The sequence below is a fragment of the Aeromonas jandaei genome, from assembly GCF_037890695.1.
In the GTDB taxonomy this organism is placed as follows: Bacteria; Pseudomonadota; Gammaproteobacteria; order Enterobacterales; family Aeromonadaceae; genus Aeromonas; species Aeromonas jandaei.
The window spans coordinates 4,454,421-4,512,091 of the sequence record NZ_CP149571.1 but is presented as its reverse complement, the minus strand read 5'-3'; the positions used below and the strand labels follow the sequence as shown (position 1 = coordinate 4,512,091).

The following is a 57,671-nucleotide window of genomic DNA, read 5'->3' as shown; positions in this document are numbered from 1 at the left end:
CTGGCGAGTGCTCTGCTGGGGCAACTCTGGCTGGCGCCGCTGCTCTCGGGGGGGGAGGGGATCACCATTCTTGCCTCTCTGCTGGGTGGCGCTGGCGGCTTTTTACTGGTTCGTTACTTTTCCGGCCGGCTCGATGAGGGGCGTTATGGCCCCCGCATGCTCGGCGTTGTGGTTCCCGTCCGTACCCTCTCCTGACCGAACAGGCGCTATTTCACTGGCGTTGGCGACTAAAGAATGGCCGTCAGCCGGGTTATCCAGTAAAATCGCGCCTCCATAACCGACCTTAAACCAATTTTGAGTGACTCTTGCTCGATGAAACACATTCGTAACTTTTCGATTATTGCGCACATCGACCACGGTAAATCGACCCTGTCGGACCGTCTGATCCAGACTTGCGGTGGCTTGTCCGACCGCGAGATGCAGGCTCAGGTGCTTGACTCCATGGATCTGGAGCGCGAGCGCGGCATTACCATCAAGGCGCAGAGTGTGACCCTGAACTACCAGGCACAAGACGGTAACACCTACCAGCTGAACTTTATCGACACCCCGGGCCACGTGGATTTCTCCTACGAGGTCTCCCGCTCTTTGGCGGCCTGTGAAGGGGCGCTGCTGGTGGTAGATGCCGGCCAGGGGGTTGAGGCACAGACTCTGGCCAACTGCTACACCGCCATGGAGATGGATCTGGAAGTGGTGCCGGTACTGAACAAGATTGACCTGCCGGCTGCAGAACCCGAGCGGGTTGCCGAGGAGATCGAAGACATCGTCGGTATCGACGCGGTCGATGCGGTGCGCTGCTCCGCCAAGACCGGCCTCGGTGTTGATCTGGTACTGGAAGAGATCGTGGCCAAGATCCCGGCACCGGAAGGTGATCCGGACGCGCCGCTGCAGGCGCTGATCATCGACTCCTGGTTCGACTCCTATCTGGGCGTCGTCTCTCTGGTGCGGATCAAGAACGGTTCTTTGAAGAAGAACGACAAGATCAAGGTGATGAGCACCGGTCAGGTGTGGGGTGTCGATCGCATCGGTATCTTCACGCCCAAGCAGGTGGACACCGACGGCCTGGGTTGCGGCGAGGTAGGTTGGGTTGTCTGCGGTATCAAGGACATCCACGGCGCGCCGGTGGGCGATACCCTGACTCAGGCCAAGAATGGTGCCGACAAGGCGCTGGCCGGTTTCAAGAAGGTGAAGCCGCAGGTTTATGCGGGTCTGTTCCCCATTTCCAGCGATGACTACGAGTCGTTCCGCGACGCCCTCGACAAGCTCTCCCTGAACGATGCCTCCCTGTTCTTCGAACCGGAGAGCTCCACTGCGCTGGGCTTCGGCTTCCGTTGCGGTTTCCTCGGCATGCTGCACATGGAGATCATTCAGGAGCGTCTGGAGCGTGAATACGATCTGGATCTGATCACCACGGCACCGACCGTAGTGTACGAGATCGAGCTGACCGACGGTTCCACCATCCACATCGACAGCCCGGCCCAGATGCCCGCCATCACCAGCATCAAGGAGATGCGCGAGCCGATCGCCGAGTGTCACATCCTGCTGCCGCAGGAGTACATGGGCAACGTGATCACCCTCTGTATCGAGAAGCGTGGCGTGCAGACCAACATGGTCTACCACGGCAAGCAGGTGGCGCTGACCTATGAAATCCCGATGGCGGAAGTGGTGCTCGACTTCTTCGACCGCCTGAAATCAACCAGCCGTGGCTACGCCTCGCTGGACTACGGCTTCAAGCGTTTCGAAACCTCCGACATGGTGCGTCTGGACATCATGATCAACGGTGAGCGGGTCGACGCGCTGGCCATCATCACCCACAAGGACAACGCCCAGTATCGCGGTCGTCAGGTGGTGGAGAAGATGCGCGAGCTGATCCCGCGCCAGATGTTCGATATCGCCATTCAGGCGGCCATCGGCAACCAGATCATCGCGCGCAGCACCGTCAAGGCACTGCGCAAGGACGTAACTGCCAAGTGCTACGGTGGTGACGTGAGTCGTAAGAAGAAGCTGCTGAACAAGCAGAAAGAAGGTAAGAAGCGGATGAAGTCCCTCGGCCGTGTCGACGTGCCGCAGGAAGCCTTCCTCGCGATTCTCCACGTCGGAAAGGATTAATAGATGGCAAGCACGTTTTCCCTGATCCTGGTGGTGGTCTGCGCGATCACCGGTGTTATCTGGTGTCTGGACAAGATGATCTGGTCCAAACAGCGAGCCGCCAAAATTGCCGTGGCCCGTGCCCATGGCGGCGCTCATCTGGATGACAAAACCCTGGCCAAGGTGGCTCCCGTTCCGGTCTGGATTGAACAGACCGCCGGGGTCTTCCCGGTCATCACCTTTGTGCTGATCCTGCGTTCGTTCATCTTTGAACCGTTCCAGATCCCGTCAGGCTCCATGATGCCCACTCTGCTGGTGGGCGATTTCATCCTGGTGGAGAAGTTTGCCTATGGTCTGAGGGACCCGGTGACCAACACCAAGTTCCTCGAGACCGGTGAGCCCAAGCGCGGCGATGTGGTGGTGTTCAAATACCCGCTCGAACCGCGGGTGGACTACATCAAGCGGGTGGTCGGCATGCCGGGGGATCGGGTCATCTATCGCAACAAGGAGCTGATGATCCGGCCCAAGTGCGAGGAGCAGGAGGGGAAAACGTGCCCGGGCTTCCAGAAGCTCGATGTCAAGTTTGAACAAAGAGGCGAATTTACCCAGATGGGGATCCCCCTTGACCGCTATACCGAGCAGCTGGGCGATGTCTCCCACGAGACCCTGCGCAACCCGCTGATGCCCGATATGGTTGGCCGTTACTATCGCCAGCCCGGCACCTATCCTGATGAGTGGGTAGTACCGGAGGGGCAATATTTCGTGATGGGCGACAACCGTGACAACAGTACCGACAGCCGTTTCTGGGGCTTTGTGCCCGAGCAGAACCTGGTTGGCAAGGCGGTCGCTATCTGGATAAGTTTTGAATTCGAGCGCGAAGAGGGCTCCCTGCTGCCAAGCTGGGTACCGACAGGGGTGCGCTTCAACCGCATTGGCGGAATCAAGTAAATGAATATCAAGATGAACAGACTGCAGTCCCGTCTCGGGCACGTCTTTCAGGATCTGGAACTGCTGACCCGGGCGCTGACTCACCGCAGCGCCGGTTCCCGTCACAACGAGCGACTGGAGTTTTTGGGTGACTCGATTTTGAGTCTGGTGATTGCCGACGATCTCTTCCACCGCTTCCCGCAAGCGGCGGAAGGGGATCTCAGCCGGATGCGCGCCACTCTGGTGCGCGAAAAGACCCTGGCCGAGCTGGGGCGGGAGTTTGACCTCGGGGATCACCTGATCCTGGGGCCGGGCGAGCTGAAAAGCGGTGGTTTTCGCCGTGAATCGATCCTGGCTGATACGGTCGAGGCGGTGATTGGCGCCGTCTATCTGGACAGTGATCTCGAAACAGTACGCACTCTGCTGCTGGGCTGGTACACCAGCCGTCTGGAGGAGATCAAGCCGGGCATCGAGCAGAAGGATCCCAAGACCCGTCTGCAAGAAATTCTGCAGGGAAGCCGCAAATCCCTGCCGACCTATACAGTGACCAACGTCAAGGGCGAAGCCCACAACCAGGAGTTCACCGTCCAGTGTGACGTGGAAGGTCTGGATGGTCCGATCAAAGGGGTCGGCACCAGCCGCCGCAAGGCCGAACAGGCCGCGGCGCAGCAAGCATTGGAAAAACTGTCATGACAGATACAACCTACTGCGGCTTTGTCGCCATCGTGGGCCGCCCCAACGTGGGCAAGTCCACCCTGCTCAACAAGCTGCTTGGCCAGAAGGTCAGCATCACCTCAAAGAAACCCCAGACCACCCGTCACCGGATCCTGGGGATCGACACCGAGGATAACTACCAGACCATCTATGTCGATACCCCGGGTCTGCACATTGAAGAGAAACGGGCCATCAACCGCCTGATGAACCGCGCCGCTACCAGTTCGCTGGGGGACGTGGCCATGGTGGTATTCATGGTGGACGGCACTCACTGGACCAAAGATGACGAGATGGTGCTGGGCAAGTTGCGCAATCTCAAGTGTCCCGTGGTACTGGCGGTCAACAAGATCGACAACGTCAAGGAGAAGGAGGAGCTGCTTCCCCACCTCGAGTGGCTGGGCCAGCAGATGAACTTCGCCCACATCCTGCCCATTAGTGCCCAGAAGGGTACCAACGTGGAGAAGATCCGCGAGTGGGCCAAGCCGTTGCTGCCGGAAAACGTCCACTTCTTCCCGGAAGATTACGTGACCGATCGCTCCTCCCGTTTTATGGCCTCCGAGATCATCCGCGAGAAGCTGATGCGCTTCACCGGCGAGGAGCTGCCCTACTCGGTGACGGTGGAGATCGAGCGCTTCAAGGTGGAAGAGAGCGGTATCTATCACATCCACGGCCTCATTCTGGTCGAGCGCGATGGCCAGAAGAAGATGGTCATCGGCAACAAGGGCGAGAAGATCAAGACCATCGGCACCGAAGCGCGCCTCGACATGGAACGGCTGTTCCAGAACAAGGTGCACCTCGAGCTGTGGGTCAAGGTCAAATCCGGCTGGGCCGATGACGAGCGCGCCCTGCGTAGTCTTGGTTACGGCGATGATTAAGAACCTGTGCACGCGCTTACTGCGAGGCCATGATCAAGGCTCATGCGCTGCTCGGAATCCTCATGTATTCACATACACTCCGGTTCCTGCGCTGCTCTTTACCTTGCTGACGGCCTCTCGTGACAGTGCGTGGACAGGTTTTGAGAGGTAATGGCGGATTGCTGACCCCGGCTTTCGTCATCCATAGCCGGCCCTATCGTGAGACCAGCCAGCTGGTCGAGGTATTCACCCAGGATAGTGGCCGCTTTACCCTGGTGGCTCGCGGTTCTCGCGGGCCACGCTCCCCTCTCAAGGGGCTGCTGCAACCCTTTACCCTGCTCACCATCGCCTGGCGCGGCAAGGGGGATCTCAAGAATCTCACCCAGGTTGAATGTCCCGACCACTCCCTGCGTCTCGGTGGCGATCGCCTCTTCTACGGCCTCTATCTCAACGAGCTGGTCTACTACCTGCTGGAAGCGCACACCCCGTTCCCCGAGGTGTTCGATGCCTATGCCCGTGCCATCATGGCGCTGGCCGACGGCGAGACGCCTGAGCTGCCGCTGCGCCGCTTCGAGTTCCTGCTGCTGCAGGCGCTGGGTTATGCGGTGGATTTCGAGTACACGGCGGACGACGAGTCGCCCATCGAGCCGACCCTGCTCTATGGCTTCGAGCGTGAATTGGGCTTTGTTGCTTGCGAGCGGGCGCCGGATCCCCGTACCCTATTTCTCGGTGCCCACCTGCTGGCCTTTGCCGAGGGACGTTTCGATACCCCTCCCTTGCTGCAGGCGGCCAAACGTTTCAGCCGGCTGGCGCTGCAACCCTATCTGGGCAAGCGCCAGTTAAAGAGCCGGGAGCTGTTTTTAAAACGCAAAGCCAGCATCCAAGGCTGACACAGATTACAGACATACGGATATTGGCGCGGGGTGATTCGCTGACCGCGCAGTCAACAGATGAAGCCTTTCAAGGAGTTCTCAATGAGTGAAATCTATCTGGGTGTGAACATCGACCATATCGCCACCCTGCGCAACGCCCGGGGCACCCAGTATCCGGATCCGGTACAGGCCGCCTTCGTGGCTGAGCAGGCCGGGGCCGATGGCATTACCGTGCATCTGCGAGAAGATCGCCGCCACATCACCGACCGCGATGTGGAGATCCTGCGTCAGACCATTCAGACCAGAATGAATTTGGAGATGGCGGTGACCGAAGAGATGATCGGCATCGCCTGCCGCATCAAGCCTCACTTCGTCTGTCTGGTGCCGGAGAAGCGCACCGAGGTGACCACCGAGGGCGGTCTGGACGTGGCCGGTCAGCTGGCCAAGGTGACTGATGCCGTTGCCCGTCTCTCCGCGGTGGGGGCTCAGGTATCCCTCTTTATCGATGCCGACCCAATCCAGATCGATGCGGCCGCCGAGAGTGGCGCCCCCTTTATCGAGATCCACACTGGCCGTTATGCCGATGCCACCACAGATGCCGAGCGCAATGCCGAGTTCAAGCGCATCGCTGCCGGAGCCTCCTATGCCGCTGGCAAGGGCTTGAAGGTCAATGCCGGCCACGGTCTGCACTACCACAACGTCAAGGCCATCGCCGCCATCCCCGAGCTCTATGAGCTCAACATCGGCCACGCCATCATCGGTCGCGCCGCCTTCGATGGTCTGGCCAAAGCTGTGAGCGATATGCGCCTGCTGATGCAGGAAGCCCGTCAGGGGATTTGATCCGCAGATAGGCTGAGCCTGAGACAGATCGCCAGAAACAACAAGGGACGCCACGGCGTCCTTTGTTGCTTCTGGCTAGTTGGGCTAGGTCAATCAATCACGGTATGGCGGGTCCGTTATCGTGACTACAGCTTGCCGTCGCTCATGCACATACGGATTTTCGCCTCGACGACTTCCTCCATGGCAGCCATGGCGGGAACCAGATACTGGCGCGGGTCGCTGGCATCCGGATGAGAGCCAAGGAAGGCTTTCATCGCATCGGCGAAGGCTATCTTCAGTTCGGTCGCAACGTTGACCTTGCAGATCCCGAGTTCGATGCAGCGGCGCACATCGGCTTCCGGTACGCCGGAGGCGCCGTGCAGCACCAGCGGAATATCCACCTGCTCGCGAATGGCGGCGAGGCGGGCGAAGTCGAGGCGGGGCTCCTCCTTGTAGAGGCCGTGGGCGGTACCGATGGCCACCGCCAGCGAGTCGATACCGGTGCGGCGGACAAACTCGGCCGCCTTGAGCGGGTCGGTAAATTTGGCATGAGCGGCATCGACGATGAGGTCATCCTCCTGACCGCCCAGCTGACCCAGCTCCGCTTCGACGCTGGCCCCCATGCGGTGGCAGAAGGTCACCACGCTGCGCACCTTCTCGATGTTCTCTTCAAACGGAAAGTGCGAGGCATCGATCATGGCGGAGCGAATACCCGCTTCGACCTTGTAGTGGATGTCTTGCTCGTCTTCGTGGTGATCCAGATGCAGCACCAGCGGGATACGGTACTCATGGGCGGCGGCCTGACAGATGGAGACCAGATACTCGACCCCTGCATGGCGATAGGTACCCGGGGTACCAGCCAGGATCACCGGAGAGCGCATGCGAGCGGCGGTGCGAGCCACTACCTGCACGGTTTCCAGGTTGTGGATGTTGAAAGCCGGTACGGCATAGCCGCGGCGCTGGGCATCTTTGAGCATTTCATGGGAAGAGATCAGATACATAGTGACTCCTGAGCGTCCTGATTGACGCGAGATCCTGAGAAAAGGGAGGAGAGCTGGGTCGGGTTTATCTCCCGGCCAGCTACCCAGATGTGTTGTTGATTGAGTTCAGTGGTGAGGGCGAGCAGGTTGGCCTGTTTGCCAACCGCCAGTGAGCCGAGACGATCGGCAATGCCGAGCATCTTTGCTGGTGCCAGCGAGGCCATTGCGATGGCTTCATCGAGCGGCACATCCGCCAGCTGCACCATGTTGCGTACGGCGCCAAGTAGGGTGAGGGTGCTGCCCGCCAGACCGCCGGTTTCGGTGCGTACCACGCCGTTTTTCATCTCGACCCGATAGTTGCCAAGCAGATAGTGACCGTCTGGCATACCGGCGGCGCGCATCGCATCGGTGACCAAGAGCAGGCGCTGGCCGGCGCAGCAGTGACAGAGCTTGAGCACGCTCGGGTGGAGATGATGGCCATCGGCGATCAGCTCCAGCCAGGCTGCGGGATGGACAAGACCCGCACCGACCATGCCGGGTTCGCGGTGGTGCAGGCCGCGCATGCCGTTGAAGCAGTGCACCAGCCCTGAGGCGCCCGCCGCCAGCGCCGCCATGGTGGTGTCGTGATCCGCCGCCGAGTGGCCCAGCATCACCCGTATGCCGTTTGCGGCAAGATGGTGAATGGCCGCGATGGCATTGGGCTTTTCCGGTGCCAGCGCGACCACCTTCAGGCTGCCACGCGCCAGCTGTTGCAGATGGTTCAGTTCGGCAATATCCAGCTCACGAAACAGCGCCTGATCGTGGGCGCCCCTGTTGTCCGGCGTGAAGTAGGGCCCTTCCAGATAGCAGCCGAGCAGCTCGGCGCCCGGCATGCCGCGGGCAACGCCATCGGCAATGCGGGCAAGGGCTTGCTCTATCTCGGGGAGTGGGGCGGTGACCGTAGTGGCAAGAAAAGCGCCGACCCCTTCTGCCGCCTTGGCCATCGACAAGGTAGCCAAGGCATTGCCATCGCTATCCATGACATCGACGCCAGCTCCGCCGTGGACATGACCATCGATCAGCGCGGGTACCAGCAGCTCGACATCCCGTGCCGGATCGCCATCCGTGATGGGAGCGATGGCGGTGATGACGCCCCCTTCATGGGTCAGCTCCTGATGTTCCAGCCAACCCTGTTCGGTCAGCAGGCGACGGGCACGGATCCTTGAGGCCATCAGATGCCCTCCTCGACGAGAGCGGCATCTGCCTGACGCTCTTTACCCATCTCATCTGCCAGCGAGGTGAGCCCCCGGTGGCCGCAATCGAGGGCCTGCCGGCGGAATTCACGGGTGCTGAGGCCATCGCGCTCCAGCGCCATCTCCAGCAGCAGTTGCAGGTTGGTACCGGTAATAACCTCCCGCTCTGGCTGGTGCAGTGAGAGGGTTGAGGCGACCCGAAACGGGGTGCCGCCGAGCAGGTCGGTCAGGAAAACCACGCCATCCCCCTTGTCGACCTCTGCCAGCGCCGCTTCGCACTGTGCCTGCAGCAGGGCGGTGGTGGAGCTCTCGGGAAAGTCGATGGCGATAACCGCTTCCTGTTCGCCGAGGATCTGCCGCATGGCGCGCTCCAGACCGCTGGCGAAACCGCCATGACCACAAATGATGATGCCCAACATAGTCTGTTCCTTTACTGCAAAGGGGGCCGGCTTGCTGCCGGCTCCGGATTAGAGGAAACCGGCGAACTTGCCGACGATACCGAGTACCACCGTGATGACGATGAGGCGCAGCGGGCTCCAGCCTTTGCGGATCAGGGCGTACATCGCCAGGGTGTAGAGCAGCGGCAGGAAGGCGGGCATCAGCTTGTCGAGCACATCCGCCTGCAGTTTGACGACTGCGTCACCGGCAGTGATCTCCAGCGTGGTGCCAAGACGCACATAGGTGGCGACCAGCGCGCCGATCACCGTCATACCGACGATGGAGGCGGCATGGCCCACCTTGCGGGTATTGGCCTTGATGACCGGAATTGCAGCCACCCCCATGCGGTAGGCGTAGTGCGCCAGACCAAAGCGCAGGCCGAAGTGGACCACGTTGAACAGCAGGAAGAAGACCACGGCACCCATGATGGAGCCCTGCAGCGCCAGATCTGCCCCTATGCCACCGCAGATGGGGAGCAGGGTGAGCCAGAACATGGCATCGCCGATCCCGCCGAGCGGTGCACCGACGGCAATCTTGGTGCTCTGGATGCTGTTGACGTTCTGTTTGGAGCGCTCCATCGCCAGCACGATCCCCATCACGAAGGTGACCAGGAAGGGGTGGGTGTTGAAGAAGCCCATGTGCCCTTTCATGGCCCGGGAGAGATCCCGCGGATTGGTGTGGATCTTCTGCAGTGCCGGCAGCAATCCATAGAGCCAGCCGGAGGCCTGCATCCGCTCATAGTTGAAGGAGGCCTGCAACAGTAGGGAGCGCCAGGCAAAGCGGTTGATATCCTGCTTGGTCAGCTCGGCGCCAAGCTGCTGATCTTCATAGGTGTCGTCGGATTGTGGCCGGGTATTGTGCGGTTCGGCGCTGGAGATGATCCGCGCAGCTGTGTTGTTAGATGCCATCTTCGGTTTCCTCCTGAACAGGACGAGCTTGCGGGGTAGTGGTGCGCATGAAGTCGATCAGGGCCATGGCCAGCGCGGCGGCGGCGATGGCCAGCACCGGCAACTGGAGCCAGGCGGCAGCGACGAAACCGAGGATGAAGTAGGGGATATAGACGTTCTTCATCATGATCTTGAGCAGTACGGCAAAACCGATGGCGGGCATGATGCCGCCAGCAACGCCGAGGCCGTCGATGAGGCGTGCGGGCAGCACGTCGATGGCCGCCTTGGCATGTTCGGCCCCGAAGTAGGTGGGCAGGAAGGCACAGAGGAAGTAGAAGGTGCCCAGAGCCAGCAGTGCCAGGTAGTTGACCCGCTCGATACCGCGCACGTCAGCCGCTTCGGCCATTCGATCACAGCGGGACATCACCCCCGACATCACCGAGAAGAGGAAGGTGATCCCCATCTGCACGGCAACGGCGAAGGGAACGGCAACCCCGACCGCCACATCCGGCTTGACCCCGGTGGTGATGGCGAAGGTGGCGCCAACTATGGTGCCGATAATGACGTTGGGCGGTTGCGCCCCCGCCAGCGGGGCCAACCCCATCCAGACCAGCTCCAGGGTGCCGCCCACCAGAATGCCAGTAGGCAGGTCGCCGAGGATGAGGCCAACCAGCGGCCCCAACACCACGGGACGGTGGAAGTGGGTCAGACCGTTGAACAGGTCGAGTCCGGCGAAAAACGCCAGGATGCCAAGCAGCAGACCTTGTAACAAACTGATTTCCATCACAATTGTCCTTAATTAGAGCAAGTTGAAAATGTCCTGTGCCGGTTCGGTCGGCACGCCCTGGACATAGCACTCGACACGGGCGTCCCGCAGGGCGCGAAATGCGGTGATGTCCTGTTCGTCCACGGATACGGTCTTGTGGATTTGACGCTTGCCGTCGGCGTAATGCATGTTGCCGACGTTGATCCGGGAGATGGGGACACCTCCCTGAACCAGGATGTTGAAATCGGTAGGGTTTTTGCAGACCAGCAGGATCTTCTGGCGATCCGCCGCCTTGTGGATGTTGTCGATCACCTTCTGGAGCGGCCAGAACCGCACCGCAATACCTTCGGCCAGTACCATCTCCATCAGGTTCTGCTGGATGGGGTCCTCTGCCACTTCGTCGTTGGCGACCAGCACCAGATTGGCACCGGCAAAGCCGACCCACTGGACACCGACCTGACCGTGGATCAGGCGCTCATCGATCCGGCTCAATACGATATTGGGCATCACAGCACTCCTTCTTGGTGGAACGGATAGATATTGACCCCCTGTACGACCCGGTTGACCTGACCGGTGGGGCAGGGATTGTCCGGACTGATACCCAGTCCCAGCGAGGTATGGAAGGCGTAGTACTGGGCATAGAGCAGGTAGCAGAAGGCGAGCTGGGCATCGTCGCCATGCAGGGTGTGGGGCAGGTAGATGTGCTCCCCCTCCTCGATGGCGGGATGGCGCTGGTCAGCGATGGCAACTACCCGGGCAGCCTTGCCATCGCTTCGCAGCTCGCGCAGCAGATCCAGATCGTATTGCCGGGTGTAAGGGTCGTTGGAGATGAGCAGCACGATGAGCGTCTGCTCGTTGACGACCGATTTCGGACCGTGGCGAAAACCGGTGGGGGAGTCGAACATGGCGACCAGACGGCCGGCGGTCAGCTCCAGCAGCTTGAGTGCCGCCTCCTGCGCCACCCCTTGCAGACTGCCACTGCCAAGATAGATGACCCGCTCGGGCAACGGTTCGTTCCAGGCCGGTACGCGCTGCACAACCTGCTCCAGAATGGCGTCACTGGTGGTGACCAGCTGCTCGCAGCGCTGGCGGTTGAACCGCTCTGGCAGGAAGAGAGCCAGACAGCTCAGCATCATGCTGGTGAGGCTGCTGGTCATGGCGAAGCTGCGATCATTGGTCTGGGGCGGCATCAGCAGGGCCAGAGAGTGGGCATCTTGCTGGCAGCGGCGATAGAGCGCCCCTTCACCGTTGCAGGTCAGCACCAGATGGTGGCAGTGGCTGAGCAGCTGGCTGGCCAGTTCGACCGTCGCCACGCTCTCGGGGCTGTTGCCGGAGCGGGCAAAGGAGATAAGCAGGGTAGGGCAATCTTCGGCCAGATACTCGGCCGGGTCGGTGACGATATCCGTGGTGGCGATTGCCTCGACCCGGGCATGCAGGTGGGCCGAGAGATAGGGGGCGAGCGCCCGACCGGCAAAGGCGGAGGTGCCAGCCCCGGTCAGGATAATGCGCAGCTCTTGCCGGGCGAGCAGGGGGGTCAGAAAACGGGTCAATGCTGGACGGCACTCCTCGACCATGGCGAGGGTCTCGCGCCAGGTGGCGGGTTGCTGGCGAATTTCACGGGCAGTCGCCAGGCCATTGGCACTGCGCAACATCTCTTCTGGATAACCAAGGATCATGTCTGCAACTCCTTATACAACGGGGTCGAGCTGGGAATGGCGGCGAGAGGCCGCAGTGCAGGCGCTGGCGTAGTGCCGCAGCACCTCCTGCACCTGATCGAGAATGAGGTCATGGGGATTGGCCGAGAGCGTGCCCTGACGCACCTTGCGATACTGCAGGGGCAGATGCTGGCTCAGCAGTGGCAAGGGGATGGGCTCCGCCGCCAGATTGGCCAGCAATCTGGCGTAGCACTCATCGACCCGGCTATCGGGCCAGTAGTAGCGAATGCGATCCGAATAGCTGTAGCCACGGGCCAGTCGGCACTCGTTGGCACTGCCCTGGTAGTGGCTGCGCCAGAAGTCGGGGCGCTCCAGCATGGTCTCTTCCATCACCTTGCGCAGACCTGAACAGGCCTTGGCAACCACCAGTTCCTCCTCGATGGCGGCAAGGGCAAACAGCGCTTCGCGCAGGGCGAAGGTGAGGGCTGGGCCGACTTTGAGAATGGCAAAGTGGTCGCGTACCAGCTGGCGGTAGGCCTCGGGAGTCTGGTAATCGGTGGAGTGGGCCTCGAACACCATGTGGGGATAGGCTTCGATCATCCGGCTAAGGGGAGCCGCTTTTTCGGGCCGGTAATCGATGACGCGGGTCTGGTCAAACTCGACGCCGGGTTGCACCACCAGACCGATCACTCTCGGCCAGATATGGGCCAGCCCCGCCTTGTTGAAGGCCTGTTGATGGGCCTCGAGGGTGTGGCGTGCCGCCTCCGGCGTGGTGACCGCCAGATCGGCCAGATCTTCATGGGCACCGCCCGGCACCGGCACCTCGGTGCCAATCACATAGACCAGATCGCTCTCGCCAAAAGTGGCCAGACAGGTTTGCTCGGCGATCTGCGCCAGCCGTGCCGCCCTTTCAGCGACCAGCTCGTCGGTCAGGGGAACGGGATCGCCCTGACAGGACATGCTGCAGTCGAGGTGGATCTTCTTGAACCCGGCAGCGACATAGCTGGCGATGAGATCCCCGGCATGGGCCATGGCCTGCCCGGCCGGTTCCCCCTGCCAGCGGTTGGGGCCAAGATGGTCGCCCCCCAGAATGAGGCGCTGCGCCGGAAAGTGACACTGTGCCGCCAGCTCGTAGAGGCGATCGCGAAAGTCAGCGGGGGTCATGCCGGTATAGCCGCCAAACTGATCCACCTGATTGGATGTGGCCTCGACCAGCAGCAGCTCATCCCCTTCGGCGGCCAGCCGCAGCGCGGCCTCCAGCACCAGCGGGTGAGCGGAGCAGACGGCGTAGATCCCGGTCTGTTCTCCCTGTTTGTGTCTTTCGACCAGTGCCAGCATGGATTTCATTTTGATGTTCCTTGGTTGCTGCGGATGGAAAGGTTCTTTCGATTTCTTTTCTTTACGGTAGTAGGGAGGAAAAGAAAACGAAACAAAAGAGTCGTCAGATCTTGAAAGGGATCACAAAAAGAAAGGTATCGAAAGGATTTGAATGGTGGGGAAAGATGATGAGAGTGGGGGTAAAGCGTAATGAAGGCTTGATTTGGCACCTTCGCTGAGCGTTAATATGCAAACGTAACGAAGTGAAAGCGATCTTTCACTACAGCATTCCGGCAGAAGAACTATGCAAACAAGCGAAAAAGGTGCGCTCGGAACCAGCGAGCGGCGGGAGCGGATTATTCAGCAGCTGCGCAGCAATGGCAGCGTTCAGGTCAACGAGCTGGCGACTCATTATCAGGTCTCTACCGTGACCATCCGCAACGATCTGGCCTTTCTGGAGAAGCAGGGGGTGGCCGTGCGTGCTTACGGTGGCGCCCTGTTGTGCGAGCCGGGTCAGACGGTGCCGGAGCGCACCATTGCTGACAAGAGCGTGCTCAATACCCCGGTGAAACAGCGGATCGGTGCGCTGGCTGCGACCCTGGTGCCCTCCGGCTGTCGTCTTATCCTCGATTCGGGGACGACAACGCTGGAGGTGGCGCGCCATCTGAAGGGTCATCAGGAGATCCTGGTGATGACCAATGGCATGAATGTGGCGAATGAACTGCTCGAAGCAGAAGGGGTGGATCTACTGATGACGGGCGGACATCTGCGCCGCAAGTCGCTCTCCTTCTACGGTGCGCAAGCGGAGCAGTCCCTGCAAAACTACCACTTTGACATGCTGTTTCTCGGGGTGGATGGCATCGACCTCGAGCGCGGCGTTAGCACCCATCATGAGGACGAGGCGCGCCTCAACCGCTGCATGTGTCAGGTGGCCGAGCGGATTGTGGTGGTCACCGACTCCAGCAAGTTTGGCCGGCGCAGCCTGCACAAGATCATCGATACCCTGCGTATTCATACCCTGATCACCGACGATGCCGTGCCTGCCGATATCCTTTCCGGTCTGCGCAATGCCGGTATCGAGGTGCTGCTGGTACCAGCCGATGGCAACAAGGGGCAGGAGAAGCAGGGGCAATATAATCCAGTGCAATCAGCTATAAGCGGTTGATGACAAACACGATAGACTGGGTTTCTCACCCACTGGACGAGCCTGTTATGTACCACCCCGATATCACCGAACTTGAACCTGTCGCCCGCGCGGCGGGGGCGGCCATCATGGCCATCTACAGCCAGCCCTTCGCGGTGGAGTACAAGAGCGACGAGAGTCCGCTGACCGCGGCCGACAAGGGGGCTCATGAGGTGATCGTGCAGGCGTTGGCACGGCTGACTCCGGATATTCCTGTGCTGTCGGAGGAGTCGGGGCCCGAGGTGATGGCGGCGCGCCACGGCTGGTCCCGCTACTGGCTGGTGGATCCCCTCGATGGCACCAAGGAGTTTGTCTCTCGCAACGGCGAGTTCACCGTCAATATCGCGCTGATTGAACAGGGGGCGCCGCTCTGGGGGCTGGTCTATGCCCCTGTGCTGGACAAGCTCTGGTATGGCGGCAAGGGCGTGGGGGCCTGGCGCATTGCCGATGGCAGGCGCGAGGCCATCCAGACCCAGCCCCATCGTGAAGGCAATGTGTGGCGGGTGGTGGGCAGTCGCAACCACCTGTCGCAGGAGACCCTCGATTTCTTGGCTCCTTTGGGTGAGATCGAGCTGGTCTCCATGGGCAGTTCCCTCAAGTTCTGCATCATCGCCGAGGGGGGCGCCGAGCTTTATCCGCGCCTTGCGCCCACCTGCGAGTGGGATACCGGTGCGGCGCAGGCGGTGCTGGAGGGGGCAGGGGGCAGCGTCACCCGACTCGATGGCTCACCCCTTGCTTACAACAAGCCGGACATCCTTAACCCCTGGTTTGTGGCCAAGGCATAAACGAGATATCGGGAAATAAAAAGGCCGGACTGGAGTGAACTGCCAGTCCGGCCTTTTTATTTCGCTATTCGCTTCGGGTCAGAAGACCTTCTTGAACGGCTTGATGGTGACTTTGGCATAGACGCCCGCCGCCACATAGGGATCGGCATCGGCCCAAGCCTGGGCATCCGCCTGTGAGGCAAACTCGGCGATGACGGTGCTACCGGTAAAGCCGGCATCGGCCGGATCCTCGGCATCAATGGCCGGGTTGGGGCCGGCAGTCAGCAGCCGACCTTCATCCTGCAGGGCTTGCAGGCGAGCCAGATGGGCGGGGCGAACTTGCTTGCGCAGCGGCAGGCTGCCCTGAACATCTTCGGAGTAGATGAGATACCACATGAGACAATCCTTTTCTGATGAGGGTTATTTTTTCAGCTGTTCTTTTTGATCAGCCGGAATGTGGCGGTAGAGGTAGACACCGCTGAGCAGGGTAAAGATCAGGGTCATGCCGAGCAGGCCAAACACCTTGAAGTTGACCCACATCTCCTGCGGCAGGTTGAACGCCACATAGAGATTGAGCAGGCCGCAGACGGCAAAGAAACCGGCCCAGCCGAGGTTGACCCGATCCCAGATAGCGTCGGGCGCCTGCAGCTCCTTGGCCAGCATCTGCTTGATCAGGTTCTTGCCAAAGCCATAGCGGCTGATGATCAGACCCAGTGCAAACAGGGCATTGATAACGGTCACTTTCCACTTGATGAAGGTGTCATCGTGGAAGAACACAGTGAGACCGCCAAAGAAGCCGACCAGCAGGAAGGTAAAGAGCTGCATCTTCTCGACCTTGCGATAGCGGATCCAGCTATAGGCGAGCTGCAGACCGGTGACCACCACCAGGGCGCCAGTAGCCATGTAGATGTCGTAGAACTTGTAGACCGCAAAGAAAACGATAAGTGGAATAAATTCAATAAATTGCTTCATTTCTGACGCCTAGTCCTCAAAGATGGCCTGCAAATTTCGCCCAGTCTACCTGCACGGCGGACAACGGCAAATGAATAAGACCGCTCATTTTTACGCCGGTTCCGCGCTGTCGCCAAACAGTTGGCGAGCAATGGAGATCCCCAGTCGCTGCTGATCGGCCAGCAGGTCGCGGATATGGCGCTCTTCAATCAAAGGGTTGAGCAACACGGCGCGCAGCAGGGTGAGCGGCTGGGCACCGTATCGCACCACGGCGCGCTGGGTACGGGAGACAAAGCTGTGCCCCTCGGCCCGCTGGGCTTTTTGCAGGGCCACGTTGAAGGCGTTGATCTGCTCGTTGGCCGCTTCATCCAGCACCTTGCCCTGCAGATGGGGCGGGATGCAGCGATAGGAGAGCAGGTTCATCACCGGAGCAGACATCAGCTCGAAGGCCGGATTGCTGGTGATAAGCTCGGCCATCAGTCGGGCCCGGTCGTAGTTGGCCTCGATGAGGTCGGCATAGCCTTGCTGGCCGAACAGCTGGAAGGCGGCATCCAGATAAAGGGCGTTGGCCGGGCGGGTGCCCTCCAGCGTAAAGCGGCCCTGATCGAACGAGGTGGCACGGATGGCGTAAGGGGCCTCCCGCTTGACCGCCATCATCAGGTCCGGCTGACGACAGAGCAGCATGCCGGTACCGAGCGGCACCAGCAGCTGTTTGTGGCCATCCAGAGTGACGGTATCGGCATGCTCGATCCCGGCCAACAGGTTTTGATAGCGGGGGGAGAAGAGGGTCGGGCCACCCCAGGCGGCATCCACGTGGAAGTGGATCTGCTCGCGCTCGGCGATGGCGGCCAGCTCCGGCAGGGGGTCGATGGAGCCAAAGTCGGTGCTGCCCGCCACGCCGACCAGCGCCAGTACCTTGAGTTTTTCCTCTTTGCAGCGCAGCAGAGCCTGTTCCAGCGCAGCCAGACTGAGCCGGTTCTGCTCGTCGGTTTCCAGGCGCCAGACGCTGCGGGCGCCCAATCCCAGCAGATCCATCCCCTTGTCGAAGGAGTAGTGCATCAGTCGGGAGCCCAAAATGACGGCGCCGCGATAGCCCTGCTCATAGAGGGCGAACAGGTTGTCGCCACAGGCGCGGTTGCGGGCCAGCCACAGCGCCGTGACGTTGGCGATGGTGCCGCCGCTGGTCATGACGCCGAGGGCGGCATCCTTGGCATGCATCTGCTCGCCGTAGAAGGCATCGTCCATGCCATAGATAAGGCGGTGCAGCTTGGCCAGCACCTCCCGCTCCAGAAAGCTGAGCAGGCGGGAGGACTCCATCTTCATCGGATTCTGGTTGAGCATCACCACCAGACGGGAGAGCTCGGCAGTGAAGGCCGGCAATGGTGCCGTCATATGACCCATGTAGCGTGGCGAGGTGAGATGAGAGGCGCCGGGGACAAGGGTGGCCAGACGGGCTAGATAGGCTTCGGTCGAGCAGCCGCTGGCGGGCATGCGGGACTGGTCGAGCTGATGGGTGAACAGGTCGTGCTGGTAGGGGGCCTGACTGTCGTCGGAGTGGTGGAAGGTCTCCAGCAAGGTGCTCATCGCCTCGCCAAAGGCGGGATCCGCTTGTGCAAACAGCTCAGTCAACTTCATCAGGTTCTCCAGACCAGGTCACCGGGGTAGGTGTCTATGCCGCTTCTGTCGGGCATCGGCGGCAGAGCATACACCAAAGGGGGGCGGGTGACAGCCACCCCATTTTTTAAGCGAACGCTTGTACTCTGAAATGGCGCTGGGTAGAGTGTCGCCAATGATAACGGAGTGAATGTTATGAGTGGTGTGATGGATTACTCCCCCCGGGAAGAGCTGGCCAACCGGCTGAGCCACGGAGCGGGATTGTTGCTGGGTATCGTCGGGTTGGTGCTGCTGCTGATCAAGGGGTGGGGGCAGGGCACGCAAGCGCTGGTGAGCTACAGCCTCTATGGTGGCAGTCTGGTGCTGCTCTATCTCGCCTCGACCCTCTACCACAGCATGGCGGAGGGCAAGGCGCGACGCTGGTGCAAGGTGTTTGATCACTGTGCCATCTATCTGCTGATCGCCGGTACCTATACTCCCTTCCTGCTGGTGGCGCTCGATACGCCGCTGGCGCACGGGCTGATGGTGGTGATCTGGGGGCTGGCGTTGGCCGGGGTGGTGTTCAAGCTGATATTCATCAATCGCTTCAAGAAGTTGTCGCTGTTCACCTATCTGATGCTGGGCTGGCTGTCGCTGGTGGTTATCTATCAGCTCTATATCCATCTGGCTGGTGAAGGGCTGCTGCTGCTCGCGGTGGGCGGGCTGGTCTACAGCCTCGGGGTGATCTTCTACGTGGCCAAGCGAATTCCCTACAACCACGCCATCTGGCATCTGTTTGTGCTGGGGGGCAGCATTTGTCACTTTATGGCCATTTATGGCTATGTCGTTTAATTAACCCTTAATTGGTATTTTTGCCGCGCCAAAGGATAAATTCGTGCGTTATCACACAGTTGGCGGCATCGTTTGCTGACAAGCTAAGGACAGTTCAATTCGCAAAGGATGCACACAATGAGTGATATCGCGCTTTCCATCAGCATGTTGTCGCTGGTGGCAGTGCTGGGACTCTGGCTGGGGAACTGGCGAGTCTATGGCGTCGGGTTGGGGATAGGAGGGGTGCTGTTCGGCGGCATCATAGTCGGCCACTTTGCTGGCATCTCCGGTCTCGCACTGGATGAACAAACCCTGCACTTCATTCAAGAGTTCGGTCTGATCCTGTTTGTCTACACCATCGGCATTCAGGTTGGTCCCGGCTTCTTCTCTTCTCTGCGCAGCTCCGGTCTCAAGCTCAACGGCTTTGCGGCCCTGCTGGTGTTGCTCGGCGGCGTGGTCGCTGCGGCCCTGCACCAGCTGTTCGATGTGCCGCTGCCGGTGATCCTCGGGGTCTTCTCCGGTGCGGTCACCAATACTCCTTCGCTCGGTGCGGGCCAGCAGATCCTGGGTGAACTGGGGGCCGCCCCCGGCTCCACCGGTCTGATGGGGATGGGCTATGCGGTTGCCTACCCGTTCGGTATCTGCGGCATTTTGCTCACCATGTGGCTGATCAGGGTCTTCTTTCGCATCAAGGTTGAGGAGGAAGCCGCCCAGTTCGAGCTGCAGACCGGCAAGACCAAGGAGAGCCTGCAGACCATCAACATCGCGGTGCGCAACCCCAATATGCATGGCCTGATGCTGAGCGAGATCCCGAGTCTCGACGAGGCTGATGTCATCTGCTCGCGCCTCAAGCGCGGCGATGAGTTGATGGTGCCGCGTCCCGATTCGCGCATCGAGTTGGGCGACCTGCTCCACCTGGTGGGTGAGCGCCATGCGCTGCACAAGGTGCTGCTGGTGCTCGGGGAGGAGGTGGAGACCTCGCTCTCGACTCGTGGTACCGACCTGCGCGTTGAACGGGTGGTAGTGACCAACGAACAGGTGTTGGGCAAGAAGATCCGCGATCTCGACATCAAACAGCGTTATGACGTGGTGATCTCCCGCCTCAATCGGGCCGGTATCGAACTGGTGCCGACCAGCCAGACCAGCCTGCAGTTTGGTGACATCCTCAACCTGGTGGGACGCCTCGATGCCATCGAAGCGGTGACCAATGTGGTCGGCAACGTGCAGCAAAAGCTGCAGCAGGTGCAGATGCTGCCGGTCTTTATCGGGATCGGTCTTGGCGTGCTGCTTGGCTCCATCCCCTTCTATCTGCCGGGCTTCCCGGCCGCGCTCAAGCTCGGCCTGGCGGGCGAGCCGCTGGTGGTGGCGCTGATCCTGTCGCGGATCGGCAGCATCGGCAAGCTCTACTGGTTCATGCCGCCCAGTGCCAACCTGGCGCTGCGGGAGATCGGGATCGTGCTGTTTCTGGCGGTGGTCGGCTTCAAGTCCGGTGCCGGTTTCGTCGATACCCTGATCCACGGCGATGGTCCCTCATGGATGCTCTACGGCGTCGCCATTACCCTTATTCCGTTGCTGGTGGTCGGGGTGCTGGCTCGCCTCTATGGCAAGATGAACTACCTCACCCTGTGTGGTTTGCTGGCCGGCTCCATGACCGATCCTCCCGCGCTGGCCTTTGCCAACGCCATGCATCCGACCAGCGGCGCCAGTGCTCTCTCATATGCCACTGTCTACCCGCTGGTGATGTTCCTGCGGATCATCTCGCCGCAGCTTTTGGCCATCATCCTCTGGGCTGGCGCATAACTCTCTGAAATGGCAGGTGCATGGTTTGTCATGCTCCTGCCATATTTCTGTAATGTACTGATAAAATTGATTTTATTTTATATCCCTCCGTTAGCTCCGACCCTTCTGGCCGGCTGAACAGTTCAGCCCCAAATCAGTCTATTCTTTCGAATTTTCTCACTGGTTATTTCCACTGCCTGTGTGCAAAGTAGGCTGTGGCTTTTTGCATGCAAATCAGGATTCAGGAGAGAACATGATTACCAATGCCATTACCTTGGAACAGGGCGTAACCGTAACCCAACTCAAAGGAAAGATTTACCTGCTTGCCGCAGACGGCAGCCGGAAGCTGTTGGTTGAAGGGGATGTACTGCCAAAAGGGGCTGTGATTGTCTCTCCCGATGGTGGCAGCTTTATGGGCGGCAACCAGTCGTTCAATGTGCAGCCGGCCGGTCAGCCGAGCGAGTCGGCCGAAGAGGGAGATGCACCCCAGCTGGCACAAAACGGTGCACCCGGCACTCCGAGCGATATCAATGCACTGCAACAAGCCATTTTGGGCGGCGCTGACCCGACCAAGACTCTTGAAGCTCCTGCAGCGGGTGGTGCACCTGCCGCCGGTGGTGGTGGTGGCGTCGGCGGTGTTGCTGGCGCCAGCGGTAACGGCGGCTTTGTTACTATCGACCGCGTAGGGGATGCCACTATCTCTCAGGCGGGGTTTGATACGACCTACAATAACGGCACCGCGCCGACGCTGGATGCGACAGGCATTGCAGATCAGCCTTTCATCTCCGCCAATCTGACCCTCTCTGCGCAGCCTCAAGTAAATGAAGGCGGTTCCATCACCTTTACTGCCTCTGTTGATGTACCTGTTTTTGGCACCGATCTGGTCATTACTCTCTCAAATGGTGCTGTCATTACCATTCCTGCTGGCCAAACTACCGGTTCCGTTACTGTGGCTGTGCCTGCCGACAGCCCCTATGTCGACCCGTCCGCGATCACTGTTTCGATCACTGGTACTCAGGGCGGTGGTTTCAACCAGATCATTACCGGTCCTTCAACAACCACCCAGATTAACGACACCATCGATACCACCACAGTGACCCTGGGTGCTCCGGCGCAGGTCAACGAAGGTGGGCAGATCACCTACAGCGCCAGTGTCAACAACGCCCCGCAGAGTGACCTGGTGCTGACCCTGTCCAACGGCGCCAGCATCACCATCAAGGCGGGCGAGCTGAGCGGCAGCGTGACGGTCGATGCCCCGAGTGACGACGTTTACAAAGATGGCAGCAGCCTGACGGTGAGCATCACCGGCAGCAGCGGTGGCAACTACGAGCAGCTGGACACCAGCAGCAAGGTGACCACCGAGGTGGCCGACACCGTGGACACCACCACGGTGACCCTGAGCGCACCGGCGCAGGTCAACGAAGGTGGGCAGATCACCTACAGCGCCAGTGTCAACAATGCCCCGCAGAGTGACCTGGTGCTGACCCTGTCCAACGGCGCCAGCATCACCATCAAGGCGGGCGAGCTGAGCGGCAGCGTGACGGTCGATGCCCCGAGTGACGACGTTTACAAAGATGGCAGCAGCCTGACGGTGAGCATCACCGGCAGCAGCGGTGGCAACTACGAGCAGCTGGACACCAGCAGCAAGGTGACCACCGAGGTGGCCGACACCGTGGACACCACCACGGTGACCCTGAGCGCACCGGCGCAGGTCAACGAAGGTGGGCAGATCACCTACAGCGCCAGTGTCAACAACGCCCCGCAGAGTGACCTGGTGCTGACCCTGTCCAACGGCGCCAGCATCACCATCAAGGCGGGCGAGCTGAGCGGCAGCGTGACGGTCGATGCCCCGAGTGACGACGTTTACAAAGATGGCAGCAGCCTGACGGTGAGCATCACCGGCAGCAGCGGTGGCAACTACGAGCAGCTGGACACCAGCAGCAAGGTGACCACCGAGGTGGCCGACACCGTGGACACCACCACGGTGACCCTGAGCGCACCGGCGCAGGTCAACGAAGGTGGGCAGATCACCTACAGCGCCAGTGTCAACAACGCCCCGCAGAGTGACCTGGTGCTGACCCTGTCCAACGGCGCCAGCATCACCATCAAGGCGGGCGAGCTGAGCGGCAGCGTGACGGTCGATGCCCCGAGTGACGACGTTTACAAAGATGGCAGCAGCCTGACGGTGAGCATCACCGGCAGCAGCGGTGGCAACTACGAGCAGCTGGACACCAGCAGCAAGGTGACCACCGAGGTGGCCGACACCGTGGACACCACCACGGTGACCCTGAGCGCACCGGCGCAGGTCAACGAAGGTGGGCAGATCACCTACAGCGCCAGTGTCAACAATGCCCCGCAGAGTGACCTGGTACTGACCCTGTCCAACGGCGCCAGCATCACCATCAAGGCGGGCGAGCTGAGCGGCAGCGTGACGGTCGATGCCCCGAGTGACGACGTTTACAAAGATGGCAGCAGCCTGACGGTGAGCATCACCGGCAGCAGCGGTGGCAACTACGAGCAGCTGGACACCAGCAGCAAGGTGACCACCGAGGTGGCCGACACCGTGGACACCACCACGGTGACCCTGAGCGCACCGGCGCAGGTCAACGAAGGTGGGCAGATCACCTACAGCGCCAGTGTCAACAATGCCCCGCAGAGTGACCTGGTGCTGACCCTGTCCAACGGCGCCAGCATCACCATCAAGGCGGGCGAGCTGAGCGGCAGCGTGACGGTCGATGCCCCGAGTGACGACGTTTACAAAGATGGCAGCAGCCTGACGGTGAGCATCACCGGCAGCAGCGGTGGCAACTACGAGCAGCTGGACACCAGCAGCAAGGTGACCACCGAGGTGGCCGACACCGTGGACACCACCACGGTGACCCTGAGCGCACCGGCGCAGGTCAACGAAGGTGGGCAGATCACCTACAGCGCCAGTGTCAACAACGCCCCGCAGAGTGACCTGGTGCTGACCCTGTCCAACGGCGCCAGCATCACCATCAAGGCGGGCGAGCTGAGCGGCAGCGTGACGGTCGATGCCCCGAGTGACGACGTTTACAAAGATGGCAGCAGCCTGACGGTGAGCATCACCGGCAGCAGCGGTGGCAACTACGAGCAGCTGGACACCAGCAGCAAGGTGACCACCGAGGTGGCCGACACCGTGGACACCACCACGGTGACCCTGAGCGCACCGGCGCAGGTCAACGAAGGTGGGCAGATCACCTACAGCGCCAGTGTCAACAATGCCCCGCAGAGTGACCTGGTACTGACCCTGTCCAACGGCGCCAGCATCACCATCAAGGCGGGCGAGCTGAGCGGCAGCGTGACGGTCGATGCCCCGAGTGACGACGTTTACAAAGATGGCAGCAGCCTGACGGTGAGCATCACCGGCAGCAGCGGTGGCAACTACGAGCAGCTGGACACCAGCAGCAAGGTGACCACCGAGGTGGCCGACACCGTGGACACCACCACGGTGACCCTGAGCGCACCGGCGCAGGTCAACGAAGGTGGGCAGATCACCTACAGCGCCAGTGTCAACAACGCCCCGCAGAGTGACCTGGTGCTGACCCTGTCCAACGGCGCCAGCATCACCATCAAGGCGGGCGAGCTGAGCGGCAGCGTGACGGTCGATGCCCCGAGTGACGACGTTTACAAAGATGGCAGCAGCCTGACGGTGAGCATCACCGGCAGCAGCGGTGGCAACTACGAGCAGCTGGACACCAGCAGCAAGGTGACCACCGAGGTGGCCGACACCGTGGACACCACCACGGTGACCCTGAGCGCACCGGCGCAGGTCAACGAAGGTGGGCAGATCACCTACAGCGCCAGTGTCAACAACGCCCCGCAGAGTGACCTGGTGCTGACCCTGTCCAACGGCGCCAGCATCACCATCAAGGCGGGCGAGCTGAGCGGCAGCGTGACGGTCGATGCCCCGAGTGACGACGTTTACAAAGATGGCAGCAGCCTGACGGTGAGCATCACCGGCAGCAGCGGTGGCAACTACGAGCAGCTGGACACCAGCAGCAAGGTGACCACCGAGGTGGCCGACACCGTGGACACCACCACGGTGACCCTGAGCGCACCGGCGCAGGTCAACGAAGGTGGGCAGATCACCTACAGCGCCAGTGTCAACAATGCCCCGCAGAGTGACCTGGTACTGACCCTGTCCAACGGCGCCAGCATCACCATCAAGGCGGGCGAGCTGAGCGGCAGCGTGACGGTCGATGCCCCGAGTGACGACGTTTACAAAGATGGCAGCAGCCTGACGGTGAGCATCACCGGCAGCAGCGGTGGCAACTACGAGCAGCTGGACACCAGCAGCAAGGTGACCACCGAGGTGGCCGACACCGTGGACACCACCACGGTGACCCTGAGCGCACCGGCGCAGGTCAACGAAGGTGGGCAGATCACCTACAGCGCCAGTGTCAACAATGCCCCGCAGAGTGACCTGGTGCTGACCCTGTCCAACGGCGCCAGCATCACCATCAAGGCGGGCGAGCTGAGCGGCAGCGTGACGGTCGATGCCCCGAGTGACGACGTTTACAAAGATGGCAGCAGCCTGACGGTGAGCATCACCGGCAGCAGCGGTGGCAACTACGAGCAGCTGGACACCAGCAGCAAGGTGACCACCGAGGTGGCCGACACCGTGGACACCACCACGGTGACCCTGAGCGCACCGGCGCAGGTCAACGAAGGTGGGCAGATCACCTACAGCGCCAGTGTCAACAACGCCCCGCAGAGTGACCTGGTGCTGACCCTGTCCAACGGCGCCAGCATCACCATCAAGGCGGGCGAGCTGAGCGGCAGCGTGACGGTCGATGCCCCGAGTGACGACGTTTACAAAGATGGCAGCAGCCTGACGGTGAGCATCACCGGCAGCAGCGGTGGCAACTACGAGCAGCTGGACACCAGCAGCAAGGTGACCACCGAGGTGGCCGACACCGTGGACACCACCACGGTGACCCTGAGCGCACCGGCGCAGGTCAACGAAGGTGGGCAGATCACCTACAGCGCCAGTGTCAACAACGCCCCGCAGAGTGACCTGGTGCTGACCCTGTCCAACGGCGCCAGCATCACCATCAAGGCGGGCGAGCTGAGCGGCAGCGTGACGGTCGATGCCCCGAGTGACGACGTTTACAAAGATGGCAGCAGCCTGACGGTGAGCATCACCGGCAGCAGCGGTGGCAACTACGAGCAGCTGGACACCAGCAGCAAGGTGACCACCGAGGTGGCCGACACCGTGGACACCACCACGGTGACCCTGAGCGCACCGGCGCAGGTCAACGAAGGTGGGCAGATCACCTACAGCGCCAGTGTCAACAACGCCCCGCAGAGTGACCTGGTGCTGACCCTGTCCAACGGCGCCAGCATCACCATCAAGGCGGGCGAGCTGAGCGGCAGCGTGACGGTCGATGCCCCGAGTGACGACGTTTACAAAGATGGCAGCAGCCTGACGGTGAGCATCACCGGCAGCAGCGGTGGCAACTACGAGCAGCTGGACACCAGCAGCAAGGTGACCACCGAGGTGGCCGACACCGTGGACACCACCACGGTGACCCTGAGCGCACCGGCGCAGGTCAACGAAGGTGGGCAGATCACCTACAGCGCCAGTGTCAACAATGCCCCGCAGAGTGACCTGGTACTGACCCTGTCCAACGGCGCCAGCATCACCATCAAGGCGGGCGAGCTGAGCGGCAGCGTGACGGTCGATGCCCCGAGTGACGACGTTTACAAAGATGGCAGCAGCCTGACGGTGAGCATCACCGGCAGCAGCGGTGGCAACTACGAGCAGCTGGACACCAGCAGCAAGGTGACCACCGAGGTGGCCGACACCGTGGACACCACCACGGTGACCCTGAGCGCACCGGCGCAGGTCAACGAAGGTGGGCAGATCACCTACAGCGCCAGTGTCAACAACGCCCCGCAGAGTGACCTGGTGCTGACCCTGTCCAACGGCGCCAGCATCACCATCAAGGCGGGCGAGCTGAGCGGCAGCGTGACGGTCGATGCCCCGAGTGACGACGTTTACAAAGATGGCAGCAGCCTGACGGTGAGCATCACCGGCAGCAGCGGTGGCAACTACGAGCAGCTGGACACCAGCAGCAAGGTGACCACCGAGGTGGCCGACACCGTGGACACCACCACGGTGACCCTGAGCTCGGCCACCAACGGCCAGACCGTGACCGAGGGCGGCAGCATTGTCTACACCGCCAGCGTCAGCAACCCGGTCACCGGCAGCCCGCTGACCGTGACCCTCTCCAACGGGGTGGTGATCACCATTCCGGTGGGCAGCAGCAGCGCTAACAGTGACCCGGTACCGGTTCGTGGAGATGACATTTATCAGCAAGGTGAAGAGTTACTGAGCGTCACTATCGACAAGACCAGTGGTGGCAATTACGAGAATGTGGTTAGCACTGGCACCATCACCAATACAGTGGTGGATGATCAGGATTTACCGACTCTGACCCTGACTGGCGATGCCAATGTGGTCGAGGGGGGCAAGGCGAGCTACACCCTGAGCATCAGCGATGCACCGAAAACCGATCTGACCGTCAAGGTGGTGGTGGGCCATATCACCACCGACGAGGGGGATGTCCAGGCGGTGACCCGCGATGTGGTCATCAAGGCGGGGACCACCTCGGTGAGCTTCGACGTGGCGACCAAGGATGACGTCTATGCCGAGCCGGCCGAGCAGTTCAAGGTGAGCGTGAGCGGCACCAGTGGCGGTGGCTACGAGAAGGCGCCGGCGCTGCCGGGTGCGGTGACCACCACCATCACTGACGAGGATGGCAGCCCTGACCAGCCGAAGGATGCCCCGACCCTGACCCTGACCGGCGATGCCAATGTGGTCGAGGGGGGCAAGGCGAGCTACACCCTGAGCATCAGCGATGCACCGAAAACCGATCTGACCGTCAAGGTGGTGGTGGGCCATATCACCACCGACGAGGGGGATGTCCAGGCGGTGACCCGCGATGTGGTCATCAAGGCGGGGACCACCTCGGTGAGCTTCGACGTGGCGACCAAGGATGACGTCTATGCCGAGCCGGCCGAGCAGTTCCGGGTGAGCGTGAGCGGCACCAGTGGCGGTGGCTACGAGAAGGCGCCGGCGCTGCCGGGTGCGGTGACCACCACCATCACTGACGAGGATGGCAGCCCTGACCAGCCGAAGGATGCCCCGACCCTGACCCTGACCGGCGATGCCAATGTGGTCGAGGGGGGCAAGGCGAGCTACACCCTGAGCATCAGCGATGCACCGAAAACCGATCTGACCGTCAAGGTGGTGGTGGGCCATATCACCACCGACGAGGGGGATGTCCAGGCGGTGACCCGCGATGTGGTCATCAAGGCGGGGACCACCTCGGTGAGCTTCGACGTGGCGACCAAGGATGACGTCTATGCCGAGCCGGCCGAGCAGTTCCGGGTGAGCGTGAGCGGCACCAGTGGCGGTGGCTACGAGAAGGCGCCGGCGCTGCCGGGTGCGGTGACCACCACCATCACTGACGAGGATGGCAGCCCTGACCAGCCGAAGGATGCCCCGACCCTGACCCTGACCGGCGATGCCAATGTGGTTGAGGGGGGCAAGGCGAGCTACACCCTGAGCATCAGCGATGCACCGAAAACCGATCTGACCGTCAAGGTGGTGGTGGGCCATATCACCACCGACGAGGGGGATGTCCAGGCGGTGACCCGCGATGTGGTCATCAAGGCGGGGACCACCTCGGTGAGCTTCGACGTGGCGACCAAGGATGACGTCTATGCCGAGCCGGCCGAGCAGTTCCGGGTGAGCGTGAGCGGCACCAGTGGCGGTGGCTACGAGAAGGCGCCGGCGCTGCCGGGTGCGGTGACCACCACCATCACTGACGAGGATGGCAGCCCTGACCAGCCGAAGGATGCCCCGACCCTGACCCTGACCGGCGATGCCAATGTGGTTGAGGGGGGCAAGGCGAGCTACACCCTGAGCATCAGCGATGCACCGAAAACCGATCTGACCGTCAAGGTGGTGGTGGGCCATATCACCACCGACGAGGGGGATGTCCAGGCGGTGACCCGCGATGTGGTCATCAAGGCGGGGACCACCTCGGTGAGCTTCGACGTGGCGACCAAGGATGACGTCTATGCCGAGCCGGCCGAGCAGTTCAAGGTGAGCGTGAGCGGCACCAGTGGCGGTGGCTACGAGAAGGCGCCGGCGCTGCCGGGTGCGGTGACCACCACCATCACTGACGAGGATGGCAGCCCTGACCAGCCGAAGGATGCCCCGACCCTGACCCTGACCGGCGATGCCAATGTGGTCGAGGGGGGCAAGGCGAGCTACACCCTGAGCATCAGCGATGCACCGAAAACCGATCTGACCGTCAAGGTGGTGGTGGGCCATATCACCACCGACGAGGGGGATGTCCAGGCGGTGACCCGCGATGTGGTCATCAAGGCGGGGACCACCTCGGTGAGCTTCGACGTGGCGACCAAGGATGACGTCTATGCCGAGCCGGCCGAGCAGTTCCGGGTGAGCGTGAGCGGCACCAGTGGCGGTGGCTACGAGAAGGCGCCGGCGCTGCCGGGTGCGGTGACCACCACCATCACTGACGAGGATGGCAGCCCTGACCAGCCGAAGGATGCCCCGACCCTGACCCTGACCGGCGATGCCAATGTGGTTGAGGGGGGCAAGGCGAGCTACACCCTGAGCATCAGCGATGCACCGAAAACCGATCTGACCGTCAAGGTGGTGGTGGGCCATATCACCACCGACGAGGGGGATGTCCAGGCGGTGACCCGCGATGTGGTCATCAAGGCGGGCACCACCTCGGTGAGCTTCGACGTGGCGACCAAGGATGACGTCTATGCCGAGCCGGCCGAGCAGTTCCGGGTGAGCGTGAGCGGCACCAGTGGCGGTGGCTACGAGAAGGCGCCGGCGCTGCCGGGTGCGGTGACCACCACCATCACTGACGAGGATGGCAGCCCTGACCAGCCGAAGGATGCCCCGACCCTGACCCTGACCGGCGATGCCAATGTGGTTGAGGGGGGCAAGGCGAGCTACACCCTGAGCATCAGCGATGCACCGAAAACCGATCTGACCGTCAAGGTGGTGGTGGGCCATATCACCACCGACGAGGGGGATGTCCAGGCGGTGACCCGCGATGTGGTCATCAAGGCGGGCACCACCTCGGTGAGCTTCGACGTGGCGACCAAGGATGACGTCTATGCCGAGCCGGCCGAGCAGTTCCGGGTGAGCGTGAGCGGCACCAGTGGCGGTGGCTACGAGAAGGCGCCGGCGCTGCCGGGTGCGGTGACCACCACCATCACTGACGAGGATGGCAGCCCTGACCAGCCGAAGGATGCCCCGACCCTGACCCTGACCGGCGATGCCAATGTGGTTGAGGGGGGCAAGGCGAGCTACACCCTGAGCATCAGCGATGCACCGAAAACCGATCTGACCGTCAAGGTGGTGGTGGGCCATATCACCACCGACGAGGGGGATGTCCAGGCGGTGACCCGCGATGTGGTCATCAAGGCGGGCACCACCTCGGTGAGCTTCGACGTGGCGACCAAGGATGACGTCTATGCCGAGCCGGCCGAGCAGTTCAAGGTGAGCGTGAGCGGCACCAGTGGCGGTGGCTACGAGAAGGCGCCGGCGCTGCCGGGTGCGGTGACCACCACCATCACTGACGAGGATGGCAGCCCTGACCAGCCGAAGGATGCCCCGACCCTGACCCTGACCGGCGATGCCAATGTGGTCGAGGGGGGCAAGGCGAGCTACACCCTGAGCATCAGCGATGCACCGAAAACCGATCTGACCGTCAAGGTGGTGGTGGGCCATATCACCACCGACGAGGGGGATGTCCAGGCGGTGACCCGCGATGTGGTCATCAAGGCGGGGACCACCTCGGTGAGCTTCGACGTGGCGACCAAGGATGACGTCTATGCCGAGCCGGCCGAGCAGTTCCGGGTGAGCGTGAGCGGCACCAGTGGCGGTGGCTACGAGAAGGCGCCGGCGCTGCCGGGTGCGGTGACCACCACCATCACTGACGAGGATGGCAGCCCTGACCAGCCGAAGGATGCCCCGACCCTGACCCTGACCGGCGATGCCAATGTGGTCGAGGGGGGCAAGGCGAGCTACACCCTGAGCATCAGCGATGCACCGAAAACCGATCTGACCGTCAAGGTGGTGGTGGGCCATATCACCACCGACGAGGGGGATGTCCAGGCGGTGACCCGAGATGTGGTCATCAAGGCGGGGACCACCTCGGTGAGCTTCGACGTGGCGACCAAGGATGACGTCTATGCCGAGCCGGCCGAGCAGTTCAAGGTGAGCGTGAGCGGCACCAGTGGCGGTGGCTACGAGAAGGCGCCGGCGCTGCCGGGTGCGGTGACCACCACCATCACTGACGAGGCGGTACCGGGAGCGGAAGACACCGTGTATGCCCAGATCGAGGTGGATCAATCCAGCGTGGTGGAAGGTGGCGCGCTCAAATACACCGTGAGCCTGGTGGACAAGGACGGCAATGCCGTGACACTGCCGGCAGGCAAAGTGGTGACCCTGAACTTGGCATGGAGCGGGGCGGCGGCCAATGATGGCGACACCAGCGGTCGTCCGGCCAGCGTGACCATCGGTGCAAACGGCAAAGCCGAATTTACTGTTACTACAGTAAACGACACCATTTATGAGATGGATGAAAAGCTTGCTGTCACTATCAGTGGTGTGAAGATCAATTCAGCATTTGAAGCTATTTCGATAGTAAATGGAAAAGGTAGTGCTGAGACCGTCATTGTGGACAACGACGCTCCCCCTACCGTGGTGATCAATAAACCTGCGGTGGTGTCCGAAGAGGGGTTGGCCAACGGGTTGCCTGATAACGCAGGTAATACAGATACCACCAATGCGACCGTCGCCAGCGGCACTATTACCGTGGGGGATGTCGATAGCAGTAGCGTGACGGTCAGCCTCTCTGGCTCGATCCGGACTCAAGTCCGGCGGGCTGGATGTGAAGTGGAACTGGGATGCATCAGGTAAAGTGTTGACCGGGTATACCGGTACCTTGGGTGGTGCGGACTATAAGGCTGTGCTTGATGTCAAACTGACCGCGCCTGCAGGAAGTACTAAAGGAGATTGGGGCTATGACGTTACTCTGAAAGGAGCTCTCGATCATCCGGTGACTGGTGCCGAGGACACGCTGAGCTTCAACGTCGGAGTTTCTGTTTCTGATGGACAGAGCACTACGGTCGGTTCGCTGCCTATCACAGTTGAGGATGACGCGCCAATCGCTGGTGACATGGCGGCAGTATCTCTGGTGAAAACCAGTATCCCGGATGTGTTGACCGGCAAGTTCAGCCTGACCGGGTATGTCGGGGATAGCGGCAGCATTGATGCGGGCAAATTCACTATCACGGCACGGGGATTCGAGTCTTCGACTTCCTCCAGGCTCGTTGATGCCAAGGTCAATGCGTCCGTTGACGGGCTAGGCGTCAAGAGCACGAGCGCGCCTTATCACAACATTGATAATGAGATCGATTTCCGCAAATTTGCTGATGGTTCGAGTGTATCCGAGGAGTTGGTGATCAAGCTGGATGCGGGTACTGTGGCATATGGCGCCAAGATCGAGTTCAGCAAGATCTATGGTGCAGAACTCGAGTGCGGTGTGGTCGAGTTCTGGCGCGACGGTAAACTGGTTGCAACACAGACATTCAGCTCGAATGCTGCCAATGGTGATTATGCTGCCAACTTCCAGGTTCAGCAGGGCGGTTTTGACACCATGGTGATCAAGGCGACCGATAACGGCAAGTCGGCCAGCTGGGGTGACAACAGTGACTTTACTGTCAAGTCTATCGAGTTCCTTGGTTCCTCTACCCCGCAGGCGATTGCCTATGGTTCGGGCACGCTCGATCCGCAGTGGGGGGCTGATGGTAAAGGACGTTTCGAACTGGTCACCGGTACGGTCGAATCCGGCCTCAAGACAGTTGCCGGTCTGGCTATCGCGATCACCGCCGATGGGGCTAATACCCTGCTTGGTAAAGACAGCAATGGCAGTCTGATCTTTAAGATGGAGTTCACACCTGCCACAGGCAAATGGGAGTTCTTCCAGTATGCCGAGATGCAGCGTCCTGCTGACGGTGATATTGACTTTACATTTAAAGCTTACGATCGCGATGGTGATGGCTCGCAAGGCAGTTTCGCGGTCAATCCGCTGGTTCGCCCCGATGTAATGGGGGTGTCGAATGCCAGTGTGACTGAGGGGGGGGCTCTGCAACATGTTGTCACCCTGAGCGGGGCGACCAATGTGGCTACCGAGTACAGCCTCTCCATTGCTGGCAGCGGTGCTCATGCTGCCAGCAGTGCTGATTGGGGAGCTTTGCAGTTTACCAACGGGGTGACCTACAACAGCACCACCGGCAAGATAACCGTGCCTGCCGGAGTATCGAGTTTCACTGTATCGCTGAATACGGTAAACGACACACTGCCCGAGTTCACAGAAACGCTGGCGATCTCGGTAGGGGGCGTTTCCGGTACCGGCACCATAGTCGACAATGATCTCTCGGTGCGGCTCGGTGTCGGTCTGGTTGATGAGGATGGTTTGTCTGGTGGCAACGCCGGTTTGCCCGAGCCTGTCGGGGCGCCGACCAGCGGTCCGCTCTCGGTTACCCAATCGCTGCAGGTTACCGATGGCAATGGTAGCAACGTATCCGGCGTTCAGCTCAAGCTGGTCAGCATTACCGGCTTGAGCGGCATTACCGGCATTGATGGCCAGCCCGTGAATGTGGTGCAGGATGGTGCGGGTCTCAAAGGTTACTTTGGAACCAACCCGGCCAATGTGGCCTTTACCGTAACGGTAGACAACAATTCGAATCCACCGAGCTATACCTTCACCCTGATCAAGCCGCTCAGCCACCTTGTGGATGGTCAAAGCAGCGTATTGAGCAGTCAGGATGAGCTGCGTCTCACGGTGAATTATGAGGTGAGCAAAGCTGGTTCCGACACTGCGAGCGGCTCTTTCGATGTGGCCGTGCGTGATGATGTGCCGGTTGCTGTGGTCGATGATGCCACGCTTAACGTGGTGGTAGATTCGTTCCAGTTCTCCGGTGTTGAGGCGTCCTGGATCAATGTTGTTGGTGGTAAGAATCTGGAGTATTTCGATGGTCCGGATAACGACTCGGCCAATGATCAGATCCGCTGGGGTGGCAAGAATGAAGTTAAGTCAGGTTACGGATTCGCTGACAACGATGCTGCGCTGAATGGGCAGATCCCGCTCAACGAAGAGATCAAGTTGGGTACCTTTACCCACTACAACTATCCGATCTCTTCCGGTACATCGATTAGTGCTGTCACCATGAAGGCGATATTCTCGGTCACCGATTCCATGGGAAGAGTGACTCCCGTGACTGTCACCATCAACTTTAATCACAACGAAACGCCAAACGATGGGGCCGATCCGCGAGATATCATCACTATCGGAACTGCGACCGCGAGCTTCAACTTTGAAGGCAAGGTCTACAGTCTTGAGGTGCTGGGCTTCCGCGATACCGGTGGCAACGTAGTGAAGACTATCTACACCAACGAAAATGCCAGCAACAGCTTCGATCTGATCGTCAAGTTGGTAGAGGGTTCTGGTTATCAGTTGCCACAGACTACAGGCAATGTGCTGGCCAACGATCTTGCCGGTGCTGATGGTGGTTTGAGTGTCATTGGCTACGGAGTAGGCAGCAGCTCGACCACCTATACCAATGGTGCGGGTACCCAGGTAGTTGGTCTGTACGGGGTGCTGACCATTCTGGCCAACGGTGCCTATACCTATCAGGTCACCAAGAATGGCAGCCAAATCCCGGCTGATGCACGCGAGGTGTTCAGCTACAGCGTGCGGGATGGCGATGGCGACACTACCAACAGTACTCTGACCATCAGCGTCAATCCGGTGGACAGCAACGGGGTACCGGTTCATCTGCCGTTGACGGTAGATGGTACCGACCTCAACGACTCTATCGTTGTGCGCAATGGCGAAAATGCGGCTAACCCTGATCGCCTGGATGTTGCCTTTGGTGGGAATCTGCTGGGCGAGGTCACCACCAGTAACGGCGGTACAGACCATGTGCATACCGGTATCAGTTACAACAAAGGGAGCCTCGATCAGGTCGTCAGTGGTGGTGCAGGCAATGACCACATCGAAACCGGCAGCGGCAACGATGTGATCTATGCAGGCAAAACCGGGGCGGATGGATTTGGTACCGACGATTCGTTGCAACTGACGGTAGCTCAGCTCAAGGCTCATCACATCATGACAGGCAGCTTGTCTGGCACTGATGCCATGCTCGATGGCGACGGTCTGTTGCTGAGTGTTGATGTCAGCAGTAGCAAAGCAGATGTGGTCAATGGCGGTAGCGGTAATGACAAGATCTACGGACAATCAGGTTCGGATATCTTGTTTGGTGGTACCGGTGACGACTATATCGATGGCGGCAGTCACAACGATGCACTGCGTGGCGGTCTGGGGAACGATATCCTGATCGGTGGGCTCGGCAACGATGTGATGCGTGGTGACGGCGGCTCAGATACTTTCGTCTGGAATCAGGGGGATACTGTATCCGGTTCTCTGACCAAGGATTACATCATGGACTTCAACAAGGGGTCAGGCACAGTCAATCTTTCGGAAGGTGACAAACTGGATCTGCGCGATCTGCTGGATCACGACGGTTCTCGCAACCAGAACGATCTGAAGAGCCTGCTCTCGGTGTTTGAGGACAATGAAGGGGGGCATCTGCAGGTCAGGGAGGGCAGCTCTACTTCTGCGATTACCCAAGAAATCGTGTTGATGAACCACACCTTTGGCACGCTGACGGGCGGTTCGGCGACCACGTCCAATCAGGTGATCGATTACATGTTGAATAATCACATGCTCGATATTGACAAGCCATAAGCACTAACTAATAGCTACGCAATAAAAAGCGGCAGAGAAATCTGCCGCTTTTTTATTTTGAAGTGAAGAAAAATCAGTTGCCGAGGGTGGCGAACAGGCTCTGCTCCAGGGTGCCGCGGGAGACGCAGACCGGCTTGATGGAGGGGGCCGGTACGCGCTCGCCTGAGGACTCAACGAAGAACAGCTCGGTGTTGCCCTTGACGTTGACGGTCGCCACGCTGCTGTTGCCGCTCTGGGTGATGATCAGGTTGATCTGCAGGTTGGGGTTACCCAGTGCTACTTTGGAGCCCATGGTGCCGCAATCCAGCCACTCCAGACCGTCGGCAGAGTGCTCGACGTTGGCGGTCATCAGGCCGGAACCGCGCTGGCTGTTTTCGATGTTGAGGCCGTGATCGGTGAACCACTTCTCGGCACGGGCCCATACCAGGTCAACCGGGATCGCCATCTCCTGGGTATTGTTGGTCGCCTTGGCAATCGGCGGGTTGTAGCGGTACTCTTCACCACCATTGTTGTCACCGGCACAACCGACCAGCAGCAGCGCCAGAGCGCCTCCCATAATCTTTTTCATCTTCTTTCTCTCGTCCATTTCATCCGGCCATTGGCCAACCGGCGCCTATTATCTCCGGAGCGACAATCTCTGTCAGCAAGCATCCTGCATCGAGCGTGTTATTGTGCCAGTCAGGTCGCTTTACAAAACCGGTTTGCTATCATAGATTTGCTCGAAATTCCTCCATAAGCGTCCCTGTGAACAACATGCTCACCCCGGATCTGCTGCAGCAGATCATCGACCATCTGCCAATGAGTATCTTCTGTCGGGATAAGCATGGGCGCTACCTCTTTGCCAACCGCATGTTTGCCTGCGAGGCAGGCTATCCCTCGCCTGCCGAGGTGGTCGGCAAGACGAATGCGCAGATGCCGTGGGGAGACATCTTTGGCGAGGAGGACAGACAACTGCTGGCGAAGGGGGAGCCGCTGCTTTACCAGCAGCTCCACTGCAACAGCGGTGGCAACACCAGCTGGATGGAGATCCACAAGGTGCCGCTCTATGACCAGCAGGGCGAGCCTTATGCCGTGTTTGGCGTGGTCAACGAGATTGCGCAACGGAAAAACCTCGAACAGACGGTCAAGAACCAGCAGGTATTGCAGCGGTTTTTGCTGGATGCGATCCCCGATATTATCCGCTTCGATGACCATAACGGCGTGCTGCTTGAGTGCAATCAGGCGTTTCTCGACTTTATCGGACAGCGAGCCGGGGAGGTGCTGGGCCATCAGATCCCCTATCGCCTTTCTGCGCCGCAAGGGATGGATCAGGGAGAGTGTTGTCTGCTGGACGCCAGTGGCAAGGGGCGGCATATGGAGATCACCCGGGTGGATGTGTCCGATGGTGATGGCCACTCCCTCGGCGTGCTGACGCTGGGTCGCGATATCACGGGGCTGCGTACCACTCAGGCCCAGCTGCAACAGGAGCAGCACTACGACAGCCTGACCGGCTTGCTCAAGCTCTCCCGCTTTCTGCAGACCAGCCGTCATCTCGGTGGCCGCAATGCCACGCTGGTGCTGGTCGACCTGCACCATTTTCGCGAGATCAACGATCGCTTCGGGATTCGGATTGCCGATCGCCTGCTCAGTCAGGTAGCCAAGCGGCTGCAGCAGCTGGCGCCGCCGCGCTCGCTGCTGTGCCGGGTGGCGGCTGATGACTTCAGCCTGCTGCTGCCCGAGCTCAACGAGCCGTTGCAAGGGTGGAGCCAGCAGTTGCAGCAGCAGCTGATGGAGCACTATCAGGTGGAAGAGCACCGCATCCAGATCCCGGTTTTCCTCGGGCTGGCTCAGGGCAAGGCCAATGATGCCGAACGGCTGCTCAGCCATGCGGAGGCGGCACTGGCGCAGGGCAAACGGCAGCAGCACTACACCACCCTGTTCGATCCTGAGCTCCATGCCAAGCTCAAGCGGCGTCAGCTCATCGCGGCCCAGCTGCCACTGGCCATCAAGTCGGCTCAGCTGGTTGCGGTCTATCAACCCATCGTCTGCAGCAGAACGCTCCGGTTGCATGGCGCCGAGCTGCTCTGCCGCTGGCCTCATCCCGAGCTGGGGATGATCTCCCCCGACGAGTTCATTCCGCTGGCAGAAGAGATGGGGGTGATCGGCCAGCTTGGTCAGTTGATGCTGGAGCAGGGCTGCGCCCAGCTGGCGCAGTGGCAGGCGGCTTGCCCGGAGATGATGCTCTCCATCAACCTCTCGCCGCTACAATTTCGTGATCCGGCCCTGTGCGAGCTGGTACAGGGTTGTATCGTCCGCCATGGGCTCAAGGCCAGTCAGCTGGAGCTGGAGATCACCGAAGGGGTTCTGATGGAGAATGCCGACCAGATAGAGACCAACCTCGACAACCTGATAGCTGCCGGCTTCCAGCTGGCCATCGATGACTTCGGCACCGGCTACTGCTCGCTGGCCTATCTGCCGCGGCTCAAGGTCGCGACCCTCAAGCTGGACCGCAGTTTTACCCAGGGGCTTGCCAGCAACACGGCGACGACCGCTATCGTGCGTTCCGTCATCGGGCTGGGCCATGAACTCGGTATCCGCATCACGGCCGAGGGGGTGGAGACGCCGGAGCAGCAGCAGTGGCTGACCGATGCCGGTTGCGATCGTCTGCAGGGCTACCTGTTCAGCCGGCCGCTGCCGCCGCAGGAGTTCGCCGCCAGCTATCTGGGCTGACTTTGTGCCAGAAACAACAAGGCCACCTCGCGGTGGCCTTGTTGTTTGGCGATGGGGGCAGGATCAATCCTGGAAGTAGGTGCCCCAGCCATCGTAGTCCACCCCGTATTTTTCGAGGATGGGCAGCATCTTGGCTATATCGGCCACGATGGCTTCGACATTCAGCTTGCACTCGATGGTGGCATCGAAGCAGAAGATGGTGGCGCCGTCATCCAGTTCCATCTCTTCGGCATCGGTCACTTCAAAACCGGCCTTGAACAGGTCAACCGCTGCTTTTTCCAGACGGTCGAAATCCTGGCAGGCGAAGTGGTGTTCAATGTCGTAATCCGCGTCAGGGTTGCTGCCGTCGGCCAGCAGCTCGTTGACGATCTCTGTGGTCTCTTCACGCCACTCTTGCATATTCAGACTCATGTTGCCTCCAGGCGGTATCGTTGCGGCAAAGCATACTCGCACAGCGCATCCGGCTCAATGCGGCAAACCTGCAGAAGCGCTGATTTCCCGCTGTTTGGTGATGAATGGCACAGGAGAGTGGTGTGGCGAGCCCATTTTTTGCCCCGAAGCGGCCAATAACCACCCGTTACGTTCAGTTGTTGAGCGAACGAACTTTTTATCGTGCCAGCGTGGTTGACACCGTGCGCCGGAAAGGGTTTAATGCGCGCCGTTGCCCAGATAGCTCAGTCGGTAGAGCAGGGGATTGAAAATCCCCGTGTCGGCGGTTCGATTCCGTCTCTGGGCACCACAATTCCTCCTTAGTTCAGTCGGTAGAACGGCGGACTGTTAATCCGTATGTCACTGGTTCAAGTCCAGTAGGAGGAGCCAAATTCGAAAAGCCCGCTCAATCGAGCGGGCTTTTTCATTTCTAGTTGCCGTTGCACGCGGCTAAAAAGAGCGTCGCGCCACAGGTGGCACTGAACAGCAACATGCCGGTCTGCAACATGCTGCCTGGGCATGGTTTTTTCTCTCTTTTTCCGGCCCTGATCCACTTCGGTTTCATCACGTTCCCTTATCCATTTTGACGGCCTGAATCCCTGCACTCCTCTGCAGGCTCGCCATCTTTGTTGAATGGGGGCATGGCGTCAATCTCCCGGCCAGGAGAATAATTCAGCAAGCAATCACCTCCCTGACAACGCGGTTCAATCCTCTTTTTTGCACCCTTTGAACCAGCCTCCACATTCGCAAAAAGCGGCATGACCCGGCTGGCGAGCAGGGCTAAGATGGGGCTGAGCCTATTCCGACCTCGACATGGAGAGAGTCAAGATGAGCAGCCCACTGCACTACGTACTGGACGGCGTTCACTGCGAGCCGCACTTTTTTACCGTTCCACTCGATCACGACGATCCTGATGGCGAGAGCCTGACCCTCTTTGCTCGCACTTTGTGCCGCAAGGATCGGCTCGATGACAAGCTCCCCTGGCTGCTCTTTTTGCAAGGCGGTCCCGGTTTCGGGGCGCCGCGCCCAAGCGCCAACAGTGGCTGGCTCAAGCGGGCGCTCGAAGAGTTTCGGGTGGTACTGCTCGATCAGCGGGGCACCGGCATGTCGAGCCCGATCCACAGTCATTCACTGGCCAAAATGACCCCGGCCGAGCAGGCGCACTATCTCAGCCATTTTCGTGCTGACAACATAGTGCGGGACGCCGAGTTTATCCGGCTGGAGCTGAGCCCCTCCCACCGCTGGAGCCTGCTGGGTCAGAGCTTTGGCGGCTTCTGCTGCCTGACCTACCTCTCGCTCTTCCCCGACAGCCTGCGGGAGGTCTATATCACCGGTGGCATCGCGCCGATTGGCCGCAGCGCAGAGGAGGTCTACCGTGCTACCTATCAACGGGTGGCCGACAAGAATCGCGCCTTCTTTGCCCGCTTCCCCCATGCCCAGCCCATCGCCAACCGGCTGGCCAACCATCTGCACCAGCACGATGTGCGGCTGCCCAATGGTCAGCGCCTGACGGTGGAGCAGTTCCAGCAGCAGGGGCTGGATCTGGGGGCCACGGGCGCTTTCGAGGAGCTCTATTATCTGCTGGAAGAGGCCTTTATCGGCGACAAGCTGAGCCCGGCATTTCTCTATCAGGTGCAGAGCATGCAGCCATTCAATACCAATCCGCTGTTCGCCATCCTGCACGAGGCCATCTATGCCGAAGGGGAGGCGACTCGCTGGGCCGCCGCCCGGGTCAGAGAGGAACTTCCCGAACTGAACTGGGCACCCGGCAAGGATTTTGCCTTCACTGGCGAGATGATCTTCCCCTGGATGTTCGAGCAGTTCCGCGAGTTGCTGCCCCTGAAAGAGGCTGCCCATCTGTTGGCCAACAAGGCGGATTGGGGGCCGCTCTATGACCCGGCCCAGCTGGCCCGCAACAAGGTGCCGGTGGCCTGCGCCGTCTATGCCGAGGATATGTACGTGGAGTTTGATTACAGCCGCGAGACGCTGCGGGGCTTGGGTAGCAGCCGCGCCTGGATCACCAACGAGTATGAACACAACGGCTTGCGGGCTGATGGTGAGGTGGTGCTCGACAAACTCATCGCCCTGAACCGGGATCGCTGAGGCGGATAGATACGCCGGATTGCGGATAAAACAAGGGGCCATATCGGCCCCTTTTTCGTTGCTTGCTGTTATGTCACTTATTTTGTTTCGTCGTGCCAGCGGCGGAAGATCAGCGAGGTGTTGATGCCGCCGAAGGCGAAGTTGTTGGACATCAGGTACTCGATCTCCAGCTGGCGTCCCTGACCCGTGATGTGGTCGAGGGGCTCGCAGGCAGGATCCGGGTTGGCCAGATTGAGGGTCGGGGCAAACCAGCCATCGTGCAGCATCTCAAGCGAGAGCCAGGCTTCGATGGCGCCACAGGCTCCGAGGGTATGGCCGAAGTAGCTCTTGAGCGAGGAGATGGGGGTCTGGTCACCGAAGATGGCGGCAGTCGCCTGGCTCTCGGCGATATCGCCCCGTTCGGTGGCGGTGCCGTGGGCACTGATATAGCCAATCTGATCGGGACGCAGCCCGGCCTGATCCAGCGCCATCTGCATGCAGAGCTGCATGGTCTGGCTCTGGGGTTGGGTGACATGGGCCGCATCGCAGTTGGTGGCAAAACCGACCAGCTCGGCGATGATGTGGGCGCCACGGGCGAGGGCATGCTCCAGCTCTTCGAGCACCAGAGTGGCTGCCCCTTCGCCGATCACCAGTCCGTCGCGATCCCGGTCAAACGGGCGCGGGGTGAGCTCGGGGGTGTCGTTGAGCTGACTGGTGGCAAACAGGGTATCGAACACCACCGCCTCGGAGGGGCAGAGCTCCTCCGCGCCACCTGCCACCATCACGGTCTGGTAGCCGTGGCGGATCGCCTCGTAGGCGTAGCCGATCCCCTGGCTGCCCGAGGTGCAGGCGCTGGAGGTGGGGATGACCCGGCCACGCAGGCCAAAGAAGAGGCCGGTGTTGACCGCCGTCGTGTGCGGCATCATCTGCACATAGGTGGTGGCGGTGATGTTGGTGGTGGTCTTGTCGTTGAGCATGGCGCCAAAGGCGCTGATGGGCGCCGTGCTGCCGGTGGAGGAGCCATAGGCGATACCGGTGCGGCCATCGCTCAGCACCGGTTCGTTCAGCAGCTTCGCCTGCTCCAGTGCGAGTTCGGAGGCCACGGTCGACATCTCGGAGACTCGTCCCATGGCGCGGATCTTCTTGCGCGGATAGTGGGCCGGCAGGGCAAAGTCGCTGATCGGTGCGGCCAGCCGGGTGTTGAGCCCGTCATAGACCCCCCACTCGTGCATGGTGACCACGGCGTTGCGTCCTGCCTGCAGGCGCGGTTTGACGCTGGCCCAGTCGTTGCCAAAGGCGGTCACACCGGCCATGCCGGTGACTACGACCCGTCGATTCATATCAGGCCTCCGTTGATGGAAATAACTTGCCGGGTGACATAGCCGGCGATGTCGGACATCAGATAGGAGACCAGACCGGCTACCTCCTCTGCCTGTCCCATGCGTTTGAGGGGGATCATCTTGAGCGCTTCGCCCTCCACTTCCGGGCTGACCATGCCGGTGTCGATAAGGCCGGGGGCCACGCAGTTGACCGTGATCCGCCGTTTGGCGAGTTCCAGTGCCAGCGCTTTGGTGGCGCCGATAAGGCCGGCCTTGGAGGCGCTGTAGTTGACCTGACCGCGGTTGCCCATGATACCGGAGACCGAGGAGAGGGTGACGATGCGCCCGCCGCGGCGCAGTCCGATCATTGGCATGATGCAGGGCTTGAGCAGGTTGTAGAAACCGTCGAGGTTGGTGTGGATGACATCATCCCACTCGTTGTCGGTGAGCGCCGGGAAGGCCCCGTCACGCACGATGCCGGCATTGCAGACCACGCCGTAGTAAGCGCCGTGTTGCTCGATGTCGGCTTCAAGGCGTGCGCGGCACAGCTCGCGATCGCCGATATCGAACTGGATGAGGCGCCCGCTGCCGCCATGGGCGGTGATCTCGTCGAGGGTCGCCTGCGCTCCCTGCTGGTCGCTGTGGTAGTGGACGACTACGGTGAAACCGTCGGCCGCCAGCTTGAGGGCGATGGCGCGGCCAATTCCCTTGCTGGCGCCGCTAACCAGTACGGTCGAATTCATTGTTTCTGCTCCAGTAAATCTGTCAGTTGTGCCTCGGTGGGCTGATAGGTGCTCAGGCGGGCTCTGGCGCACTCGCGATCCCCAAGCCAGATGCTGCATTCAAAGCTGGCCATCCCGCCATCCTGCAGCAGGCAGTGGGCCTCGATGCGCAGCAGGCTGCCGGAGGCAAAGACGGGCAGCTCGCTCTGGTATTTGCGGGTGCCGAGCAGCATGCCGATCCGCACCGGCTCTTGGTGGCTGTGTGCCTGCATACCTGCCCAGGCGGCGATGGTTTGCGCCATCAGTTCGATACCGCACCAGCCGGGCAGATCGCCGTTGTCATCGAGCAGCAGTGCCTGCCGTGCTCCCACCACCGTTTCGCAGCAGACACTCTGCTCGTCGTGCGCCGTGACGCGTTCGAGCAGCAGCATTGGCGCGCGGTGGGGAAGCAGTTGTTCTATGGGAGGAAAAGTCATGATGCCTCTTTGCCAAAAATCAGGCTGACGTTGTTGCCACCAAAGGCAAACGAGTTGGACATGATGATATCGACCGGTTCCTGCTCCTGCACAAGGGCGATGGGGGCCAGCGCCGGATCGGCCGTTTCACCCTGCGGTGGCAGCGGCAGGCCCCGCTCGATCAGCAGGCAGCAGAGCGCAGCTTCGGTCGCACCGGCAGCCCCGAGGGTGTGGCCGGTCAGTACCTTGGTCGAGCTGACCGGCACCTTGTTCGAGAAGAGGCGCGCCAGCGCGCGGCTCTCCATCTCGTCGTTGAGACGGGTGGCGGTGCCGTGGGCATTGACGTAGCCGAGCCGCTCAGCCTCAAGACCGGCGCGGGTCAGCGCCATCCGCATTGCCCGCTCGGCCCCTTCCCCTTGCGGGTGCGGCGCCGAGATATGCCAGGCATCCGATGACTCTCCATCTCCCAGCAGGGCAAGCGGAGCGGGCTCCAGGCTCACCAGAAACAGGGCTGCCCCTTCGCCGATGTTGATGCCATCGCGCCCGGCGGCAAACGGCTGGCAGCGCTGTTCGCTCAGGGACTCCAGACTGTCAAAGCCGTTGAGGGTGAGGCCGCACAGAGAGTCGGCACCACCGACCAGCGCGACATCGGCCTGACCGCTGGCCAGCAGGCGGCGGGCGGTAATGAAGGCGCGCGCGCTCGACGAACAGGCGGTCGAAATGGTCATCGCCGGCCCCTCAAGACCAAGGTGAGCGGCGAGAAACAGCGAGGGTGAGCCGAGCTCCTGCTGCTCGTAGTCAAACTGCGGTGGCAGCGCCTCGCCACGCTCGCTCGCCGCAACGGCGGCCTCTGCCTCGCCGATGCCGGAGGTGCTGGTGCCGAGCACCAGCGCCACCCGCTGCGATCCGACGCGGGCGATAGCAGCGTTCACTTCGTCTTCGATATCGGCTAGCGCTGCGAGCAGCAACCGGTTGTTGCGCGAATCGTAGGGGGCGATCGCCACCGCTGGCAGCGGCTGGCGCACCCGACCCACCGGCGAGGTGCGGCCATCGATCAGCGTCCAGCGCTCGCCATCGAGCGGGCTGGTGCCATGGGTGCGCCACGCCTCGAGGGCGGCACTCACCTCATCCTTGCCACGGCCGAGGGCGTTGATGAGGCTGTAGGCGTGAATGTAGAGGGTCATTGCGCCAGATTCTCCAGTTGCAGGCGGTAGCCAAAGCGGTGCTGGGTCAGGCTGACCGGCTCGCGCTGGCCTTGCCAGTGCTGATAGCGGATCTCGGTGACCAGTACGCCTTCAGGGTCGGTGAGGCGGCGAACATCCCCCTCATCGACCAGCTGCCAGCCCGCCGGCAGACGGGATTGCCACTCGGCCAGCGGCCAGTAGCAGAGCATCACGTCGGCCAGTACCTGAGCCGGCGGGGGCAGGGCGTTGCCGGGCAGGGGGAGCAGCCGCTCGCTGTGAATGCCGCTCTGGTCGTACTGCACCTTGAACAGGCGCGCACCGGTCGGCATCAGCCCGACCAGGGTGATGCCCTGCTGGCCGGCCTCCAGTGCGGTGAGCAGCTGATACTGCTTGCCCTTGACGCTGGCGATCAGCAGCTGCTGACGGTTTAGCGGTTCGGCGCGCTGGGGCGCCGGCAGCGAGAGGGGAACGCCCGGGGCGATAAACGCCTCTATCCCCTGCTGGCTGCTGCAACCGGTCAGCAGCACCAGCAGCAAGTACCAGTATCTCATCATGACTCCGCAGCTGGCCGCGGGGCCAGCACCATGGGGGATAACAGAAACGCTGTGAAGATCCCGCCGCTCAGCACAATTCCGAAACCGGCGATGGCCGGGGTGTTGCTGAGCGCCAGCAGGCCGAAGGCCAGCAGGGTGGTGAGGTGTGCCAGCAGGATGGCGAGCAGGGTCGATTGCTGGCGGGCAGGCTCGCTGCCGCAGTGGGCGAAGAAGAGCCCGTAATCGATGCCGATGCCGAAGATAAGGCTCAGTGCCAGCACGCCAAAGAGGGTGAGCGGCTGGCCACTGAAGCCAAGCAGCGCCAGCCCCATGGCGATGGCCAACCCGTTGACCAGCAGGATGCGCAGGGTCAGGCGCCAACCGATGCGATGCCAGAGCAGCACCATCACCAGCACCACCGCGACCAGCAGCAGCTCGGCGAGCTTGAGGCGGTAATCGGCAAAGAGCTGGCTCCACTGGCTGCGCTGATCCTGCCAGATCACCCCGTCATGCTCGTCGGCCAGACGGGCCAGTGCGGCGGCATCGTGAATACCGGCCAGTGGCACCCAGATGCCGACCCGGCCATCGGGCAGGGCGTACCAGAGCAGGCGGCTCCCTTCGCTGACCGGGCTGGTTAGCCACGCCTCGGGGGTCAGTAGATCCAGGGGACGAGCGCTGGCCTCCACCGGTACACCGGCCGCCTTGAGGGCGGAAATGACACCCGGTTGCAGCGCCATGATGGCCTGATGATCCGCCTGTTGACGAGCCTTCGAGGGGATCCACTGGCTGATGGCAACAAACTGGTCGAGCACCCTGTGCTGGCGGGCCAGCTCAAGCTGGTCAGCCAGCGTCTCGAGGCGGGTGAGGGCCTGCTCGCCATCGCTGCCCACCACCAGATAGCCGGTCATGCCACCCTGCTGGCCGGTCAGTTGCTGGATCTGGCGCTCCTGCGCCTGCAGCTCGTGGGGCAGGGGTTGCAGCTTCTGGATATCGTCATCGACCGCGAGGCGGCTGATGCCGATGGCGCTGATCACCAGCACCAGTAGCGGCAGCCAGCGGCGCAGGCCGCCCGGGCGCTGCCAAGCCTCAATCCAGCGCACCTGCCAGTGGCGGATGGGCAAGGCACCCTGCGGCAGGTCGCCCAGCCAGTAGGGGAAGAGCAGCAGCACGGTCAGGAAGGCGGCCAGCAAGCCGGCCAGCGCGCAGATGGCGAGCTGCTGCAGCCCTGGGAAGGGGGCGAGCCAGAGCAGGGCATAGCCGATCAGGGTGGTGAGCAGTGCCAGACTCAGCCCCGGCAGCAGGTGGGCGCGGGTCTGCGCCGGTGTCTCGTGACCATGCAGGCGCCGCTCGCTCAGGAAGTGGATGGCATAGTCGATGGAGATGCCGATAAGGCTTGAGCTGATCACCAGGGTGAAGACGTGGATCTCGCCAAACACCAGCAGTACGGCGCCGAGCCCCCACAGCATCCCCATTGTCAGCGGCAGCAGAGAGAGCAGCAGAGCGCGCACCGAGCGAAACGCCAGCCAGATGAGCACAATGACCCCGATAAGAGAGCCCAGCCCGATGGTCGAGATATCCTGCTCGGCGAGCGAACTGGCGTGCTGGCTATAGAAGAGGGTGCCGCGGCGCAGCAGTTCGACGCCCGGATAGTGCTGGCGCAACTGCTGCTCGGCGGTTGCCAGCTCGGTGAGCAGTTGGCGGTTGCGCGCCATGTCGAAGGCGGAGAGGTTGAGTTCGGCCCGCACCATATACCAGCGGCGGCCATCCGGCCCGGTGCTGCTGAGCCAGCCTTTTTCGTCCAACTGCATTGGACTCTTCTGCTCCAGCACCGCAGCGCGGGTCAGCAGCAGGGGATCGGCCTGCCACTCGGCGCGCGAGACGCCGCCGAAGGGGGAGTAGATCTGCCCCAGCACCCACTGGCTCCACCCCTCGGGGCCACAGGCCAGCCGTGCCCGCGCGCTCGGCGTGAGGTGTTGCCACGCCATCTGCCGAATGTAGCTCTGCCAGGCACCGGCGAGGGTCGGCTGGGCCGCTTTAAGATGTTCCAGTGAGTCGATGCCGGCCAGCTGCTTGCTCCACGCGGTCGCGGCGGCTTCGCCATTTTCGCCGGCGGGCAGGCTCACCAGCCACACCAGTTGCCGGTCGAGGTTGGCGAGCAGTCCGGCCCGGATTTCCGGATGCCACTGCTGGTGCTCCTCTTTGGGCAGCAGATCCATCACGCTGGTATTGAAGCGGGCGCGGGGCAGGGCCAGCGCCAGGGCAAGGCAGACCGCCACACAGAGCAGCAGCCACAATCGCCCCAGCAGGCGCCACCGTTTCTCAGTGAGCATCAAAACGGGATTGCTCCTCGGCACTCAGGGGCAGGGTTTTAAGCTGCCAGTCAACAAAGCGGATCAGGGTGACATCGCCCTGTTTGTCATGGATGGCGAGCGAGGCGAGCTCGTGACGCCCCTTGAGCACCAGACTGGCGAAGACCTTGTCGAGGGGCGAGCGGATGGGCTCGAGGGTCAGGGCTCACTCCTCCCCCTCGCTGGCGAGTTTGTGGCGAAAGTAGTTATCCAGCGCCGCTTCGCTCGGGTCGAACAGGGCCAGCATCAGGTTGCTGAACTCCAGCAGTTGCGGGCTGTCGAGGGTCTGGGCCGGTTGACCGGGCAACTGCTGCACCATGCGCGTCGGGGTGAGAGTCAGCGTCAGGGGAAAGGGTTTCTGCTGCTGCCACCAGAGCCCTTGGCCCTTCACCAGCAGCAGCTCGCCGCTGGAGCGCAGCGCCTGGGTGAGGCCGCTTATCTGGCGCTCCTGCTCGAAGCGGGCGCTGCGGGCATCGGCCGCCGTGAGCTGTTGCTGCACATCGGCCAGGGTGATCGCCAGTGTTGGCCGGGAGAGCAGAGCCAGCAGCAGCAGGGAGAGGCGGGCCATCATTCGCTCACCCCCAGCTTGTCGAGCAACACCTGTGGCGAGGCGAGGCACATCTCGCCGCTCTGCTTGCTGACCGCCACCTGCACCGTGTACCCCTTGCTGGTGCGTTTGCCACTCTGCGGGTCATAGAGGAGGTAATCGATCTTGAGGCGGTGCTGGTACTCGACCAGGGTGGCGCGTACCCGTACCGTCTGGCCAAAGCGCAGCGGGGCTATGTACTTCATCCGCACATCGATGACCGGCCACAGATAGCCGGAGGCCTCCATCTGCGGGTAGTTGTAGTCGATGCGATCGAGCAGGGCACAGCGGGCCAGCTCGATGTAGCGCAGGTAGTGGCCGTGCCAGGCGACGGCCATCATGTCCACGTCGTGGAAGGGGACGGTGACATCGACCTCGGCACTCAGCTGCCAGGGCTCAGACATGGGACACCTCGTCATAAATCGGGTAGTGGCGTGCCTGCAGGCGGGCCATCATGGCGCGCAGTTCGGCCTCCAGCGGGCGATCTTCGCAGAGGAAGGGGTGATCGCGGCGTACCGCCTCGACAGTGGCGGCGAGCGCCGGGCTGAGGGTGGTCAAGTCATAGCCCTGCAGGGCAAGGCGCAGCTCGACTCCTTGTACCGCCGCCAGCAGGCTGGCGCTGGCTACCTGTTCGGTCAGGGTCAGCACCCGCAGCGCATCGCGGGCGGCGATGGTGCCCATGCTCACCTTGTCCTGATTGTGGCACTCGGTCGAGCGCGAAAAGACGCTGGCGGGCATGGTGTGCTTGAGCGCTTCCGCCGTCCAGGCCGAGGCGCCAATTTGCACCGCCTTGAAGCCGTGGTTGATAAAGCGGCGCTCGGCGCTCGCGCCGGAGAGGTTGCTCGGCAGCCCCTGATTGAACTTGCTGTCGACCAGCTGGGCCAGCTGACGGTCGAGCAGATCGGCCAGATTGGCCACCGCCACCTTCATGCTGTCCATGGCCATGGCGATATGGCCGCCGTAGAAGTGACCGCCGTGCATCACATGCTCCCCGTCGCCGTCGATGAGGGGGTTGTCGTTGGCGCTGTTGAGCTCGTTTTCGATAAGCGTGCGCCACCAGGGCAGGCTGTCGGCCACCACGCCGATGACGTGCGGGGCGCAGCGCAGGGAGTAGCGATCCTGCAGCCGGTTGCTGTGGTGCGGCAGCTCGCCGCTCGGCAGATCGGCGCGCAGCCAGGCGGCGATCTGCTGCTGGCCCGGGTGGGGTTTGGCGGCAAACAGGCGTTCGTCAAAGTGGAAGGCGTTGCCCTCCATCGCCACGCTCACCAGCGCGGTGATTCGGGTGCAGAGCCGCATCAGGTATTCACAGCGGGCATAGGCGAGGCAGGCGAGCGCTGTCATCACCGAGGTGCCGTTCATCAGCGCCAACCCCTCTTTCGGGCGCAACTGGAGCGGTGTGATGCCGAGCTCGCGATAGAGCTCAGCCGCGCAGGTCAGCTCCCCGTTGCGGTAGAGTTCTCGCTCGCCGATGAGCGCCGCCGCCACGTAGGAGAGCGGGGTGAGATCGCCGCTGGCGCCGACCGAACCCTCTTCAGGAATGCGCGGCAGCAGGTCTTGCTCCAGTAGCCAGGTAAGCCGCTCGAGCAGGGGGAGGCTGACGCCGGAGACCCCCTGTGCCAGCGAGTTGAGGCGGGTAGCCAGCACGGCGCGGGTGGCTGCCAGACTCAGGTTCTCGCCCATGCCACAGCCGTGAAAGCGGGTCAGGTGCAGGGGCAGGGTATCGACCAGATCGAGCGGCACTGCCCGGGTGACCGAGTCGCCATAGCCCGTGGTGACCCCGTAGATCACCCCTTCCTCGGCGAGCAGCCGGTCAAGATAGTCGGCGCCGCGCTGGATGCGAGCCCGGAACTCGGGGGCCGGGTTGAGGCGTGGCGTGGCGCGGCGTTCTGCCAGTGCGACAACCTCTTCGATGGTGAGGGGGCGGGCCCCGAAATGGATCTCGTGCATGCCTTGATCAGTCCTGCTCATCGGTCAGATGCCAAAAGTCGAAAAAGTTGAACCACTCCAGCGGCGCACGCAGGCAGTGGTGTTCCAGCCGGTTGGCGTAGTGCTGTACCCGGGCCTCGAGCTGCTGCTGGCGCCCGGCCCGCGGCAGGGGCGAGCCGTCGGCGAACGGCTCGAAGTGCACCCGAAAGCGCCCCTGCTCCCGCAGCCCGAACATCAGGTAAGTGGGGCAGCCGAGGATGGCCGACAGCGCAAACGGGCCGAGCGGGAAGGGGGCCTTGGCACCGAGAAAATCGGCCCAGACCACCCGTTTCTCTTTGGTCACCGAGGTGCGATCGCCGACGATCACCACCCACTCCCCTTCCTCGATGCGCGATTTGAGCATGATGGCGGTATCGGCCCCCAGCTCCTGCACCTGCACCAGATTGAGGCCGGAGTTGGGATTTACCTCCTGCAACAGGGCGTTGAAGCGGGCTGCGTGGCGGGTAAAGACCAGCGCCGTGATGCGAACCCCTTGCGCCTTGCTGCCAAGGGCGCGGCACAGCTCCAGATTGCCCAGATGGGAGCCGATGATGAGGGCTCCCTTGCCGCGAGCCGCCTCGTAATGGTGCGGGTTCACCAGCTCGATGTCGTCGAGGCCTATGTCGCCGCGCCAGGCGGCCAGTTTGTCGAGCGCCGCCTCGCCAAAGCGCAGGAAGTGGCGCAGGCTCCCCACCGGTTCGGGCAGCGGCTGGTTGAGCTCGGCGGCGCGGGCGGTGAGGCGGGCCAGATAGTCGCGGGAGGCCTCGCGCTGGCTGCGACCGGTCAGCCAGAAGTAGCTGATGACCGGCAGCAGCAGGGCCTTGAAGCCCGGACGGCCGAGCAGCCGGTAGCTCCAGAGCATGGTGCGGATGCCGAGCAGGGTGCCGCGCTCCGGGGTGCGTGACCAGTGTTCCCGTCCGCGCTTCAACAGTTGGCCGGGGGCGCGCAACAGGTTGGCAACGCCATCGCGCAGCAGGGTCAGCACCAGACGGGTGTGCATCCAGGAGATGCGCAGGTTGTCGTGCAGCGGGTTGAAATGGGAGAGGCCGTTCTCGGGGTAGTGCACCTTGACCGGAACAAAGCGCACTGCCACGCCGCGCCAGTGCAGGCGCACCATGATCTCGATGTCGAAATCCATCCGCTCGCCGAGAGTGCACTGCTCAAGCAGCGCGCAGCTCGCCTCGACCGGATAGACGCGAAGGCCGCACATGCTGTCCTTGATCTCGAAGGAGAGTGTCTCGATCCAGACCCAGACATGAGTCAGGTAGCGGCCGTAGAGGCGCCCCTTTGGCACAGATTCATCGTATTCGGGGGCGCCGGAGATGAGCGCCTGCGGGAAGCGCTCCGATTCGACCAGCAGCTCTGGCAGGCGGGAGAGATCGTGCTGGCCATCAGCATCGACCTGCAGGGCATGGCTGAAGCCGCGCGCTCTGGCAGCCAGTAGCGCCGTTTTGACCGCGCCCCCCTTGCCCCGGTTGTGCGGATGGCGAAGTAACGTGACCCAACCGGCGTGTTCGGTTGCCAGCTGATCGAGCTGGGCGGCGGCCGCCGGCTCGCTGCCATCATCGACCAGCAGGCAGGGGAGGTTGAGCTGCGCGAGTTCACGCAGCACCGCCGCGAGAGGGGCTGCGTGGTTGTAGCAGGGGATGATGATGCAGGGCGTCACGATAGCTTGACCCGTCCGCTGCTGGCGATCGGCAGCGTATCGACATCCTCTGCGCTGCCGAGACGATATTCAAAGCGCAGCTGGCCGTCGCCATGAGCGCGCAAGATCAGCCAGCAGTGATCATCCGGACGCAGCGGGCGTTGGAACTTGAGCTGGTCCATCCCCTGAAACTCGCCGGCGAGCAGCTTCTCTGCGCGGGCGAAGTGAATGGCCAGTTGCAGCTGGGTGACCCCGGGCAGCAGGGGGGCCCCGGGAAAATGGCCTGCAAACCAGGGCAGGTCGGCACTCAGGTGCAGCAGCAGTTGCACGCTATCGGAGCTGGCCTGACGTGCCAGCAGGGCGGGCAGCAGTGAACTATCCATCAGGTGGGTACTCCGGGTTGTTGCAGTGGTGTCTGGTCAAACGCCTGACGCAGCATCACACCGTCGCGTTTGCCCGCGCCGGTCAGGGGCAGCGCCGGAAAAAGTCTGATGCTGCGCGGCAGCGCCACCGGCTCGAGCCAGGGGCGCAGCTGCCGGCGCAGCTGTTGCAAGAAGGCGCCGTGGCCAAGGCGGGTGAAGCTCTGCACTCCCTGCTGGCTGAGCACCAGTGCGACCCCAAGTACCTGGCGTCCGCCCTGCTCAAGGGGCAAGACGGCGGCATCGAGTACCCCTTCAAGCGCCTTGATGCGCAGCTCGACATCGTCGAGCGAGATGCGTTTCTCCTCGAGCTTGACGATGCGATCGCGCCTGCCAAGCAGGTGAAAGCGGCCTGCTGCGCCTTTGTCGCCATCATCACACAGAGCGATGCGATCGCTGCCGACCCAGGGCTCAGGCTCATCCATAAAGGGTGAGCGCAACAGCAGAGTCTGCTCTTCGTCACAGCTGACGGAGACGCCGGCAAAAGGGGTCCAGGGGATATCGGGCGCAGCGCTCTGGCGCCAGCCGATGCCACCGGTCTCGCTGCTGCCGTAGATCTCCACCGGCAAGGAGCCGAGCAGCGCCGCACACTGGCGTGCATCTTCATAGGCGAGTGGGCCGCCGGAGGAGAAGATCAGCCGGCAGCCGCTTCCCGCAAGGGCGGGATCGAGCCGCGACAGGAAGGCGGGCGAGCTGACCAGTACCCATGGCTCTTTTTGGCTGGCCAGTTGCTCCGGATAGTCGGTCTGGCTGCGGGCAAACGGAATGCCGAGCGCCAGCGGCAGCAGGATGCGAAAGAGCAGGCCGTAGATGTGCTGATGGCTGACGCTGGAGAAGAGCCTCGCTCCCCCAAGGTGCTGATGCCACAGGGCGATCTGGGTACGAACCTCTGCCTCAAGCAGCGCCCAGGGTTTGGAGATCCCCTTGGGCTGGCCGGTAGAACCCGAGGTGTAGAGGGTGATCTCGGGGGCCAGCGTCGCTATCGCTTCCGTGGCTGGCAATGGCTCGCAGGCTGTAACGGCATCGATGGGCAGCACGGTGCAGGGGAGCTGCAGTGGTTCATCGCAAAGCAGTCCATCGAAGGCATCTTGATCCAGCAGCTCCTGCAAGCCGGCGAGGCGCTGGTGGCCGGGCAGCACCAAGGCTCGTCCTGCCATGGCGCAGGCGAGCAGCGCCTGACAAAAGTGGTAGCTGTCACCGGTGCAAATAGCCCAGCGCTGCGCCGGCAGTGCGGTGAGCTGGCGGGCGAGCAACCCGGCGCTCTGGCGCAGTTGTGTCAGCGTCCACGCTCGCTGGCCATCGAAGGTGACGACGCGGTTGCCATCTGCCTGCAGCAGTTCATCGAGCAGAGTCATGCGCTATCCCGTTTCATCACGCGCTGGCGCACCAGCCATTCACCGCCCATCAGCACGCCCATCAGCAGATAGCTGACAAGGCCGTTGTAGAGGCTCCAGAGCGCCAGATCGCCGTGCCAGACAGTCCAGCCAGAAAAGAGGCCGTTGCCGATAAAAAAGAGGCACCACACCCGGGTCACCTTGCGGGTGTAGCGGACTCCCTGCTCCGGCAGATCCGGCGTGGTGAGGCGGGCCAGCCGCTCAACCAGCGTCATAGGTTGAGTAAGGCTCCAGCCAAACACTCCCAGCAGGGTCGCGTTGACGGCAATGGGGTAGTAAAGCAGCCAGTCGTGCTCGCGAAACCAGAGGTTGAGGCCGATCAGCAACAGGCCGACGGCCCCGAGCCAGCGGGTCGCCCAGCGCCAAGCGCCCGGCAGGGCTGCGCCGGCAAACAGGCGAATGGCAAACAGCGGCAACAGCAGCAGAGCCAGCAGGCTTCTCTCCCCGTGCGACAGGCCAAGATAGACCAGCAGGGGATAGAGCAGCAGCAAGGCGCCCGCCAGCAGGTTGATGCGACGCATTACTCGGCGAGCAGGCGTTCGACGGCGTCGACCACGTCGGCGACGGTGCGTACCGACTTGAACTCTTCCGGCTTGATCTTCTTGCCGGTCAGTTTTTGCAGGTGCACCACCAGATCGATGGCATCGATGCTGTCGAGCTCAAGTTGCTGATAGAGCTGGGCATCCATGGTGACGTCTTCGGGGTCGATTTCGAACAGCTCGACCAGGGCGCGGCGAATTTCGTTGAAGATCTCATCTCTGGTCATGGCGATTATCCCCGCTGCTGGTTGACGAGGGCAGCCAGGGCTGCAACAGAGGCAAAGTGACGACGGGTATTCTCGTCATCAGCCGAGAGCACGATGCCGTAGCGTCCCTTGATCGCCAGTCCCAGCTCCAGCGCATCGATGGAGTCGAGACCGAGACCGTCATTGAAGAGCGGGGCGTCGGTGTCGATATCGGCAGTCGTCATGCCTTCGAGGTTGAGGCTGTCGATGATCAGTTGTTTGATTTCTTCAGTTAATGTTTGTTGCATCTTGAGTCCATACAGAGGCGGATTGGGCCGGGCTCAATACCCGTTTGAAATAGTGAGTGAGATGCCGCGCGGCCAGCGAAGGGGCCTCTTCGTGCGGCATCAGATCCCGAGCCTGACACTGGGGCAGAAACTCTATCGTAAAGAGTGGCTTGTGCGCGGGCACATGGAACCATTTGTGCTGTTTGGTCAGAAACGGGGCCGAGCAGTGAATGCGAACCGGTTGCAGCCAGGCCTGACAACGGACGGCCAGATGGGCTGCGCCGCGTTGCAGTTGCAGCGGCTCGCCGGGGGTCGTGCGGGTGCCTTCCGGAAAGACCAACAGTACCGCACCTTGTTGCAGGCGTTCACAACATACCGGTAATAATGTTTCGGCCGCGGCATTGGGAATATAACCGGCGGCCCGCACGATGCCGGCGACAAACGGATTATGCCAGAGCGCCTCTTTGACAATACAGTCGCACTCCGGCATGTAAGCCGCCAGCAATACATAATCGAGCAGGCTGGGGTGGTTGGCCAATACCAATACGCCACTCAGTTGTTGGGGCATATTGTTAAAGCGATAATCCAGCACCCTTAATTGCCTGAGCACATTGAGGAAAAAACGAAAACTTATTCTGATGGTGCTTTGGGCAAGGTGGCGACGCGTTTCCCCGCGTACCAATAACCAGAGCAGTGGAAACCAGACCAGCGTCAGCAGCAGGCAACCAATGCCGAACAGGGTAAATCCCAGCATGGTACCAATCAGGCGCCAGAGCCGATTCAATTGCGCTGCCATAGCCACTCCCTGCGCCCGTCGGAGATCCGAAATTGCGGTGTGTCGGTCAGCAAGGCGCGCCAGCAAGCGAGCGCGCCGCCCTTGCCAGTTGCGCCAGCGTCCGTCGCCAGCGCACTCCCCTGCCACTCATCACCCCGGTTCAGCAACAGCGCCACCGCATGGGGCGGCGGTTCATCACCGAGCCAGGGTTGGCTAAATGCCGGCAGCGTCCCCTCAAAGGCCACCACCAGTACCCGGTCCATACCGTCGGCGAGCATGCCGATGGCTTCCTGCAGGGCCGCGGCAAAGGTACCGCTCCCCGCTGCCAGCGAACTCATGGGGATGGGCTGCTTGCCCTGAATGGAGGTCAGCCCGGCTGCGGTGTTGTGTACTGACTGGGAGAAATCGGTGGGGGAGAGGCTGCGTGCCTGTGCCAGTGCCGTCAGCAGGCCAATGGATCGATCCAGCTCCCCGTGGCGGCTGGCAAACACGGCGCCCTCTACCGTATGGCGCGACATCATGTCGAGGGCCACTTCTACCGCAAGGCGGCTACCCAGGCTCATCCGGCGTGCCACCATCATGGGGATGTGAGGCGTTGCTAGAGGCGATTGCGTTGGCCAGATCCCCTCTTTCGCCCAGCCTTGCCACTGCTCCCGGGTGGTGAGCCCCGGCGCCAGCGCGCAGCTTTCAACGATGGAAAAAGAGGAATTCTTGTACACGAAACGACCTTGAGAGGATGATGCTAACAGGGAGACACGACCAAGCTTGCAGAGCCGATTCAGCTCCAGTTAAGGATTTTGAATAAGATGTGCATAGTACCATCATTTTACTGCAAGAACAGAGACAAGCAGTGACGGGGGCAGCAAGTATGGAGAACCTATTCGGCGCCACCTTTATTTATTGAAAGGGCACACATTTTATTGTCTCATTGGGTCGGCTTTGACAGGTTCCAATTACAAAGGGTTACAAAAATGAAAATGCTCAAAATTATTATCAGCGCATTAACACTGCTGTTGGTTGCCGGTTGCTCCACTTCCCAGCCGGTCATGAATATGACCAATAGTCTGGTTCCGGCCAATCTGAGTGAAAAGGATGTTTCTCGCGCCATTATTAATGCCGGTGTTAGTAAAAAGTGGGTAATGCGTGAAGATCAGCCCGGGTTAATTACTGGCCATATTCAGGTTCGCCAACATCAGGCCAATATCAGCATTCCTTATAACACCGTTAACTACTCCATTAATTATGTGAGCAGCGTCAATTTGGATGACAAGGGTAAAGGAAAAATCCACCGCAATTACAACCGCTGGATTGCCGGGCTGAACGAAGCAATTCAAATCGAATTGAATCGCGCCAGCAGCAGCAAGTAAGGTCGGTGTCTCTTGAATCACTATCAGGCGGATCGTCATAACGCACTGGATGCCATCAGTCAGGCCCAGCGGATCGCTTTTGCTCCCATGCTGTTTCAGGCAGCCTGGAGCTTGCGTGAGTTCGGCATTCTGGCGTTTCTTGCCAAAGAGCGGCAAGGGGCGACCGCGGCGCAGATCGCCGAGGCGACCGGCTTGACCGAGTATGCGGTCAGCGTGCTGCTCGACATGGGGCTGGGGGGCGGCATCTGCCACCTCAACGGGGAGTGCTACCTGCTGGACAAGGTGGGTCACTATCTGCTGAGCGACCCCATGACCCGGGTCAACATGGATTTTGTCCAGCACGTCTGTTACAAGCCCCTTGCCCACCTGCAGCAGGCCATAGAAAGTGGCACGCCTGCCGGGCTCAAGGAGTTTGGCGACTGGTCAAATCTCTATGCCCATCTCAAGGATCTGCCTGAGCCTGCGCGAAGCAGCTGGTTTCGTTTCGATCACTTCTATTCGGACTGGGCGTTCAAGCAGGCGCAGGATCTGGTGCTTGGATACGAGCCGCGCCACCTCTACGATCTGGGGGGCAATACCGGCAAGTGGGCCATCTCGTGCGCCCGGCGCAGTCCCGAACTGCAGGTGACCATTCTCGATCTGCCCGAGCAGATTGCCATGGCCAGCGAGCAGATCCGGGCCGCGGGGCTTGCCGAGCGGGTTCAGGGTTATCCTGTCAACCTGCTGTCGGAGCAAGCGTTGCCCGGTGAGGCGGACATCTGGTGGATGAGCCAGTTTCTCGACTGCTTCAGCCATGACGAGATTGTGGCCATGCTGCGGCGGATCAGAAGCAGCATGAAGGAGGGGGCCAGGTTGTGCATTCTGGAGCTGTTCTGGGATCGGCAGCCGTTTGAGGCAGCGAGTTTCAGCCTCAACGCCACCTCTCTCTACTTTACCTGTCTGGCCAATGGTAATAGTCGCTTCTACCACTCCAAGGAGTTGTACCAGTGTCTGCGCGAGGCCGAGTTCCATGTCGAGGAGGATCACGACATTCCGGGACCGGGCCATACCCTGCTGGTTGCCAGGCCACTGTGATAACGCCGGGAGACGTGACATGAGCACAATACAGATGAAATGCGTTCTGCTGATTGCGGGCGTGCTGCTGACGGGGTGTGCCGAGATGAAGGGGGTTGGTCGAACGATTGGCC

The 57,671-nt window shown here is 61.5% G+C and carries 49 protein-coding genes and 2 tRNA genes (2 of these 51 cut by a window edge); 20 read left to right on the top strand and 31 right to left on the bottom strand.

Going from position 1 to position 57,671, the window contains the following annotated elements; all coding sequences use genetic code 11:
* The 7 genes from WE862_RS21185 to pdxJ form a co-directional block, all read left to right on the top strand.
* Positions 1-195, top strand: the end of a protein-coding gene (locus WE862_RS21185; protein WP_042029734.1) for a SoxR reducing system RseC family protein. Its footprint begins 267 nt before the window's first position; only the last 195 of its 462 coding nucleotides appear in the window; its start codon lies off the left edge, out of view; its stop codon occupies positions 193-195.
* A gap of 117 nt (positions 196-312) precedes the next feature.
* The gene (gene lepA, locus WE862_RS21180) at positions 313-2,106 is read left to right on the top strand and encodes a translation elongation factor 4 (protein WP_033112792.1); all 1,794 of its coding nucleotides are present in this window, start codon (positions 313-315) and stop codon (positions 2,104-2,106) included.
* Positions 2,107-2,109: 3 nt separating this feature from the next.
* Positions 2,110-3,033 (top strand): signal peptidase I, encoded by a 924-nt coding sequence (gene lepB, locus WE862_RS21175; RefSeq protein WP_033112793.1) that lies wholly within the window; start codon positions 2,110-2,112, stop codon positions 3,031-3,033.
* Positions 3,034-3,705 carry a ribonuclease III gene (gene rnc, locus WE862_RS21170; RefSeq protein WP_033112794.1) on the top strand — a complete coding sequence of 224 codons (672 nt, stop codon included), beginning with the start codon at positions 3,034-3,036 and terminating at the stop codon, positions 3,703-3,705.
* Positions 3,702-4,601: a GTPase Era gene (gene era, locus WE862_RS21165; protein ID WP_033112795.1), complete on the top strand. Its 900-nt coding sequence runs from the start codon at positions 3,702-3,704 to the stop codon at positions 4,599-4,601. Before rnc ends, era begins: the two co-directional genes overlap by 4 nt.
* Positions 4,602-4,759: 158 nt before the next feature.
* Positions 4,760-5,470: a DNA repair protein RecO gene (gene recO, locus WE862_RS21160; protein WP_041210624.1), complete on the top strand. Its 711-nt coding sequence runs from the start codon at positions 4,760-4,762 to the stop codon at positions 5,468-5,470.
* Positions 5,471-5,554: 84 nt separating this feature from the next.
* Complete coding sequence (pdxJ, locus tag WE862_RS21155) at positions 5,555-6,292, top strand: pyridoxine 5'-phosphate synthase (protein ID WP_005340919.1); 738 nt, start codon at positions 5,555-5,557, stop codon at positions 6,290-6,292.
* A gap of 125 nt (positions 6,293-6,417) precedes the next feature.
* Here the strand turns inward: pdxJ and WE862_RS21150 are convergent, their stop codons facing one another.
* The 8 genes from WE862_RS21150 to kbaZ are packed head-to-tail and all read right to left on the bottom strand — an operon-like array spanning position 6,418 to position 13,576.
* Positions 6,418-7,272 (bottom strand): tagatose bisphosphate family class II aldolase, encoded by an 855-nt coding sequence (locus tag WE862_RS21150; RefSeq protein ID WP_042029712.1) that lies wholly within the window; start codon positions 7,270-7,272, stop codon positions 6,418-6,420.
* A complete protein-coding gene (gene nagA / locus WE862_RS21145; RefSeq protein WP_042029714.1) occupies positions 7,263-8,462 on the bottom strand; it encodes an N-acetylglucosamine-6-phosphate deacetylase in 1,200 nt (399 codons plus the stop codon). Before nagA ends, WE862_RS21150 begins: the two co-directional genes overlap by 10 nt.
* Positions 8,462-8,902 carry a PTS galactosamine/N-acetylgalactosamine transporter subunit IIA gene (gene agaF / locus WE862_RS21140; RefSeq protein ID WP_042029716.1) on the bottom strand — a complete coding sequence of 147 codons (441 nt, stop codon included), beginning with the start codon at positions 8,900-8,902 and terminating at the stop codon, positions 8,462-8,464. Before agaF ends, nagA begins: the two co-directional genes overlap by 1 nt.
* Before the next feature lie 48 nt (positions 8,903-8,950).
* A complete protein-coding gene (gene agaE / locus WE862_RS21135; RefSeq protein ID WP_005354370.1) occupies positions 8,951-9,829 on the bottom strand; it encodes a PTS N-acetylgalactosamine transporter subunit IID in 879 nt (292 codons plus the stop codon).
* Entirely contained in the window at positions 9,819-10,592 is a 774-nt protein-coding gene (gene agaW, locus WE862_RS21130) for a PTS N-acetylgalactosamine transporter subunit IIC (protein ID WP_005354369.1), read from the bottom strand. Before agaW ends, agaE begins: the two co-directional genes overlap by 11 nt.
* A gap of 15 nt (positions 10,593-10,607) precedes the next feature.
* A complete protein-coding gene (agaV, locus tag WE862_RS21125; protein WP_042029717.1) occupies positions 10,608-11,081 on the bottom strand; it encodes a PTS N-acetylgalactosamine transporter subunit IIB in 474 nt (157 codons plus the stop codon).
* The gene (locus WE862_RS21120; RefSeq protein ID WP_042029718.1) at positions 11,081-12,250 is read right to left on the bottom strand and encodes an SIS domain-containing protein; all 1,170 of its coding nucleotides are present in this window, start codon (positions 12,248-12,250) and stop codon (positions 11,081-11,083) included. The genes agaV and WE862_RS21120 overlap by 1 nt, the downstream gene beginning before the upstream one ends.
* 12 nt (positions 12,251-12,262) lie before the next feature.
* Positions 12,263-13,576, bottom strand: a complete 1,314-nt coding sequence (gene kbaZ, locus WE862_RS21115; protein WP_042029719.1) for a tagatose-bisphosphate aldolase subunit KbaZ — start codon at positions 13,574-13,576, stop codon at positions 12,263-12,265.
* Between the two features lie 274 nt (positions 13,577-13,850).
* Between kbaZ and WE862_RS21110 the strand changes: the two genes are divergently transcribed.
* Together WE862_RS21110 and cysQ are read left to right on the top strand one after the other, a co-directional pair.
* Complete coding sequence (locus tag WE862_RS21110; RefSeq protein ID WP_042029721.1) at positions 13,851-14,711, top strand: DeoR family transcriptional regulator; 861 nt, start codon at positions 13,851-13,853, stop codon at positions 14,709-14,711.
* A gap of 47 nt (positions 14,712-14,758) precedes the next feature.
* Complete coding sequence (cysQ, locus tag WE862_RS21105; protein ID WP_042029723.1) at positions 14,759-15,514, top strand: 3'(2'),5'-bisphosphate nucleotidase CysQ; 756 nt, start codon at positions 14,759-14,761, stop codon at positions 15,512-15,514.
* Between the two features lie 78 nt (positions 15,515-15,592).
* Here cysQ and WE862_RS21100 read toward each other — a convergent pair whose 3' ends face one another.
* The 3 genes from WE862_RS21100 to WE862_RS21090 form a co-directional block, all read right to left on the bottom strand.
* Complete coding sequence (locus tag WE862_RS21100; RefSeq protein WP_033112808.1) at positions 15,593-15,889, bottom strand: YciI family protein; 297 nt, start codon at positions 15,887-15,889, stop codon at positions 15,593-15,595.
* A gap of 24 nt (positions 15,890-15,913) precedes the next feature.
* Complete coding sequence (locus WE862_RS21095) at positions 15,914-16,465, bottom strand: septation protein A (protein ID WP_042029725.1); 552 nt, start codon at positions 16,463-16,465, stop codon at positions 15,914-15,916.
* Positions 16,466-16,555: 90 nt separating this feature from the next.
* Complete coding sequence (locus WE862_RS21090) at positions 16,556-18,079, bottom strand: aminotransferase class V-fold PLP-dependent enzyme (protein WP_042029727.1); 1,524 nt, start codon at positions 18,077-18,079, stop codon at positions 16,556-16,558.
* Between the two features lie 174 nt (positions 18,080-18,253).
* Between WE862_RS21090 and trhA the strand changes: the two genes are divergently transcribed.
* The 4 genes from trhA (at position 18,254) to WE862_RS21070 (ending at position 35,541) form a co-directional block, all read left to right on the top strand.
* Entirely contained in the window at positions 18,254-18,889 is a 636-nt protein-coding gene (gene trhA, locus WE862_RS21085) for a PAQR family membrane homeostasis protein TrhA (protein WP_042029728.1), read from the top strand.
* A gap of 117 nt (positions 18,890-19,006) precedes the next feature.
* Positions 19,007-20,668, top strand: coding sequence for a putative transporter (locus tag WE862_RS21080; RefSeq protein WP_339058678.1), 1,662 nt, complete (start codon positions 19,007-19,009; stop codon positions 20,666-20,668).
* A 232-nt stretch (positions 20,669-20,900) separates the two neighbouring features.
* Positions 20,901-31,649, top strand: coding sequence for a retention module-containing protein (locus WE862_RS21075; protein ID WP_339058677.1), 10,749 nt, complete (start codon positions 20,901-20,903; stop codon positions 31,647-31,649).
* A complete protein-coding gene (locus tag WE862_RS21070; RefSeq protein WP_339058676.1) occupies positions 31,621-35,541 on the top strand; it encodes a choice-of-anchor K domain-containing protein in 3,921 nt (1,306 codons plus the stop codon). The genes WE862_RS21075 and WE862_RS21070 overlap by 29 nt, the downstream gene beginning before the upstream one ends.
* Positions 35,542-35,614: 73 nt before the next feature.
* On the opposite strand, the gene WE862_RS21065 is transcribed toward WE862_RS21070, so the two are convergent.
* Positions 35,615-36,109 carry a hypothetical protein gene (locus tag WE862_RS21065; protein WP_033114575.1) on the bottom strand — a complete coding sequence of 165 codons (495 nt, stop codon included), beginning with the start codon at positions 36,107-36,109 and terminating at the stop codon, positions 35,615-35,617.
* Between the two features lie 176 nt (positions 36,110-36,285).
* Between WE862_RS21065 and WE862_RS21060 the strand changes: the two genes are divergently transcribed.
* A complete protein-coding gene (locus WE862_RS21060) occupies positions 36,286-38,250 on the top strand; it encodes a sensor domain-containing protein (RefSeq protein ID WP_042030854.1) in 1,965 nt (654 codons plus the stop codon).
* 63 nt (positions 38,251-38,313) lie between these two features.
* On the opposite strand, the gene rraB is transcribed toward WE862_RS21060, so the two are convergent.
* Complete coding sequence (rraB, locus tag WE862_RS21055) at positions 38,314-38,649, bottom strand: ribonuclease E inhibitor RraB (RefSeq protein ID WP_033114697.1); 336 nt, start codon at positions 38,647-38,649, stop codon at positions 38,314-38,316.
* A gap of 264 nt (positions 38,650-38,913) precedes the next feature.
* On the opposite strand from rraB, the gene WE862_RS21050 reads away from it, so the two are divergent.
* The 3 genes from WE862_RS21050 (at position 38,914) to WE862_RS21040 (ending at position 40,782) form a co-directional block, all read left to right on the top strand.
* Positions 38,914-38,989, top strand: a tRNA-Phe gene (locus tag WE862_RS21050).
* A gap of 4 nt (positions 38,990-38,993) precedes the next feature.
* Positions 38,994-39,069, top strand: a tRNA-Asn gene (locus tag WE862_RS21045).
* 438 nt (positions 39,070-39,507) lie between these two features.
* On the top strand, positions 39,508-40,782 hold the full coding sequence (locus WE862_RS21040) for an alpha/beta fold hydrolase (protein WP_042030852.1): 1,275 nt from the start codon (positions 39,508-39,510) through the stop codon (positions 40,780-40,782).
* 77 nt (positions 40,783-40,859) lie between these two features.
* Here WE862_RS21040 and WE862_RS21035 read toward each other — a convergent pair whose 3' ends face one another.
* Genes WE862_RS21035 through WE862_RS20950 form a run of 18 tightly spaced genes read right to left on the bottom strand, consistent with a single transcriptional unit; the run spans position 40,860 to position 55,836 of the window.
* Complete coding sequence (locus tag WE862_RS21035) at positions 40,860-42,101, bottom strand: beta-ketoacyl-ACP synthase (RefSeq protein ID WP_042030851.1); 1,242 nt, start codon at positions 42,099-42,101, stop codon at positions 40,860-40,862.
* Positions 42,098-42,823, bottom strand: a complete 726-nt coding sequence (locus WE862_RS21030; protein ID WP_042030850.1) for a 3-ketoacyl-ACP reductase FabG2 — start codon at positions 42,821-42,823, stop codon at positions 42,098-42,100. The genes WE862_RS21035 and WE862_RS21030 overlap by 4 nt, the downstream gene beginning before the upstream one ends.
* Positions 42,820-43,278 (bottom strand): hotdog family protein, encoded by a 459-nt coding sequence (locus tag WE862_RS21025; protein WP_042030849.1) that lies wholly within the window; start codon positions 43,276-43,278, stop codon positions 42,820-42,822. The genes WE862_RS21030 and WE862_RS21025 overlap by 4 nt, the downstream gene beginning before the upstream one ends.
* Complete coding sequence (locus tag WE862_RS21020; RefSeq protein ID WP_042030848.1) at positions 43,275-44,441, bottom strand: beta-ketoacyl-[acyl-carrier-protein] synthase family protein; 1,167 nt, start codon at positions 44,439-44,441, stop codon at positions 43,275-43,277. The genes WE862_RS21025 and WE862_RS21020 overlap by 4 nt, the downstream gene beginning before the upstream one ends.
* Positions 44,438-44,995, bottom strand: coding sequence for a DUF3261 domain-containing protein (locus tag WE862_RS21015; RefSeq protein WP_042030847.1), 558 nt, complete (start codon positions 44,993-44,995; stop codon positions 44,438-44,440). Before WE862_RS21015 ends, WE862_RS21020 begins: the two co-directional genes overlap by 4 nt.
* A complete protein-coding gene (locus WE862_RS21010) occupies positions 44,992-47,307 on the bottom strand; it encodes an MMPL family transporter (RefSeq protein ID WP_052448105.1) in 2,316 nt (771 codons plus the stop codon). The genes WE862_RS21015 and WE862_RS21010 overlap by 4 nt, the downstream gene beginning before the upstream one ends.
* A complete protein-coding gene (locus WE862_RS21005; protein WP_339058675.1) occupies positions 47,294-47,434 on the bottom strand; it encodes a hypothetical protein in 141 nt (46 codons plus the stop codon). Before WE862_RS21005 ends, WE862_RS21010 begins: the two co-directional genes overlap by 14 nt.
* Before the next feature lie 54 nt (positions 47,435-47,488).
* Positions 47,489-47,893 carry an outer membrane lipoprotein carrier protein LolA gene (locus tag WE862_RS21000; RefSeq protein ID WP_339058674.1) on the bottom strand — a complete coding sequence of 135 codons (405 nt, stop codon included), beginning with the start codon at positions 47,891-47,893 and terminating at the stop codon, positions 47,489-47,491.
* Positions 47,890-48,312: an acyl-CoA thioesterase gene (locus tag WE862_RS20995; protein WP_376869627.1), complete on the bottom strand. Its 423-nt coding sequence runs from the start codon at positions 48,310-48,312 to the stop codon at positions 47,890-47,892. The genes WE862_RS21000 and WE862_RS20995 overlap by 4 nt, the downstream gene beginning before the upstream one ends.
* Positions 48,305-49,855 carry an HAL/PAL/TAL family ammonia-lyase gene (locus tag WE862_RS20990; RefSeq protein WP_404800996.1) on the bottom strand — a complete coding sequence of 517 codons (1,551 nt, stop codon included), beginning with the start codon at positions 49,853-49,855 and terminating at the stop codon, positions 48,305-48,307. The genes WE862_RS20995 and WE862_RS20990 overlap by 8 nt, the downstream gene beginning before the upstream one ends.
* A gap of 7 nt (positions 49,856-49,862) precedes the next feature.
* Positions 49,863-51,539, bottom strand: coding sequence for a glycosyltransferase family 2 protein (locus WE862_RS20985; protein WP_042030844.1), 1,677 nt, complete (start codon positions 51,537-51,539; stop codon positions 49,863-49,865).
* Positions 51,536-51,901: a hypothetical protein gene (locus tag WE862_RS20980; RefSeq protein WP_042030843.1), complete on the bottom strand. Its 366-nt coding sequence runs from the start codon at positions 51,899-51,901 to the stop codon at positions 51,536-51,538. Before WE862_RS20980 ends, WE862_RS20985 begins: the two co-directional genes overlap by 4 nt.
* On the bottom strand, positions 51,901-53,292 hold the full coding sequence (locus tag WE862_RS20975) for an AMP-binding protein (RefSeq protein WP_042030842.1): 1,392 nt from the start codon (positions 53,290-53,292) through the stop codon (positions 51,901-51,903). The genes WE862_RS20980 and WE862_RS20975 overlap by 1 nt, the downstream gene beginning before the upstream one ends.
* The gene (locus tag WE862_RS20970; protein WP_042030841.1) at positions 53,289-53,852 is read right to left on the bottom strand and encodes a hypothetical protein; all 564 of its coding nucleotides are present in this window, start codon (positions 53,850-53,852) and stop codon (positions 53,289-53,291) included. Before WE862_RS20970 ends, WE862_RS20975 begins: the two co-directional genes overlap by 4 nt.
* The gene (locus tag WE862_RS20965) at positions 53,852-54,097 is read right to left on the bottom strand and encodes an acyl carrier protein (protein ID WP_042030840.1); all 246 of its coding nucleotides are present in this window, start codon (positions 54,095-54,097) and stop codon (positions 53,852-53,854) included. The genes WE862_RS20970 and WE862_RS20965 overlap by 1 nt, the downstream gene beginning before the upstream one ends.
* A 5-nt stretch (positions 54,098-54,102) precedes the next feature.
* Positions 54,103-54,363: a phosphopantetheine-binding protein gene (locus WE862_RS20960; protein ID WP_033114590.1), complete on the bottom strand. Its 261-nt coding sequence runs from the start codon at positions 54,361-54,363 to the stop codon at positions 54,103-54,105.
* Complete coding sequence (locus tag WE862_RS20955; RefSeq protein ID WP_042030858.1) at positions 54,344-55,138, bottom strand: lysophospholipid acyltransferase family protein; 795 nt, start codon at positions 55,136-55,138, stop codon at positions 54,344-54,346. Before WE862_RS20955 ends, WE862_RS20960 begins: the two co-directional genes overlap by 20 nt.
* The gene (locus WE862_RS20950) at positions 55,123-55,836 is read right to left on the bottom strand and encodes a beta-ketoacyl synthase chain length factor (RefSeq protein WP_042030839.1); all 714 of its coding nucleotides are present in this window, start codon (positions 55,834-55,836) and stop codon (positions 55,123-55,125) included. Before WE862_RS20950 ends, WE862_RS20955 begins: the two co-directional genes overlap by 16 nt.
* A 252-nt stretch (positions 55,837-56,088) precedes the next feature.
* Between WE862_RS20950 and WE862_RS20945 the strand changes: the two genes are divergently transcribed.
* The 3 genes in view from WE862_RS20945 to WE862_RS20935 are tightly spaced (at most 34 nt apart) and all read left to right on the top strand, a layout consistent with a single transcriptional unit that may run on beyond the window.
* Entirely contained in the window at positions 56,089-56,484 is a 396-nt protein-coding gene (locus tag WE862_RS20945) for a hypothetical protein (RefSeq protein ID WP_042030838.1), read from the top strand.
* A 12-nt stretch (positions 56,485-56,496) separates the two neighbouring features.
* A complete protein-coding gene (locus WE862_RS20940; RefSeq protein WP_042030837.1) occupies positions 56,497-57,558 on the top strand; it encodes a methyltransferase in 1,062 nt (353 codons plus the stop codon).
* Between the two features lie 34 nt (positions 57,559-57,592).
* Positions 57,593-57,671, top strand: the 5' end (the start) of a protein-coding gene (locus WE862_RS20935; protein ID WP_033114700.1) for a hypothetical protein. The gene runs 119 nt beyond the window's last position; the window shows 79 of its 198 coding nt (coding positions 1-79); it begins with the start codon at positions 57,593-57,595; its stop codon lies off the right edge, out of view.

Bases quoted from the DNA above. Each gene is read 5' to 3' on its own strand.
- WE862_RS21110 (WP_042029721.1), top strand. From the start codon at position 13,851: ATGCAAACAAGCGAAAAAGGTGCGCTCGGAACCAGCGAGCGGCGGGAG.
- WE862_RS20965 (WP_042030840.1), bottom strand. From the start codon at position 54,097: ATGACCAGAGATGAGATCTTCAACGAAATTCGCCGCGCCCTGGTCGAG.
- WE862_RS21100 (WP_033112808.1), bottom strand. From the start codon at position 15,889: ATGTGGTATCTCATCTACTCCGAAGATGTTCAGGGCAGCCTGCCGCTG.
- WE862_RS20970 (WP_042030841.1), bottom strand. From the start codon at position 53,852: ATGCGTCGCATCAACCTGCTGGCGGGCGCCTTGCTGCTGCTCTATCCC.
- era (WP_033112795.1), top strand. From the start codon at position 3,702: ATGACAGATACAACCTACTGCGGCTTTGTCGCCATCGTGGGCCGCCCC.
- WE862_RS21015 (WP_042030847.1), bottom strand. From the start codon at position 44,995: ATGATGAGATACTGGTACTTGCTGCTGGTGCTGCTGACCGGTTGCAGC.
- agaE (WP_005354370.1), bottom strand. From the start codon at position 9,829: ATGGCATCTAACAACACAGCTGCGCGGATCATCTCCAGCGCCGAACCG.
- WE862_RS21150 (WP_042029712.1), bottom strand. From the start codon at position 7,272: ATGTATCTGATCTCTTCCCATGAAATGCTCAAAGATGCCCAGCGCCGC.
- agaW (WP_005354369.1), bottom strand. From the start codon at position 10,592: ATGGAAATCAGTTTGTTACAAGGTCTGCTGCTTGGCATCCTGGCGTTT.
- WE862_RS21095 (WP_042029725.1), bottom strand. From the start codon at position 16,465: ATGAAGCAATTTATTGAATTTATTCCACTTATCGTTTTCTTTGCGGTC.
- lepA (WP_033112792.1), top strand. From the start codon at position 313: ATGAAACACATTCGTAACTTTTCGATTATTGCGCACATCGACCACGGT.
- WE862_RS21090 (WP_042029727.1), bottom strand. From the start codon at position 18,079: ATGAAGTTGACTGAGCTGTTTGCACAAGCGGATCCCGCCTTTGGCGAG.
- WE862_RS21120 (WP_042029718.1), bottom strand. From the start codon at position 12,250: ATGATCCTTGGTTATCCAGAAGAGATGTTGCGCAGTGCCAATGGCCTG.
- WE862_RS21065 (WP_033114575.1), bottom strand. From the start codon at position 36,109: ATGAAAAAGATTATGGGAGGCGCTCTGGCGCTGCTGCTGGTCGGTTGT.
- agaF (WP_042029716.1), bottom strand. From the start codon at position 8,902: ATGTTGGGCATCATCATTTGTGGTCATGGCGGTTTCGCCAGCGGTCTG.
- rnc (WP_033112794.1), top strand. From the start codon at position 3,034: ATGAATATCAAGATGAACAGACTGCAGTCCCGTCTCGGGCACGTCTTT.
- WE862_RS21030 (WP_042030850.1), bottom strand. From the start codon at position 42,823: ATGAATTCGACCGTACTGGTTAGCGGCGCCAGCAAGGGAATTGGCCGC.
- WE862_RS21035 (WP_042030851.1), bottom strand. From the start codon at position 42,101: ATGAATCGACGGGTCGTAGTCACCGGCATGGCCGGTGTGACCGCCTTT.
- WE862_RS21080 (WP_339058678.1), top strand. From the start codon at position 19,007: ATGAGTGATATCGCGCTTTCCATCAGCATGTTGTCGCTGGTGGCAGTG.
- cysQ (WP_042029723.1), top strand. From the start codon at position 14,759: ATGTACCACCCCGATATCACCGAACTTGAACCTGTCGCCCGCGCGGCG.
- WE862_RS20990 (WP_404800996.1), bottom strand. From the start codon at position 49,855: ATGCACGAGATCCATTTCGGGGCCCGCCCCCTCACCATCGAAGAGGTT.
- WE862_RS21000 (WP_339058674.1), bottom strand. From the start codon at position 47,893: ATGATGGCCCGCCTCTCCCTGCTGCTGCTGGCTCTGCTCTCCCGGCCA.
- kbaZ (WP_042029719.1), bottom strand. From the start codon at position 13,576: ATGAAATCCATGCTGGCACTGGTCGAAAGACACAAACAGGGAGAACAG.
- WE862_RS20960 (WP_033114590.1), bottom strand. From the start codon at position 54,363: ATGCAACAAACATTAACTGAAGAAATCAAACAACTGATCATCGACAGC.
- nagA (WP_042029714.1), bottom strand. From the start codon at position 8,462: ATGGCCTCAAGGATCCGTGCCCGTCGCCTGCTGACCGAACAGGGTTGG.
- WE862_RS20945 (WP_042030838.1), top strand. From the start codon at position 56,089: ATGAAAATGCTCAAAATTATTATCAGCGCATTAACACTGCTGTTGGTT.
- rraB (WP_033114697.1), bottom strand. From the start codon at position 38,649: ATGCAAGAGTGGCGTGAAGAGACCACAGAGATCGTCAACGAGCTGCTG.
- WE862_RS21020 (WP_042030848.1), bottom strand. From the start codon at position 44,441: ATGACCCTCTACATTCACGCCTACAGCCTCATCAACGCCCTCGGCCGT.
- lepB (WP_033112793.1), top strand. From the start codon at position 2,110: ATGGCAAGCACGTTTTCCCTGATCCTGGTGGTGGTCTGCGCGATCACC.
- pdxJ (WP_005340919.1), top strand. From the start codon at position 5,555: ATGAGTGAAATCTATCTGGGTGTGAACATCGACCATATCGCCACCCTG.
- WE862_RS20980 (WP_042030843.1), bottom strand. From the start codon at position 51,901: ATGGATAGTTCACTGCTGCCCGCCCTGCTGGCACGTCAGGCCAGCTCC.
- agaV (WP_042029717.1), bottom strand. From the start codon at position 11,081: ATGCCCAATATCGTATTGAGCCGGATCGATGAGCGCCTGATCCACGGT.
- WE862_RS20955 (WP_042030858.1), bottom strand. From the start codon at position 55,138: ATGGCAGCGCAATTGAATCGGCTCTGGCGCCTGATTGGTACCATGCTG.
- WE862_RS21040 (WP_042030852.1), top strand. From the start codon at position 39,508: ATGAGCAGCCCACTGCACTACGTACTGGACGGCGTTCACTGCGAGCCG.
- WE862_RS20975 (WP_042030842.1), bottom strand. From the start codon at position 53,292: ATGACTCTGCTCGATGAACTGCTGCAGGCAGATGGCAACCGCGTCGTC.
- WE862_RS21075 (WP_339058677.1), top strand. From the start codon at position 20,901: ATGATTACCAATGCCATTACCTTGGAACAGGGCGTAACCGTAACCCAA.
- WE862_RS21025 (WP_042030849.1), bottom strand. From the start codon at position 43,278: ATGACTTTTCCTCCCATAGAACAACTGCTTCCCCACCGCGCGCCAATG.
- WE862_RS20995 (WP_376869627.1), bottom strand. From the start codon at position 48,312: ATGTCTGAGCCCTGGCAGCTGAGTGCCGAGGTCGATGTCACCGTCCCC.
- trhA (WP_042029728.1), top strand. From the start codon at position 18,254: ATGAGTGGTGTGATGGATTACTCCCCCCGGGAAGAGCTGGCCAACCGG.